Source organism: Erysipelatoclostridium sp. An15, assembly GCF_002160675.1.
GTDB classification, from domain to species: domain Bacteria; phylum Bacillota_I; class Bacilli_A; order Erysipelotrichales; family Coprobacillaceae; genus Thomasclavelia; species Thomasclavelia merdavium.
The window spans coordinates 1-57671 of record NZ_NFLA01000005.1 but is presented as its reverse complement, the minus strand read 5'-3'; the positions used below and the strand labels follow the sequence as shown (position 1 = coordinate 57671).

Below are 57671 nucleotides of genomic sequence, written 5' to 3'. Positions count from 1 at the left end.
TAAATCAGATAATATCGCAGTTGGAATTAATGCAATATTATAATCATGTTTTTCTAGACAGGTTTGTAAATCAATATTTCTGGTTCTTAAAATCTTCTGGTCACATGCCTGAATACAGATATCACAATTAATACATTTATCTTGATCGATAATTACTTGCTTATTTACAATTGAAATAGCATCTACTGGACAGGACTTAACACATTTAATGCATTTTTGACAATGGGTACCTAAATAACTAATTACTGGCTTCATTTAAAAGTCATCTTAATATGTGTACCTTCTTTTGAAGAAGTTATTTCAAAAGTAGAGGCCACACTTTGCATATTATAAAGGCCCATTCCAGCTCCAAAGCCTAATTCTCGTGCTTTAGGCGAAGCGGTCGAATAACCTGGAGTTAAAGCAAGTTCAATATCTTCAATTCCTGGGCCAATATCATCAAATGATAAATGAATGATACCCTCGTCATCGATTTCAAAGGTAACTGTGCCACCATCAGAATGAATTGCAATATTGATTTCTGCTTCGTAGCAGGCAATCGCTACTGCTTTTAAAACTTTACGATCAATTCCTAGGGCTTTTAAAGTTCTTTTGATATCGCTAGAAGCTGTTCCAGCATCCTGGTAATTATCTTTGATAACTTGATAAGTTTTTTTCATCGGCGCATTCCTGCCGTATATAGCTTCCCGCAAGCTTCAAACATTGCTTCATCAGTTTGAAAAAGATTTATATGCAATTTTTTAGCCATATCAACAATTGACATATCTAATGGCTTTCCTCTTACAAATAAAATTGTTTCTAAATCTAAAACCTCTGCGGTACGTAATGATTGAACATTGGCAAGACCAGTAATAAATAAAATGTCCTCAGTTTCATTTTTTAATAAAGCTAAAGCATCCGACATTAAATCAGTTGCAAAACCTTTATCATAATTTTTTTCATAGATTGAAGTATCATCAACATAAATTTCACGAGCATTTAATAATTTAACAATTTCTTTAACTTGCATGTGATTCTTCTTTTAAATAGTCTAAGACTAACATTTTTAAATCTTCTAATTGCTTAGAACATCCAAAAACTGTCCCATCAACGCTTACTACTGGAGCTAGTCCACAGGCTCCAACGCAGCGAGTAGCGTCAATTGAAAATAGTCCGTCTTCACTTGTTGAATTTACTTCGCATCCCGTCATTTCACAAAGCAAGTCAAGAATTGTCTGAGAACCATTGACATAACAAGCTGTTCCTAAGCAAACTGAAATAACGTGTTTCCCTTTTGGCTCAGTAGTAAATTGAGAGTAGAATGTTACAACTCCGTATACTTTTGATACTGGTACATTAATAGCCTGAGAAATTTTTTCCATTGCTTCAAAAGGAATATAGCCAAGACTTTCTTGAACTTCATGAAGCATTAGTTTCATGGGTCCTTTTTCGTCTTTGTATTTAGCAACAATTTCATCAATTTTATCTAAATACTCTTGTTTCAGCTTTTTCATTTTCACACCTCTTTCTTTTTCATCATATGATTAATTATAACATACTTTGAAAGCGCTTTAAATAGGGTGATGAAAAAGGTCCCATATATTTAAATAGATATATATTTAGATAAAAACTAATATATCAGGATATTTTTGTTACGAAAGTAACACAAAAATATTATTTTATGATAGAATTGTCTCATTAAGGGAGGCGAAATAATGAATCTTTTGCATTTGAAATATGTAATTGAGATAGCTAAAGCTGGTTCAATAAGTAAAGCTGCTAATCATCTTTACATGAATCAACCGCATTTAAGTAAGATAATTAAAGAATTTGAAGAAACTATGCATATTAAAATATTTGAACGTACTTCTAAAGGGGTTGTCCCAACCAAAAAAGGGGCTGAATTTATTGAACGAGCCAAAGATATTATCAGACAGGTTGATCAAATGGAGGCGTTATATTGCAATTATGATGAAAAATCAGTGCATTTAGATGTTAGTGTACCTCGAGCAAGCTATATTGCAAATGCATTTACTAATTATTTGTCTAAAATAAATTTTCAAGATAAGAAGATTACTGTTAATTATCGGGAAACTAACTCTTTTGATACGATCAAAGCGGTTTATGAAGGTGATGCTAATATTGGGATTATTCGCTTTTTTCAAGACGAAGAAAGTTATTTTATAAATTTATTGAAATCAAAGGAATTAGAATATAAAGAGATATATAAATTTAATTATCAGCTATTAGTATCCAAGGAAAATCCTTTGGTCTATAAAAAAGAAGTTAAATTAAAAGATTTAAAAGACCAGATTGAAATAACTCATGGTGATGTATCATTGCCAGAGCGGCCATTAGTTTCGGCTAACCGTAATAGTGAAATTCGTCAAAATAAAAAAGAAATTTCTATTTATGAACGAGGAATTCAATTTGAATTATTGAATTGTTTACCGCATTGTTATATGTGGGTTTCGCCAATGCCTAAACAAGTTTTAAACCGCTATAACTTAACAACATTAACATTAAAAGAGCATAAAGCGATAAGTTATGATTGGCTTATTTTAAGAAAAGGATATCGTTTATCAAAAGAAGATTTGAGTTTTATCGACGAAATCCATTGTATTATTCAAAATAATTATGGAGGTATATGTCAAAAGGAATAGCACTATTCCTTTTTTGTATCTACTACATTTTTTGTAAGCGCTTATAATTAGAATCATGGAGGTGCTTATGACATGCAAAGATTTACATTACCAAGAGATTTATATCATGGAAAAGGAGCTTTAGAAGCTTTAAAAACATTAGAAGGGAAAAAGGCTATCGTTTGTGTTGGTGGCGGAAGTATGAAACGTTTTGGTTTCTTAGATCGCGCTGTTGAATACTTAAAAGAAGCTGGAATGGAAGTAGAATTATTTGAAGGGATTGAACCAGATCCATCTGTAGAAACAGTTATGAAAGGTGCAGCTGCAATGGAAAAATTCCAACCAGATTGGATTATTGCTATGGGTGGAGGATCACCTATCGATGCTGCAAAAGCAATGTGGATTAAATATGAATATCCTGAAATTACTTTTGAAGAAATGTGCAAAGTGTTTGGTATTCCAAAATTACGTAAAAAAGCTCATTTCTGTGCAATTCCATCTACAAGTGGTACTGCAACAGAAGTAACTGCATTTTCAATTATTACTGATTATGAAAAAGGAATTAAATATCCAATCGCTGATTTTGAAATCACACCTGATATTGCAATCGTTGATCCTGATTTGGCAGAAACTATGCCTGTTAAATTAGTTGCTCATACAGGAATGGATGCTATGACTCATGCAATTGAAGCATATGTATCAACTGCAAATTGTAACTATACAGATCCACTTGCAATTCATGCAATTGAAATGATTCAAGCTAACTTAGTAAAATCATATAATGGAGATATGTCATGCCGTGATGATATGCATGATGCTCAATGTTTAGCTGGACAAGCATTTTCTAATGCTTTATTAGGTATTGTTCACTCAATGGCTCATAAAACTGGTGCTGCCTTTGTTGATCAAGGTGGACACATTATTCATGGTGCTGCTAATGCGATGTATTTACCAAAAGTAATTGCATTTAACGCTAAAGATGAAACAGCTAAAAAACGTTATGGTGTAATTGCTGATTACATGCATTTAGGTGGTAAAGATGATGATGAAAAAGTAGAATTATTAATTGCATACTTAAGAAAAATGAATGATGATTTAAATATTCCACATTCAATCAATCATTATGGTGCTGATGGTTTACCAGCTGAAACTGGATTTGTACCTGAAGATGTTTTCTTAGACAGAGTTGAAGAAATCGCTGCTAATGCAATTGGTGATGCTTGTACTGGATCAAATCCACGTATTCCAACTCAAGAAGAAATGGTTAAATTATTAAAAGCTTGCTACTATGATACAGAAGTAGACTTCTAATATAAAATAATCTAAACCCTGCATTTAATTTGCAGGGTTTTATTTATAGTAAAAAAGATTGGTTATTGTAGATAAATATAGTAGAATGATTTTGTTAGGTGGTGATTTAATGAGTTTATATGTTACTAGACATGGGCAGACTGATTATAATGTTGAAAATTTAGTATGCGGTATTTCACCGGCTGTTTTAACTAAACTAGGGATACAACAAGCTAAGGAATTAGGAAAAAGATTAGAAAATATTGATTATAAATATTTATATGTTTCACCATTAAAGCGAGCTTTGGATACTGCTAGCTTAGCAAATATAAAAGAAATTGAAATGGTTATCGAACCACGAATTCAAGAGATCAATTTTGGTATTTATGAAGGCTTACCTCGAGATACTCAAGGTTTTTTAACTAATAAATATGATTTGGCGTATCGTTATCCTACTGGTGAATCATTTATTGAATTATGTAACCGAGTTTATTCATTTCTTGATGAAATTAAAAGACAAGCAATAGAAAATGATGTTTTGCTTGTCTGTCATGGAGCAGTTTGTCGGGCTATTAATACATATTTTAATGATATGACTAATGATGAAATATTTGAATATACAACTGAAAATTGTCAGTTATTAAAATATGATTATTTATCTAAATAGTCTTTTAAAGCTGTCCGGTTTAAAATATTTATTTTTTTATATTTTAATTCAATCCAGCCAAATTGGCAAAAATCGTTTAATATTTTTGTAACAGTGACCCGATTTAAGCCGGTTAGAGAAGCTATTTCTTCATGAGTATAAGAGATAGTTTTTTTATTTTGTTCTAATAAAAAAGCAGCAATTTTTTCATGGCGATTATATAAGTAAGCTTTTTTTACTTGATTAACTAAATAATCATTGGTTGATGATAATAATTGTAAAATAGCGATAGTTAATTCCTGCGATTTTAAAATAGTAGGGTACATTGTTTCTAATTGACATGAAATTAATTCAACTTCATCGATAGCGCTAACACATACAGGCCGATTAGTATTTTGAAGAAATGATGATTCACCAAAGATCCGCCCTTTACCAATGATATCAAGGGTTATTTCCTGTCCATCTTTGGAAATTAAATAGACTTTGACCCGCCCTTTTAAAATTAAATATAAGTTATTAGTAGTATCTTCTTCCATGTAAATAACATCGTTTGGATGATATTTAATTAAAGTACCGGCTTCTTTAAAATATTTAAATAAATCTTCTGAAATCTTCATACTTCCTCCATTATTTTACTTTTTTTCTTTAATTGTAGCATAGAATACATTTTTTAGATAGCTAATGTGGTATCTTATCTCCTGAGGTGAGTAGGATGAAAGAAAGATTGGTAAAAATTGGATTAATTATTTTAGGAAATATTTTAGTAGCATTTGCAATTAGTACTTTAGTTTTAGAAAATGAGTTGATTTCTGGTGGGGTAACTGGTCTAGGGATTGTCGGAAATCATTATTTAGGTATTAATATTTCACTAGTAGTAGGGGTTATTAATATTGGTTTGTTTTTGCTTGGACTTTTATTTATTGGTAAAAAGTTTGCTCTTTCGACATTAATTTCGACTTTTACCTTTCCGTTATTTTTAGAATTTTTTAATACTCATAGTTTTTTCCATAATTATTGTGATGATACTTTATTAGCTGTTGTTTTAGCAGGGTGTTTACTTGGAGTTGGAACTGGATTGATGATTAGAAATGATGCATCATCTGGAGGAATGGATATCATTGCAATTATTTTAAATAAAAAATTTAAGATTCCAGTTTTTATCGTTGTTAATCTTTGTGATTTTACAATCTTATGTTTACAAGCAGCGTTTAGTGATATTAATAAAATTATTTATAGTATTGTTTTAGTTTTCATTACTTCATTTATGTTGAATAAGACTTTAACAAAAGGTTCTAAAATGGTGCAATTATTAATTATTAGTGACTATTATGAAGAAATTAAAAAACTAATTATTGGTGATCTTGATGCTGGTGTCACAGCTTTATATAGCGAAAAGGGTTATACTGGTAATGATACTAAAGTATTGATGACAATTATTCCACCTGTAAAACTAAACCGGCTTAAAGAACAAGTTAAAAAAATAGATCCACTGGCTTTTATGGTTGTTGCGACCGTTGATGAAGTCAGTGGAAGAGGATATACATTTTCAAGAAATCAGTAATCGCTTAATGCGATTACTTTTATTATGTGGTAAATATTACCATCACCAGCAAAACGACTATCATCTTTAAAATCTTCATTAATATCGATCCAGACTAATTCGTTTTCATCACCATGGATGTTTACATCTTTAAAAAGGGTAGCAACATATGTTTCTAAAAGAGTATCATCTAAATAATACGTAAAGTCCATAAAATGAGTTAAAGTAACATCTTTATTTGTAATATTGGTTTCTTCTTGTAATTCACGATAGGCTGCTTGAAGATGGTTTTCACCTAGTTTTATTTTCCCGCCAACAAAATTATATTTGCCTTGATAGGGATCTTTTTTTCGTTTACACATCAATAGTTTTGTTTTATTTTGATTAAAAATTACAATAATATTTACATTTCGTTTCATTTTTATTACCTCTAGTAAATTTTATCATAATTATTAGTATATTTATAAAAAATTAAGAATATATTTAATGTAATTTTTTTAAGATAGTGCTATAATGCAAAAGTATATTGGTGGAGGAGATTATGGACATTATAGAGTTAATTAAAGTTTTTATTTTAGGAGTTGTTGAAGGTATAACCGAATGGTTACCAATCAGCAGTACTGGACATATGATTTTAGTTGATGAGTTCATTAAGTTAGATGTTAGTGCTGAATTTTTGGAAATGTTTTTAGTAGTAATTCAGCTTGGAGCGATTTTAGCTGTTATATTCCTTTATTTTGATAAGCTGATGCCATTTGATTATCGCCATGGCTGGAAAGTAAAAAAAGATACTTTTTCAATGTGGTTTAAAATTATCTTTGCTTGTTTACCAGCGGCAGTTGTTGGTATATTGTTTGATGATCAGTTAAATGAATTATTTTATAATCCTCTTACAGTTGCCATTGCTTTAATTGTTTTTGGGATCTTGTTTATCTTTATTGAAAATTATAATAAAGGTCGTTCATCAAAAATTAATTCTATTAGCGAGATTACTTATAATACTGCTTTGATCATTGGTATTTTTCAATTAATAGCAGCTATTTTTCCAGGAACATCACGTTCTGGAGCAACAATTGTCGGGGCTTTATTGATTGGGGTTAGCCGTACTGTAGCAGCTGAATTTACTTTCTTTTTAGCAGTTCCGGTAATGTTAGGAGCTAGTTTATTAAAGATTGTAAAATTTGGTTTTGCTTTTACTTCTTATGAATTAATATTATTAATTTTTGGAATGGCGGTTGCCTTTGTTGTTAGTATGATAACAATCAAATTTTTAATGAGTTATATTAAAAAGCATGATTTTAAAGTCTTTGGCTGGTATCGAATTATTTTAGGGATAATTGTCTTAGTTTATTTTATGATTTTTTAAAAGTCCAGATTGAATCTGGGCTTTTTTATATGGTAAAATAAATATATATGATACAATTATATTAATAAAAAAGGAGGTCGTTTTATGAAAATTTTATTATGTTGTACAGCTGGTGTTACTTCTAATATGTTTGCAGCTGCTTTAAAAGATGAGGCAGATAAGCGTAACTTAGAAATTATTGTTTGGGCCGCAGCAGAAACTGCAGTTGAATATTCTATTGAACAGGCAGATTTAATTTTGGTTACTCCACAATTAGCAGGTTCAATTAAGAAATTCAAAGATTTAGCTAATCCAGGTGTACCAGTTTTATTAATTAGTGAAGATGACTTTAGGAACTTTAATGCTAAAAAAGTTTTAGATGAAGCAATTAGTGTATAATAATATTTAGGAGTTAACTTATGTTAACTCTTTTTTTATGCAAAAAAGTTAAGAATTTGTTAAGAATATTTGTGTTATCTTAATTTTATGTTAAATTATTAGGGATTGCAAAAATATAATTAGGAGATAAGAATGGAAATTACAGATATTTTTGGTTTATTAGGTGGTTTAGCATTATTTTTATATGGAATGAAAATGATGTCAGATAGTTTAGAACTAGCTGCCGGTAATAAAATGAAAACAATTTTAGAAAAATTAACTACTAATCGTTTTTTAGGAGTTATAGTTGGTGCTTTAATAACAGCAGTTATTCAATCATCATCGGCAACAACTGTTATGACGGTTGGTTTTGTTAATGCAGGATTAATGAAACTTAAAAATGCGGTTTGGATCATTATGGGTGCTAATATTGGTACAACAATAACTGGACAGTTAATTGTTATTGATATTAGTGCTTTAGCACCGTTGATTGCTTTTATTGGTGTTGCATTAATTGCTTTTTTTAAAAATAAAAAATTAGATATGATCGGTGGAATTATTGCTGGTTTAGGAATTTTATTTATGGGAATGGATATGATGTCTGGGGCAATGATGCCTTTAAGAGATTCTAAAGAATTTGTCAATATTGTATCAACATTTAAAAATCCTTTAATAGGAATATTAGTTGGAGCTATTTTTACTGCAATCATTCAAAGCTCTTCAGCTTCAGTTGGGATTTTAATTGCTTTAGCAAAAAGTGGCGTTATTACTTTATCGTCATCTATCTATGTATTATTTGGACAAAATATTGGAACTTGTATAACTGCAGTGTTAGCTAGTATTGGTACTAGCAAAAATGCTAAAAGAACAACAATTATTCATTTGTCTTTCAATATTATTGGAACAATTATCTTTGTAACGATCAGTTTATTGTTCCCGTTTGCTGATATTGTTGCTTCTTTGACACCAGGAAATGTTCCCGCACAAATAGCTAATGTTCATACGATCTTTAATATTGGAACAACAATTTTATTATTACCATTTGGTAAACAATTAGTTGATTTATCGTATAAACTTTTACCAAAGAGAGATGAAGATATTGAAATCAAGAAAGTTAAATATTTAGATAAAACGATTTTTGTTAATGATTATCATATTGGAACTAGTGCAATCGCTAATCGACAATTATTCAATGAAATTCAAAATATGTTAACGGTAGCAAAAACTAATTTAGAAATGGCTTTTTCAATCCTGGTTAATTGGGATGAAAAGAAATTTGATAAAATTATTGATACTGAAGAATATATTGATTATTTAAATAAAGAAATAATCGAATTTACAACACTAGCAATATCTTCAGAATTACCAGTTGAAAACTCTAAATCAATTGGATTGTTTTTAAAAACAGCAGGTGATTTAGAAAGAATTGGTGATCATGCTATCAATATCGCTAAACGTGCTAAAAAATTGAATGAAAATCAAAACAGTTTTTCAAGTGAAGCAATGCAGGAAATTAATGAGATGAATGATTTAACAATGAATGTTTTAAAAAGATTAAATACTGTAAACATTGATGATCCAGATACATTAATTCATAAAGTAGATTCTTTAGAAACAATCATTGATGAAAAAACAAGTAAATTTTCATATAACCAAATGTTACGCTTACGTGATAAAAAATGTACCCCAGAAAATAGTGCTTTGTTTACTGAGACATTGATTGATTTTAAACGTGTAGGTGAACATGGTGTAAATATTGCTAATGCATTTAATGAAATAAAAGATGTATTAACAACAATCTAGGCTGTAATTGGCAGCCTTTTTATTTTGTATAAAAGTTTGATAGTGCTTTTGATAAATGCTATATTGATATAAGAGGTGGGTTATGAAAAGAATTGGAACTGGAAAATTAAGAGAACAAAATGACAGACTGGTTTATAAATACTTAGCGTTAGGTAAACCGGTAACTAAAAGAGAGTTATCAAATAAAACTGGCTTAACTTTTGCAACGATTGGAAATATTTTAAATGGTTTTAAAGAACAAAATATTGTCATTGAAAAAGAAACTGTCGTCTTAAAAAAAGGTCGTCCTACAGTTACTTATATTTTAAATCCAGAATTTTTTCATACATTAAGTATTATTTTAGCTCGAAAACAAGAACAAAACTTTTTCTATTATCAAATAAATAATTCTTTATTTGAAGTAATAAAGAGTAATCAAGAGATAATCGATTTAACAAATATTGATGTTTTAATAGAAAAAATAAAACAAATTATATCATCAGATAAAAAAATTACTATTATTGCTATTGGAGTACCATCAATTGTCTTTGAAGATATAGTAATTGAATCAGATATTATTGAATTAAAAAATCTTAATTTAAAAGAAGAAGTGGAAAAAGCAACTGGAATCAAAACGGTTGTTAAAAATGAAATGAATTATTGTGCATATGGTTTTTATGATAAACTAACTGATAAAAAGGATGTTTGTTATGTTACCTTTCCTAAGCAAAGTGGACCAGGTTGTGGTAGTGTGATTAACGGCGAATTATTACAGGGACATAATAATATTGCAGGTGAAATTATTTATTTGCCAATTTTTGAGTTTTTAAAACATCATGATCAAAAGAGAATAAACTATGACGAAAATAATATTGCATTAGCATTAGCTACTTTAGCTACAATTATTAATCCGGCATATATAGTAATAACTGGTGAAGCATTAGAAAAAATAAATTTTAAATTAATGGAAGAAATCTGTTTGCAGTATATTCCTAAAAAGTTTATGGCTAAAATTATTTATTGTGAAGATTGTATTGATGATTTTTTTAATGGAATCATAAAATATACTGGACAAAGATATTTACTGGATGAGTGATTTATTAAAAATCTTTTAATAAATGTATTGACGTTTCCTTTATTGTGGTATATATTAATTAAAAGTCTTTTAATAAAGAGGTGCCAATATGAAGAAAAGAATCTTAAATGAGCGTTTAGCAGCAATTGTTGCAAGTATTCGCCATGGTGAAATGTTATTTATTGCTGATGCAGGCAGTGGTACATCAGCTAAAGCTTTATATCCATTATCACCAGATGTCGAATATTTAGATTTAGGTGTAGTAACTGGTTCGCCTTCATTTCAAGATGTTTTTACAACGTTAGTTGAATGTGGTGATTTTGAAGGGGCTATTGTTACAGAAGATATGCTTGAATTGAATCAAAAAGATTATCAGGTAGTAGAAAAATATTTAGGAAAAGAAAATATTCATGTGATGCATTATATTCCAGAATATTATCAAATGCGTGATCGTTGTAAAGCAGTAGTACAAACTGGTGACTATGGTATTCATGGACAAGCAATATTAATAGCGGGATATCCAAGTGCTGATATTCCAATGGAATGGTTGAAAAAGGGGGTAAAAGATAATGACTGAAAAAGAAAAAATGAAACTGGCAATGTGGTATGATCCTAATAATGATACCCAACTAGTCAATGAGCGTCTTGAAGCACAGGATTTATGTTTTCAATTAAATCAGATTCGTCCTAAAGAGATTGAAAAACGTCTAGAAATTATTGAAAAAATTTTAGGAGAAAAACCAGAAGGATTAGAGTTATTAAGTCCGTTTACTTGCGATTATGGCATTAATATTAAGTTAGGCAAAAATGTTTTTATTAATGTTAATTGCTACTTCATGGATGGTGCTACAATAACGGTAGGAAACAATGTTTTTATTGGACCATCATGTGGTTTTTATACAGCTAATCATGCTATGGATTATCATAGTAGAAATCAGGGATTAGAACGAGCTTTACCAATAACAATTGGTGATAATTGCTGGTTTGGGGCTAACGTTACAGTTATGCCTGGTGTAAAGATTGGTAGCGGCTGTGTAATTGGAGCTGGAAGTGTTGTTACTAAAGATATTCCTGATAATTCTTTAGCCATCGGTGTACCAGCGCGTGTTATTAAAGAAATTGATCAAAGTAAAAGAATTTAGCTAGCTGCTAAATTCTTTTTATCGTTTATTTTTTTAGTTGTAAAAATAATCAAAGCTCCAGTTATTGTAACTATGTAAATAAACATAAACATATAATCTAAACCAAAAGTATCTTGTAAAATACCACCTAATACATTCCCTAAAGTTGAACCAATTCCTGATGTCATTATGCCAATTAATGTTTGACCGGCCAATTGATCTTTAGCATCAAGATTATAAGTAACATAATAAGTAATAACACCGGTAAATAAACCATATGATAATCCTTGAAACATCATCCCAATAATTAAAATAATTAAATTAGGCGCCAAGCAAATAGTAAAGTTTCTTAAAAGATAGAAAACAGAAGCAAGAACAATTAAAGTAACACTATTAAATCTTTTCATTAAGCGAGGCGACATCGTAATAACTGGCAGTTCGCTAAAAGCCATGAAAAACATACATACTCCATATAATGAAGTGTTTCCACCAAGATTACTAACAATATTGATTAGGTAAGTACCAATTGTGGTAGCTCCTGCAAACATGAAACAAAAACCAAGTAGTAAGAAAAATAAAATTTTATAGTTTTTAATTACTTGTAAAACGGAACCTTGTTTTTCTTTAGTTGTTTTAACATTCTTTTGTTCAGGCATGGTATATAATAAAATTAGTGCTAAAGCAATAAAGAAAAAATAACCAATTGATAAAATCCAAGGATCAACAAAAGAAATAACTTGTCCAAAGACAAAAGCGCTAGCAGCCCATGAAGCTGAACCAATTCCTCTAGCTAATCCAAAATTAACATATAAACCATCATTAATGTAGTTCATGGCAATCATAGTAAGCAAAGGAACAGTTGATAGCATCAAAGCGTACATTAATATATACAAAATCATTGCCATAAAAGCAGGCATTTTTATAAAGCTTAAAATTAAATAAACGATACCAACACCAACTGTAATATAAACAGTTAATTTTTTTATAGTAAGATTTTTTATTCGATCAACTAATGATGAAATAAATGGTGAAATAAAAATAGTACTAATACAAGAAATACCGGTAACAATCCCGATTTCAGTATTAGATAAGCCTAAGTATTGTAGAAAAATAGCAATAAATCCACTGATACAACAATAAGCAAACCAATAGAATAAATGGAGTAAATTATATCTTGTTTTTAGTTGCATGATAGTGTCCTTTCTATAATAATTAATTTTCTGATATTATTAATAAATATTTTATTAAAATAGGCAAGTTTTTTTTATATTTTGAAAAATTAATTTATCATTAGATTTACTCTTTACAATAAAAAAAATCTATGCTATTATTTGTTCGCATCCGAACAATAAAGTTCGTAACCGAATTAAAGGAGGGTGAATAATGTACAGTGATCCTGTAGGCCGCAGAATAAAAATAATTAATAATTTGATGAAAAGATCAATGGATAAATTTTTTGGTCAACGTCCTGATCGAGCTACATTAATGCATACCTGGATTCTTGGTTTTTTACAAAACCGTCAAGACGCTGGAAAAGATACTTTTCAAAAGGATATTGAGGCTGAGTTTTCAATCAATCGTTCAACTACATCAGAAATGTTGAAATTGATGTGTAAAAACGGGATGATTTCCAGAGTCCCGGTTGATTATGATGCACGACTTAAAAAGATTGTTTTAACTGAAAAAAGCTTAAAATTTAATCAGGAATTAAGTCGTAAAATGAACGAACTTGATAAAATATTGATAAAGGGTTTATCTGAAAGCGAAGTAGAGACATTTTTAAAACTTTGCGACAAATTAATTGATAATTTAAATGAAAGTTTATAAGTTATCAAAAAAATTTTGTGAAAGGAGTTAGGATATGGTAAAAACACTATTTAAACAAATTAAACAATATAAAAAGGATTCACTTTTAACAATTTTCTTTGTTGTTGTTGAAGTTATCCTGGAAATTTTAATTCCATTATTTATGGCTCATATTATTGATGATGGGATTAGTAATCGCGATATCAATGCAGTATATAAATACGGTTTAATCATGTTTGTTATTGCAATTGGTACATTATCGACTGGTTTTTTAGCTGGTAAATATGCCGCTAAAGCTTCAACTGGTTTTGCTGCTAATTTGAGGGATGCAATGTATACTAATATTCAAAGCTTCTCGTTTTCAAATATTGATAAATATAGTACAGCTGGTTTAGTTACTCGTTTAACTACAGATGTTACCAATGTACAAATGGCTTATCAAATGATTATTCGTATGTGTATTCGTGCACCAATGAACTTAATCTGTGCCTTAACAATGGCATTTATGATCAATGGTGATTTAAGTTTAATTTTCGTAGGAGCAATGATCTTTTTAATTGTTGTTTTAGGTTTCATTATGGTTACAGCTACTCGTTATTTTAATCAAGTGTTCCCTAAATACGATGATTTAAACGAAAGTGTTCAAGAAAACGTTGTAGCAATTAGAGCTGTAAAATCATTTGTAAGAGAAGATTACGAAAATAACAAATTTAAAAAAGCTGCTCAAAATATTTATAAACTGTTCGTTAAAGCTGAAGCAGTATTAGCATTAAATAACCCAGCAATGATGTTATCTGTTTATGGATGTATTTTGCTTTTATCATGGTTAGGGGCTCAATCTGTTGTTGGCGGCTCTTTAACTACTGGTGAATTAACAACTTTATTTAGCTACATTATGAATATTTTAATGTCATTAATGATGTTATCTATGGCATTTGTTATGATTACAATGTCAATTGCTTCAGGTCGTCGTATTGCTGAAGTAATTAATGAAAAATCTGACTTAGTGTCACCTGAAAGTGCCTTAACTACTGTAGAAAATGGTGCTGTTGATTTTAATCACGTTACATTTTCATATAAACATGGAACTGGTGAACCAGTATTAAGAGATATTGATCTTCATATTAAATCTGGAGAAACAATTGGTATTATCGGGGGAACTGGTAGTGCTAAAAGTAGTTTAGTAAACTTGATTAGCCGTCTATACGATGTTGATCGTGGTAGTGTATTAGTTGGTGGTCAAGATGTTAGAAAATACGATTTAGAAGTATTAAGAAATGAAGTTGCTGTGGTATTACAAAATAATGTTTTATTTAGTGGTACAATCTTACAAAATCTAAGATGGGGTAATGAAAATGCAACTTTAGAAGAATGTGAAGAAGCATGTCGTTTAGCATGTGCTGATGAATTTATTCAAAAATTCCCTGATAAATATAATACTTATATTGAACAAGGGGGAACTAACGTATCTGGAGGACAAAAGCAACGTTTATGTATTGCCAGAGCATTACTTAAAAAACCAAAAATCTTGATTCTTGATGATTCAACAAGTGCTGTTGATACTGCAACTGATGCAAGTATTCAACAATCATTTGAAGAAAGAATTCCAGATACGACAAAAATTATTATTTCTCAACGTGTATCTAGTGTTCAAAGTGCTGACCGAATCATTGTTTTAAATGATGGTATTGTTGATGCCTTTGCACCACATGAAGAATTATTAGAAACTAATGAAATTTATCGAATGATTTATGAAACCCAAACTAAAGGGAAGGAGGAAGCATAATGAAAAATAAAAGTGTCATGTTTCGTCTTTTTAGTAAATTATTTAAGCAATATGGTATACATATTGTTATTGTATTGATTTGTATTATTGGACAAGCTATTTGTACTGTTCAAGGTACAATGTTTATGCAAACTTTAATTGATGGATATATCGTACCATTAATGAAACAAGCTGTTCCTGATTTTTCTGATTTAGCTAATGCTTTAACTAAATTAGCTTGTTTCTTTGTAGCAGGGGTTATCTTTTCATTTACGTTTAGTCGAATTATGGTTAATGTAACCCAAGGATTTTTAAGAAATCTTCGTGTTGAGATGTTTGAACATATGGAATCTTTACCGATTCGTTATTTTGATCAAACAACTCACGGTGATATCATGTCTGTTTATACTAATGATATCGATACATTAAGACAATTAATTAGTCAATCTATACCACAATTGACATCTAGTTTAATTACAATTATCACTGTATTTGTATCAATGTTGACATTGAATTTAACATTAACAGCAATTAGTGTTGTAATGGTTTGTGTAATTTTATTTATCTCTAGATCTGTTGGACGTTTATCTAGTCGTTATTTCGTTAAACAGCAGGAAACTTTAGGTAAGGTTAACGGATACATTGAAGAAATGATTTCTGGTCAAAAAGTTGTTAAAGTTTTTAATCATGAAGAAAAAGCAATTGAAGGATTTAGAAAAATAAATGAAGAGTTACGTGAAAGTTCATATAATGCCAATAAGTTTGCAAACGTCTTAATGCCTGTTACCATTCAAGTAGGTAATATGTCATATATCATTTGTGCAATTGTAGGGGCTATCTTAGCTTTATCTGGGTATGATAGTTCATTAACTATTGGGACATTAGTAACATTCATGACATTGAATCGAAGCTTCAATAATCCAATTGGACAAGTTTCAATGCAGATTAACTCTATTGCAATGGCTCAAGCAGGGGCAGAACGTATTTTTGAATTATTAGATCAAGAAAGTGAAATTGATCAAGGTATTGTAACACTATGTCGTGTTAAATATGTCGATGGTCAAATGGTAGAAACAAAAGAACATACTGGACATTGGGCATGGCGTCATCCTCGGCCAGATGGTCAAATTGAATTAGTAAAAATGGAAGGTGATCTTCGTTTAGAAAATGTTGATTTCGGGTATAATGATGATCACATGGTTTTACATGATGTTAATGTATTTGCTAATCCGGGTGAAAAAATTGCCTTTGTTGGGGCAACTGGAGCTGGTAAAACTACTATTACAAACTTAATCAACCGTTTTTACGAAATTCAAAAAGGTACAATCACTTATGATGGTATCGATATAAAATTAATTAAAAAAGCTGATTTAAGACGTTCTTTAGGGGTCGTATTACAAGATACTCACTTATTTACTGGAACAGTTATGGATAATATCCGTTATGGTAAATTAGATGCTACTGATGAAGAATGTATTGCAGCTGCTAAATTAACAAGCGCTGATCAGTTCATTAGACATTTACCTGATGGATATAATACAATGCTTACTGGTGATGGGGCTAACTTATCACAAGGGCAACGCCAATTAATTGCTATCGCTCGTGCAGCTGTAGCTAATCCACCAGCATTGATCTTAGATGAAGCAACATCATCTATTGATACTCGTACAGAAACGTTAGTACAAGCTGGTATGGATGGATTAATGAAAGGTAGAACTACTTTAGTAATTGCCCATCGTTTATCAACTATTAAAAATAGTGATTGTATCATGGTATTGGAAGCTGGACGTATTATTGAACGTGGTAACCATGAATCATTAATTAAAGAAAAAGGTAAATATTACCAGTTATATACTGGTGCTATTGAAATGGATTAATATAGTAAAAAGTTTATATTAGCAAAAATAGCATTAATGTATATTATAAAACTGCAACATTTTAGAGTAACTAAAATTCTCTAATTTTGTTGCAGTTTTTTATTTATTTTATTATCATAATTAAATCACAAAATATAAAATATATCAATTTATATTTTTTTATAAAAACACTTGATAATTCAAGCGTTTTTATTTTATTAAATTATAAATAAGTGTATAATTAGGGATAAGGAGGATTAGATAATGTCAAAAAAAATTATATTAATTATCACAATATTATCTTATCTTCTTGTAGGATGTTTTAGTGAAAAAAATAATTATCCTAGTGACTATCCAGCTTCTAGCAGCTATACAGTAAATGAAATTTTATATCCACAAGCATCTAACATCGCAGTTTTAGATAGTGATGTTGCTACAGTTGACTATTCTAATGTTAATGAAGGTTATATAGTTGCAACATTAAAGGCAGCTAATAGTCAAAAAATCAAAATTCAAATTAGTAAAGGAGAAATTAAATATAATTATGATTTAACGAGTTTAACAGGTACTAGTTATCCTTTGCAACTTGGTAGTGGTAAATATGTAATTAAGATTTTAGAGAATATTGAAGGTACTAAGTATGCTATTAAGCAAAGTGTAGAAATAGATGTTATTTTAAAAAACGAATTAAGTCCCTTTTTATATCCGAATATATTAATCAATTATCATCCTGGTGATACAATTACTACTCTTGCAGTTGATGTTGTTAAAGATGACGAAAATGATTTACAGAGAATTAAAACTATTTATGAATTTGTTGCTGGTTATTTAACTTATGATAAAGATAAAGCTAAATTAGCTAAGCAGCAATATTTAATTCCTGATTTGGAAGCATTAATTAAAGAAAAAAAAGGCATTTGTTTTGATTATGCATCAATGATGGTTGCAATGCTCAGAATTAATCATATTCCTGCACGATTAATTTGTGGGGGAACTGATCGTGATGAATATCATGCCTGGGTTGAGGTATATTTAGAAGGTCAAGGCTGGGTAAATCCAGATATTTTTATTGATAAAAAAACGTGGACGATCATGGATCCTACTTTTGCTAGTTCTAAATATGATTATGATGGTCAATATGTTCAAACATTATATTATTAAAGGGGAGATTAGATGAAGTTGACAGTGAATGAAAAATACTTGTTTTGTAGAGAGATGGCAATGATCTTAAAATCAGGATTTAGTCTTCATCAAGGAATTATGATGATTGGTGAAGAAATTGATAATAGTAATATTAAAAATGTTTTAGAAAATCTAGTTGCTAGTATAGATGAAGGATGTAGCTTTAGTGATGCCCTTAAAGCAAATGAAGCATTTGATGAATATATGATTAATTTAGTTAATATTGGTGAAACAAGCGGTAACATGGATACAGTAATGGCTTCATTAAGTGATTATTATTTTAGAATTGATGATATTACTGATAAATTAAAACAAGCCCTGGTTTTTCCAATTATTTTACTAATAATGATGGTAGTTGTTGTTGGTGTGATTGTATTTAAAGTTTTACCAGTTTTTAAAAGTGTTTTGCGAAGTTTAGGTAGTGATTTAACTAGTTTTGCCAATATTTTTATGGAATTTGGACAAATATTTTCATTAATATGTTTTATAATTTTGCTTATTTTAGTTTTTATTATTGTTGGAGTGTATTTTTATCAAAAAGCAAAGGGCATTAATATAGTATCTAGTTTGATGCAAAAATCATTTTTTGGTTCTAAACTATCAGATTCGTTAAATAAAGCACAAATTACTTATGCTCTATCTTTATTTGTGGGAAGTGGCTATGATCTTGAAGAGGCAATGAAATATGTTGATAAGCTGATTGATAATGTTAAATTACAGGAAAAACTAGTTAATTGTAATCAAGATTTAGCTAATGGCGAAGATTTTGTCACTGTAATCAAACGATACCAAATATATCAGGGAATGCCATTAAGTATGATTCAAATTGGTTTTAAAACTGGTCAAATTGATGAGATTATGACGATGCTCGCTAATCATTTTCAAGATGAAGTCAGTGAGGCTATTGGACGTTTTTTAAATATTATTGAACCTTCAATTGTTGCTTTTTTATCATTGATAGTTGGTGTTGTTTTAATATCAGTTATGTTGCCTTTAATTAGTATCATGGCTTCGATATAGGTAAATATGTATGCGAAATATTATTAAGTTTATCATTGTTATTGTTCTTTTAGGAGTGATAGTTACTAGTTTTAATCAGGCTTTAAATTATTCTCAAAGTGCCAATTTAAAGCGAATTGAAGATACAATTAGTCAGTTATGTTTAAATTGTTACAGTATTGAAGGGCGTTATCCTCCTGATATCGAGTATTTAAAGGAAAATTATGGTTTACTTTTAAATGATGAGCAATATCAGGTTGTTTATTATTATGAAGGAGCTAATTTAGAACCATTTATTAAAGTGTGGCAAAAGGAGCAAAATTATGAATAAGCATCAAAATGTTCATATAATTTTTTCATTATCGTTGTTTTTGTTATTTGTAATTGGTTCGTTTTTTGTTATTGCTTATGAAATACGGGGATATCAGATGATAAATCAGACTTGTCAAAATGAAGATGATTTAATCATGCCTTTAGCTTATTTAAATACAAAAATAAAAGCTGCTGATAATAGTGATGCAATTGATACAGTAATAGTTGATAACATTATTTGTTTAGAAATAAAAACGGATCAAACTAAAACATATATTTACTTTGATGATGGTTATTTAAAAGAATTATATATAACTAATGATTATTCAGTTGATTTAAAAAAAGGCGACAAGTTATTTTTATTAGATAATTTTTATATTGAAAAAAATAATCGGTTATTTAAATTTGTTGTTGAAAAAAATGATTTGCAAAAACAAATTAGTATTAATGTACATGGATAGGGGGGCAGTTATGAAAACTAAAGTTCATTCATTTGCGTTTTTAATGGAAATAATTATTGTAATTCTCTTTTTTGCTGCTTCTACAACTGTGTGTGCTTCTTTTATAGTAAAAGCTAAAAATAAACAGGTTCAAACAACACAGCTTCAAAATGATATGTTAAAAGCTCAAAGTATTGTAGAAACCTTACAAGCAGATTATCAAAGTGATATTGAAGAAATATTTGGACTAAAAAAAGTTAATGAAAACTATTACCAGGGTGGAAATGTAATTGTGGAATTTGAAGATGATTTTTTAAGCGGAAAAGTAATTATAAAAAGTGATAATCAATTAATTAGTGAATTACCATTTGTTTTAAAAGGAAAGTAGTATGAATAAAAATAAACAATCAATCCGCTTAAGTATTGGGGCAATTAGTATTTTTATGATTTTTGTTATTTTGGTAATGTGTATATTAGCGATATTGTCATATTTACGATGCAATTCTTATTATCAATCAACAATTAGACAGGCTGAGTTTATAAGTGAATATTATCAAAGCAAAAGCAGTTTGTTAAAACGCTTTTATCAACTTGACTTAAATGGTCTAAATACTAATCCTGATGTTATCTATCAAGAAGATACTAATCTTTATTTAATGGAAGAAAAAATTAATCAAAATCAGATTCTACAATTATCATTTAATATTCAAAATAGTGAATTACAGCTTATAGGTCTAAAAACGATTAATCTGGAGGAATAAGATGGATATAAAAGAATTATTAAAAGAGATTGTAACAAGAAATGCTTCAGATATTTTCATTGTTGCCGGATCACCATGTGCAATTAAAGTTGCTGGTAAAATAATTAAGTATAATGATACTCGTTTAATGCCTTTAGACACTGAAAAAATGATTAAAGATATCTATCAATTAGCTAATAATCGTGACTTTAGTAATTTTTTGGCTAGCGGTGATGATGATTTTTCATTTTCACTTCCTAATATTGGGCGATTTAGAGTAAATGCTTATCGGCAACGTAATTCTTGTGCAGCAGTTTTAAGAATCGTTCGCTTTGAATTGCCTGATCCTAAAAAAATGCACATTCCAGAAATTGTTTGTGATCTTGCCAATCAAAAGAAAGGAATGATTTTAGTTACGGGACCAGCAGGTAGTGGCAAATCAACGACACTTGCTTGTATTATTGATCAAATTAATCAAAAGCGAAATACGCATATTATTACAATTGAAGATCCGATAGAATACTTGCATTCTCATAATAAAAGTATTGTTTCACAACGTGAGGTCTTTCACGATACTAAAAATTATGTTGCAGCATTAAAAGCAGCGCTAAGAGAAGCACCAGAGGTTATACTAGTTGGTGAAATGAGAGATTTAGAGACAATCGATATTGCTATAACAGCGGCTGAAACCGGTCATTTGATTTTTTCAAGTTTACATACAGTAGGTGCTGCTAATACAATTGATCGGATGATTGACGTTTTTCCAGCATCCCAACAGCAGCAAATTAGAGTGCAGCTGGCAATGGTTTTAAATGCCGTTATTTGTCAACAATTATTACCTGGTGTTGATGGTAAAATGATACCGGCTTTTGAAATTATGATTTGTAATCAGGCAATCAGAACTTTAATTCGAGATGGTAAAACCCATCAGATTGATAGTACTATTTCTAATAGTCGCCAGCTTGGAATGATTACAATGGATGAAGCAATAATTGAATTATATAAACAAGGAAAAATTTCTAAGGAAACAGCATTGATGTATGCTACTAATCCTAAAATAGTAGAAAGACGATTATGATAATTTAGCGAACATGAACTAACTAGGTTCATGTTTTTTTTATAATTTAAAGATTTGTTATAGAAATCAAGGAAATGATTATGATTGTTTTATCACAAAATTATTAGATAACTATTGAATTATATTGTTTTGGTTATAAATCGGTTATATAATATGTTATATGATATAATTTTGTGATTGAGGCGGTAAAAATGGTAAAAAAACAAATCCTTAAAGTCAATACCTTTGGTAAGTTAAAAATTTATAATAAAACAAGTGAATTTCCTCAAGAAAAAAAGCGCAGTGCTCAAGTTGAGTTATTACTTATATATTTGATTTTAAACCGGAATTTAGCGATTAATAATCAACAATTAATAACTTTACTTTGGCCTAATGGTGATGCTGATAAACCTGAAGGAGCACTTAGAAATCTGGTTTATCGAGTTAGAAAAGAAATGAGAATGTTATTTGACTTTCCCGTTGATTGTATTAAAGCTAAAGGGCGGAGTTATTATTGGAACTTAGAAATTAAATGTCAGGTTGATTATGAGCCGATAATCAGGTTAAGCAAAAAAATAAAATTAGAAAATGACCCAATTAGAAAATATCAGTTTTGTTTAGAGATGGTTAGTCTTTATCAAGGGGAAATATTACCGGATTTTAATTATAATAGCTGGGTATTTGAACTTAATAAATCTATAAAACAAAAAGTTATTGATGCTATTGATGATACAATAACAGTTTTAAACCAATATAAAATGAATAAAGAAATATTAGATATCTGTAATAAAAATATTGATGACATGATGTTTTATGAAATTAAACTAAATGCCTATTATAACTGCGGTAATTATAATGAAGCCTTATCTTTTTATCATTGGGTTGTTGATTACTACCATAGTAAATATGGTCTAGAAGTAAGTCAAAATTTAAAAAATATTTATAATCTTGTTTTAAATAAACAATCACTTTTATCAATGAATATCGATCAATTAGATAATTATCTTAATCATGACGATAATAAAAATGCGCTGTATTTAGATTATGATCTTTTTAAAAGCGTTTATCAATACACTTGCAGAATGGTACAACAAACGATGCAGCCTCAGGTTTTAGCTTTGCTAACATTAGTAAAAGAAAAAGAAGAGGCCGATATAGAAAAAGGACATCTTCTTTTAAAGCAGGTTATTAATGAGAATTTAAAAAGTAGTGACGTTTTTTCTAAAGTGAATCAATTGCAATTTGCACTTATTTTAAATTGTTCTAATATTGAAAGCGCCAAAATACTACTACAAAATATTGATGAAGCTTTTGTAAAGGCAGGTAAAGCTATTGGTTTTAAATTAACAAGTGAATTAAAATTGATAATATAAAAAAACGCAAATAGCGTTTTTTTAAAGAATATAGCTTAATAAATAAAACTGACTAACATTTAAAATTCCTGCTAAAACCATTACATAGATTGGATTAGCTTTTTTTACTAATAGTAAATATATACAAATACCAAAAATAATAATCATTTGTATTTTAATTTGACTAAGATCATTATTATTGAAAAAAGCTGAAATTAAAATAGAAATTCCAGCAGTAGCGATCAAAGATACAACTGCAGGACGTAAATACTTTAAAATATTTTGTAATAACTGTAAATGACGATATTTTAAATAAAAATAAGCAATAACTGTAACTAAAATACATGATGGTAAAATGCAGCCAACAGTAGCTACTATAGCACCAGGAATTCCTGCAATTTTGATGCCAACAAAAGTAGCTGAATTTATTGCGATTGGTCCAGGAGTCATTTGGGAAATTGTTATTAAATCTGTAAATTCGCTAAAACTTAACCAATGATATAAATCAATTACCTGGTTTTGAATCAAAGGCATTGTAGCATAACCGCCCCCAAAGCTAAAGGCCCCGATTTGAATAAAGCTTAAAAATAATTGCCATAAAATCATTGTGGTAACCTTCTTTCTTTATAAAGAGTATAGAAAAGACCAAAAAGGATACAGCAAATAATAATAAGAATAACACTGACATTAAAAAAGTAATTTGCAATGAATGCAATAACCATTATTATTGCATATAAAGGATTTTTCTCTTTTAAAATACCTGTAGCCATTTCGATTACTACGGCACATATAACTGCACCAACCCCAGCTTGCATCCCTTCAAGCATTAATGCAACTACTTGATTTTCTTTAAAAGCATTATAAAACAAGGAAATAATTGAGATTATTAAAAATGGTGGGATGATAGTTGCAATAACGCTAATAATTACGCCAGGAATTTTAGCAATTTTATACCCAACAACAATTGCTCCATTTACAGCAATTGCTCCAGGTGCTGATTGAGCAATTGCGATTAGATCCAGCATTTCATCTTCATCAATCCAATGATATTCTTTAACAAACTTTTTTTGCATCAAAGTTACAATTACATAGCCCCCGCCAAATGTAAAAGCACTAAGATAGAGCGTTGAAAAAAATAATGTACTTAATTTTTTAGCTGTGTTATTAGACATATTATTACCTCCGAAAATATTATATAGTTAATTGATATATAAGTAAAATAATATTATTATATAATATAGATAATAAAATAATTATGTATAGAGGTGTAACTATGACGTTAAGACATTTGATGATATTCATTAAAGTATATGAACAAAAAAGTATTACTAAAGCAGCTAATCAATTACATCTAGCACAACCAGCAGTTAGTCTAGTAATTAAGGAAATTGAAAATCATTATCAAATCACTTTATTTGATCGGATGAATCGAAAAATATATCCAACTTTTCATGCTGATCGATTGTATGAATATGCCATTAGTATTGTTGATTTATTTGAACAAATGGAAAAAGAAATGGAAAATTGCAAAGAAAATGGAGTTATTAAAATTGGTAGCAGTATTACTAATAGTCACTATGTTTTACCCAATGTCATAAAATCTTTACAAGACCATTATCCAGAATTGAAAATAATAACTTATGTTAATAATACTAAAGTTTTAGAAAAACAGATTTTAGAAAATAAATTAGATATTGCAATTATCGAATCACAGCCTGAAAGTAATAATGTTATTAAAATTCCATTTATGACTGATTATCTAACAGTAATAGCTAGTAAAGACCATCAATTATTAAATAAGAATAATATTGATTTATCTACTTTGGTTAAATATCCTTTCTTTACAAGAGAAAAAGGTAGTTCTGTTAATACATTATTAAAAAGTGTTTTTCAAACTAAGCAGATTCCAATTAACTTTGCGATGGAAAGTATTAGTAGTCAAGCTATTATAAAAAATGTTGAATATGGCTTGGGAATTGCTTGTTTGCCATATATGTTAGTAAAATCAGCTTTAAAACAAGGTAGTATTAAAGAAGTTATTGTTCCAGATTTACAAATAAAACGACAGTATCATGTTATTTATCATTATCGTAAAAACGTTTCAACGATAATTAATGATTTTATAAATATTTGTATAGAATTTGGCAAGTATCATCAAGATTTAAAACAGTAGTTTTAAATCTTTTTCATTGTGGTTATAAATCGGTGATTTTTAAATAAATAATCACAAAATAATAACAAATTCAAAACATTGTGCTATTATAAAGTAGATTAATTGTTTATAATGAAAAATAATTCGTTTATTTGTGATTAATTGGTAAATAAAAATGGTTGAGGTGATTTATATGGCAAAGAAAATAACCGAAGTATTAGGAAAAACAATTAGAAAGGAAAGAAAAGAACGTAATCTAACCCAACAGGATTTAGCAGATAAAACAGGAATTTCTAGACGGCATATTGCTAATATTGAAAGTGGTAAGATCAATGCTTCTTTTGAGGTTGTACTAGCAATCGTTAAAGAGTTGAATATTTCGTTAGATAATATAATTTATGCTGATTTAAATGATAATTATAAAATCGAATTACAAAAGATGGCAGTTCAGTTATCTATGTGTCAAGATAATCAAAAACAGATTGCTTTGAAAACAATTGATTTTATGCTTAGTGAGTTTATAGCTGCTAATCATTAGTTTTTAGTAAGCTAATTGAAGAAAATTTATTTTAATGATTTATAAAAGTATTTTAGGTGATTCTAAAATACTTTTTTTTGTGAGTAAAACTTTAGTAACTAAATTATTGTTTTAAACTAAATAAAGAAGTAAAAAACAACTGATATTTTAGTAAAAACATTGACTTTTGATGAATTAAAGGTTAATGTTTTTTTAGGGCTAATATTATATGATGTAAAATTTTAAGAAAAGGAGGAAACGAATGAAGGGACGAATTAAAAAAATATCAGTTATTGTAGTTTGTCTAGCGATGATTTTATGTACATTTACTAATGCTAATGTTGTTAAAGCAACTGATGATGGTTATGAAATATATCCTAATCCGCAAAGTATAACATATGGCACTGGTGATTTTATCTTAAGAGATAATGTTAATGTTGTATATGAAGATGGTATTGATCAAGATACTAAAAATCGTTTACAAGAAGTAACTGATTTAAAAAACTTATCAATTACAACTTCTAATGAAATTAAAGCTAAGACAACTAATATCTTAGTTGGTATTCATGGTTCCAATGGTTATGTAGATAAATATGTTCAAGAAAATTGTCAATATTCTAATGGTTTATTTGATAATCTTGATGCGTATTATTTACAAGTTAATGATGGGACAATTGTTGTTTTAGGAAAAGATGGTGATGCTGCTTTTTATGGTTTGACTACATTATATATGGTAGTGGGACAACTAGATAGTCGAACTATCAAAAATTTCACTATTGAAGATTATGCCAATGTTGCTAGCCGTGGTTTTATCGAAGGATATTATGGTAATCCATGGTCAACACAAGATCGTATTAATTTAATGACTTGGGGTGGTTATTATAAATTAAATTCTTATTTCTATGCTCCAAAAGATGATCCAAAGCATAATTCAAAATGGCGCGAACTTTATAGCGATGAAGAAATTGAAAATAAAATAAAACCGTTGGCTGAAGCTGGTAATAAGTCAAAATGTCGGTTTGTTTTTGCATTACATCCATTTATGAATAGCCCAATTAGTTTTACACAAAGCCAATATAGTAATGATTTAGCAATATTACAAGCTAAATTCGAGCAAGTAATCAAAGCTGGAGTTAGACAAATAGCTATCCTAGCTGATGATGCTGCTAACTATAATAATACTGGAGATTTAGGTGGTAATAACTATAAAAGATTATTGGAAGATATGACAGCCTGGTTAAAAGAAATGCAGGTTGAATATCCAGATTTAAAATTAACATTACCATTTTGTCCAGTAGAATATGGTGGTACAGGTCAAGATTATTATCGTGATTTTCCTGATAATGTTCAAATTGTTATGACTGGTGGAAGAGTATGGGGTGAAGTTTCTAATAATTTCACATCAACATTTACTAATAATGTTGGACGTGGTCCATATATGTGGATTAACTGGCCATGTACTGATAACTCTAAAAAACATTTAATCATGGGTGGTTATGAAACATTTTTACAACCAGGTGTTGATCCCCAAAATATCCAAGGTATTGTCTTAAATCCAATGCAACAATCTGAGCCTAGTAAAGTAGCGATTTTTGGTAATGCCTGCTATTCATGGAATATTTGGGATTCAAAAGAGGAAGCTAATGCTACCTGGGAAGATTCATTTAAATATGTTGATCATAATTCCGCAATTGAAACTGATGCTTCTAATGCTTTAAAAGAGCTATCAAAACATATGATCAATCAGGCGATGGATAGTCGTGTTACAGCATTAGAGGAATCTGTAGTATTAAAGGAAAAGCTAAATAGTTTTAAAAGTAAATTAGAAAATGGTACTTTAAGTGAAGCTGATATTGATAGTATGATCGATGAATTTGAAATTCTACAATCAGCAGCTAAAACTTATCGTTTACAAGCTGGTAACAGTGATATTGCAAATCAAATTGTTTACTGGTTAGATTGCTGGGATGATACAACTGAAGCAGCTATCGCTTATTTAAATGGAGTTAAAGCTGTTTTAAATAATGATACTAATGGTATTTTACAATATGAAAGTGCTGGTAAAACGGCATTTGATCGTTCTAAAACACATGGATTTAATTATGTAGATCACATTGAATATGCAGAAGTAGGGGTTCAACATATTGTGCCATTTATCAACACATTAGCTACTTATGTATCACAATATGCTCAAACTGCAATGGATCCTGATAAAGTAGTAACTACATTTATTACTAATCGTAGTGACAGTCCAGTAGGTAGCAGCGAAAATGTATTTGACGGCGATGATGGAACAATGGTTAGCTATCGCAATCCGGTATGGATCTATAAAGGTGATTATGTAGGGGTAAAATACAATAAAAATATTAAAATTGAAAATATTAGATTTTTATTAGGAAATGGTAAAAACCATTTTGAAGCTTCAAAATTACAATACACAACTGATGGTAAACAATGGCAAGATCTTGAGCTAGTTGATATGGATAATCAGTTTACCGGTGTTAGAAATCAGTATTTAGAAGTGAATGCCAAAAAAGAAAACTTACCTGAAAATTTTGAAGCAATGGGAATTAGATTAATTGCAACTGCTGATAATGAGTTAGATGCATACTTGAATGTTCATGAAATCCAAATTAATCAAAAAAGTGATGCTGAAGAAGTAACTGGTGAATATTCTACAAATCGTGATCGAATGAATGGTACTGCTTTTGATGTTTTATCTGATGGACAAAACGGTAATAGTTCAGATAATGAGGTTTGGTTATCAGTTGCTTCTGGTAGTGATAAAGATAAATTACCAGCTGGATCATATCTAGCTTATACATTTAACTCAAAACAAAAAATTAGTTCTGTTCATTTTGCTCAAGGTGGTAGTGCTAGTGGTGATGTAATTAGTGATGGTTCATTACAATACTTAGATGATGAAGGTAACTGGATTACTATTGGTGATGTTACTAACCAGCAAGAACAAGTATTTGACTTATCAGATCAAAATATTGAAACTACTGCTTTAAGAATTCATAATGATGCGTTTGCTGGTATCTGGTGGCGTGTAGGTGAATTTAGAGTAGATGTTCAAGATGATAGTGGAACTACACCTTTAGAATACAATGTAATTAAAACACAACGCTGGAAAGTATATCAGGGACCAGAAAGTAGATTATATGATGGTAATGATAATACTTATGTCTGGTATGATCCTGATGGTGATGGAAATTCAACTGGCGATGACTTTTTAGCTGGTGATTATTTGGGATATGATTTTGGCAAGGTTGCTACATTAAAGAGTGTTCATATAGTTGTTGGTAATGACAATGGTGATAAACTTGTTAATTATGCAATTGAAACTTCATTAGATAATAATACATGGACCGCTATTGATGGCTATGATAACTATAAGGGTAATGCCAGTGGCAAAGATACTATCGATATTAAATTAGACGGTTTAAAAGCTCGTTATATTCGAATTAGAAATCTTGCTAATCAAGGTTCTTGGGGTAAATTCAGTGAATTTACAGTTGAAGAAGTTAGTCAATCAGGTAGCAAAGATTACTTATATACAAATCTTGATAATACATCAATTTTATCTAATTTAGAAGGTAATACCGCTTGGTTAACACCAGGAAATGTAACACTTGCAAAAGATCAATATATTGGAATTGATTTAAAGAATATCAAACATATTACTAGTATTGAAGCTTTAACGCTTCCAGAAAGTTGTCGTTTAGAAGTATCTAAAAATGGCATTGAATGGAGTAATTTTGATACTGCTAGTGATGGACGTTATGTTAGAATTGTTAATCCAAATGATCAAAAAGCAGTATTAGATTTAAGTAAATTCGAAGTAGTATTTGATTATATTGGTGAAAAAACTGTTACAAGTGATTTTGCTAATCAGCAAACTTCAAACGATATGCGTACTGCCGGAACTGTAAATAATGTCTTTGATGGTGATTTAAGTACAATTGGAATGATCAATGGTCCTCAAGAACAAGGAAAACATATTACTTTTGATTTAGGACAAACAATTCATTTTGAATCAATTAGATATTATATTACTGAAAGTCAATTAAATTATATTCGTGATGCTGATTTTGAAGTATCTGTTGATAATAAGACATGGACAAAAGTTTTACATGTTGGTAAACCAGTCGAAAATGTCTGGGATGATACTGTAGCTAAAGATATGCAAGATATAACATTATATCATGATAGCCAAAATCCAGGTTATATGTATGCCCAGGCAACTGATTTGAATGTTGATGGACGTTATATAAGAGTTACACCAACATCTACTTATTCACATCGTTGGGTTGGATTTAATGAAATCCAAATCAATGGTGGTGCTTATATTTCTCCTGAATCAAATAGAGATATTATTAGTGAAGCAATTGAAGAACCAGGTAAGATTCCTTCAAATATGATTGATAAAGATTATTCTACTTCATACAAATCAACTGCAGCAAATAGCTCATTTACTTATTATGTTTCTCAACCGGTTGATTTAAGAACTGTTCGTATTGTTCAAAGTGGAACAATTAGCAATGCCCAAGTTATTGTTCATGTATATAGTGAAGGAACTGTAAAAGAAATTAATTTAGGTTCTTTGAATCAGACAATTAGTGAATTTGTAATACCTGAAGGAGTAATGTTTAAAGATATCCAAGTATCATGGCAAGATTCAATACCTGAAATTTTAGAAATTGCTATGTATAAAACTGCCGAAGATGCTACTGATGCTAAAGCTGATTTAAAAGCTTTATTAGATGAAAATATTGATACATCTAATTGGACATTAGATTCATTACAAAATTATCAAAATGCATATAATGCTGCAAAAGAAATATATGAAAATGAATATGCTTCAAAATTTACAGTTGAAACAGCATTAGGGGTATTAAAAACTGCAATTAATAATGGTGAAGAAAAATATACTGATTCCAAATTAAGTGATTTAGTAAATAATGCTATTTCTAATGATAAAGGATATTATACAACGGTTTCTTATAATGCTTATAATTCAGCAATTTTATCTGCACAAGCTGCATTAGAAAATCCTGATCTTTTAAGTAAAGAAGATGGTGAACAATTAGTAGCTGCAATTGAAAAAGCTCAATCAGAATTAGTTTATAGTACAGCCTTTAGAGAACAAGCACAATTACTTGTAGAAGAAGAATTAGTACTTATTGATGATGTTTATTCACCAGAAAGTCTTGAAGCTTATAATCAAGCAAAAGCTGATTTAAAAGAAGCTATTGATAAAGATAAAGCTGCTTCAAGTCAAGAAGAAAGAGTTTCACCAGAAACTTTTGAAAGTTTAATAAATGCTTATAATGACGCTAAAGCTAAACTGCAAGCTTCAGCAAAAGCAACATTACAAGTATTGATTGATGAATTTGCAACATATGATGGTGATTTATATGAACAAGAATCATTTGCAGCTTATCAAAAAGCTGTTGAAAAAGCAAAAGAAATCATTGAAACTGCTACAACTGAAGAAATAGTAGAACAAATTCAAGCTATTCGTGAAGCAAAATCGAACTTGAAAGCTTCTAAAGCAACATTAGATGAAGTTATTAAGGATGCTGAAGCAGTTGATAAAAACAAATATACTGAAAAATCTTATAATGATTTAATGAATATTGTTAATGAAGCTAAAAACTTAACAGATGAAAGTAAGTATACAAAATATATTCAATTAATTACGGATGCTAAAACAGCATTAGTAAATGTTGAAGTATTAAAAACTAGAATTAGTGAAGTAGAAAAAATTGATGCTACATTATATACAAAAGCAAGCTATCAAAAAGTAAGTGAAACATTAGCTACTGCTAAACTTTTATTAGTTGATGGTAGTCAAGATGATGTTGAAACAATGTTAGAAACATTAATTGATGCTGTTAATGGCTTAGAGTTAAGTGGTCAAAAAGAATATGAACAATATTTAAGCAATATTGAATTAAAAGATGAAGCTTTATACACTGAAGATAGTTATAAAGTTTATAAAGATGCTTACGATAATTTAGCTAATTTAGGTGATGATGTATCATTAAAAGATTTCACAAATGCTAAAACAATATTTGAAGAAGCTCAAGAAGCTCTTAAATTTAAAGGTGCCGATTATAGTAAAGTTCAAGAAGTATTAGATAGAATACCTGCTGATCTATCTGGATTTGATCAAGCAGCAGTAAAAGAATTAAAAGACTTGATTGCTAGTATTGATTACACATTAACAATCAATGATCAAGAAAAAGTTGACAAATATGCAATTGATTTACAAGCTGCATTAGATAAAGTCTTAAAATCAATGAATCCTGATGATGGCTCACAACAGCCAGAACAACCTGGACAAGCAACTGGTGATAAAGATACAACTAATTCTTCATCATCAGCTAAAACTGGCGATACAGCGGTAATTTTACCATCTTTATTATTGATGTCATTAGCTGTTTTAATGGGTACTTTTGTAAAAAGAAGAAAAGTTATTAAATAATAACTAAATAATAAAAGGATCGAAAGGATGTTTTCGATCCTTTTTAATTGGTAAAAATATTTGACACACCTATAGGAACATCTAGTTTATTTCATTTATTTTTTCTAAAATTTAAATTAAGTACAAAGAAAGGGGAAAGTAAATGAAAAAGGGATTGATTATCGTAGGTCTGACTTTAATTTTTTCTTTGATGTTTTCTATTACACCAATAAGGGCAATTGAAAGTCAAGATGAAAATTTAAAAGTAGACTACATCGTTGAAAAAGTATCTGAACAAAAAGCACAAATAAAAATAAAAGTGACTAATGTTTCTGGTACTGTTTTATCAAACGTACAATTAAATAATGAAATTCCAGATGATTTTAATATTGATGATAGTAGTAATATAACAATTGCTACATTAGGAGTTAACGAATCAAAGGAATATGAATTAACGGTAACTTTAAAAGATGATGTTATTATTAGTGGTGATGGTGATTTAGAAAAAAATGATCCTGATAATAATAAAACAGAACAACCAAATAATAAAAATAGTCAAGTTGATACCGGAGATAATGTTAAAATTGGATTATTTGTCTTGGGTGGTCTTTTTAGTTCGTTAATCATTTTTAAAGCGATTAAAAAAAGAAGAATTAAATCATTGTTATCAATATTGCTAGTGGCAATGATGGCTTTAAGTTCAATTAATCTAGTTAAAGCAAATGAAATTGTTAGTAAAGAAATTAAATTAACAGATGGTATTGTTTTAAATAATACTGATTATGAATTTGGTCTACATATTACCTATCAATATGAAACTATTGTTGAAGATAATAATACTATTACTAGAGGTGAATGGATCAATAGTCTAGTAACAGCAATGAATTATCCTGATTTAACAGTAGAAATTGACAAACCATATTTTAATGATACAGCAGGAACAATTGTTGAAAACAGTATTAATTATGCTGTAGCTTATGGCATTGTAGAGTTAGATGATGAAAGTTTTTATCCTAATCAATTAGCAAGTAGAGAATTTGTTGCAGTTACGACTGTTAAAGCATTAGGCTTCATCCCTCAAGATGAATTAACATGTGATGATGCAAATGAAATTGAAGATAAACAGGAAGCTTATTTAGCTGTAAAATTAGGAATTATTAGTTTAATTGATAATCATTTTTATCCAAATGATAATGCTACAATGACATTAGTTAATAAGTCATTATCAGTAGTAAAAGATGTTTTAGATTCTCAAAATGTAAGCAATGAACCAGTAAGTAATATTGATTACAAAGATGGTGTAATTACGCTACAAGAAAATGAAGTTACAATTCTAGAAAATGAAATTATTATTAACAATGGAGTAGAAACTGAAGATATTCAAAAAGACAGTATTATTGTCGTTGGTGAGACTGGTTGTTATAAGGTAACAGATAAAAGTACTCGTGATAATAAAACTGTCTTGGGTGTTGAACCAGCAGATTTAAATGAAGTAATTGAAAATATGAATATTGAAGGAACTACAAAAGCTGATTTTTCTAAGTTTATTCCAGGAGAAAATGTAATTGTTGATATTCCTGAAGCTGATACAAATGCTCGTTCTGTAACAACACCGGATATTGGTAAAATGACATTTGAGATTTCTTTGGGTGATAATATAGCTGTAAAAGGATCTTTAAATGCAGATATTACAATTACAACTAAATGTGATATCGATGCAAGATTTGCCTGGCCGCCTTTAGATTTTAAAAATATAATGTTGAAATTAGATCCTAGATTGGATGTTGAAGCAGGAATTTATGTAGGCGATTCTGAAGGAGCTATTGACGAAGAAACACTTGAAAAAGTAAAAGATGCTTTTAAAAATGGTAAAAAATGCAAAGGAACTATTAATCTAGGTAAACTACCTGTAGTTGGAATTCCTGGGTGCCGTATTTATCTTGAATTTGGTATGCAATATAGTCTAGAAGGACATTTTAAGGTAGTATGCAATGTTGATGGACAATTTGGTGTACAAGTTTATAATAACAATCCACGTTTAATTTGTTCAGCAAATGGTAGTGTATCACCAGAGTTAGGTGGTAATGTTAAAATTGGACCAGAATTAGCTGGTGTTTTAAAAACTTTAGGTTATGACATTATTGATTTAAGTGCTAGTACCGGTGCTGCTGGTGAAGGAAGTTTAGCTTATCGACCTACAGGTATGCTATGTGCTGATCTTGGAGCATACGCGTATATGGATATGTCTGCTTTAAAAAACTGTGTAATTGGTGATTGGCTTGATGTAGGTTGGGAAAAATCATTTTGGGATTCTAAAAATAGTCCTTTAAAATGTAATGGACATTTTGAAAATGGAACTTTAGTAGAAAACTGTACCTATTGTGATGCGACGATAAACGGAATGGTTGTTGACGCTGAAACTAATGAACCAATTAGTGGCGCTGATGTAAAAGTATTCAGGGTATCAGATGGACAACAGATTACTAGTTCGTCAACAAATGATCTTGGAAACTTTACAATATACGTTGCCGGAAATCAACGACTTAGAGTTGAGACTTCTAAAGATGGTTATATGACTTGTAAAGAAGAAATAGATGTTGCTAGTAATGAAGTTAAACAATTACAAACAAGGTTACAAGTCCGTGGTAGTGATGGAACAAACGAAAAAGGTAAAGCCGGTGGAATAGTTAGTGACGCGCAAACAGGGAGAGGAATTAGTGATGTAAATATCAAAGTGCGTCAAGACTGGGGAAATAAAGATGGAGAAATCTTAAAGACCTTGGCAACTAATGCTTCTGGTGAATATTTAATTGATGACATGAGTTTAGGAAATTATACTTTAGAATTATCAAAAGAAAATTATGTAACAAGCTATTTGAATATTGTTATAACTAAATCTGGAAATTTACAACAACATGCTACTTTAAACCCTAAAGCAATTGCTGGTGATGAAAGTGAGTTAAGAGTTGTATTAACATGGGGACAAGTGCCTAGTGATATCGATTCACATTTAGTTGGAAATAATGATCGTTTCCATGTTTACTATAGTAACAAACAATATTCTAAAGATGGTGAATTGATTTGTGATTTGGATGTTGATGATACTTCTAGTTATGGACCAGAAACAATGACATTATATAAATCTGCGCATAATGAAGTTTATAGTTTTTATTTACATAATTATACAAATCGTAATTCTACAAATAATAGCATTCTATCTAATTCGGGTGCAACATTGACCATTTATGTAAAAGGTGAATATAAACAAACAATTTATATTCCAACGAATACCCAAGGAACATTATGGCATGCATTCAACTATCATAGTGATAGCCAGGAAATAGAATTAGTAAATAATTTTTCTTATCAATCTAGTCCAAGTGCAATTGGAAATTAAGTAGTAAATATATTTAAAATCTGTAATAAAATTAGATATAAAAAAAGAAGTAATTGCTTGTAAACAAGTTTTACTTCTTTTTTAGTATGGAAAGCATCATTTAAGATACTTATTAGATAGCTTTAATATTTTTTAAATGTTCAACATAATCATGACATTCAATTTCATCACCGATTATTGTTTTGTTAATTGGATTAGTCATATTGAAAACATAAACATAAGCCTGATCGATTTTTTCACCATCTTGATTATAAACATCAAGCAGTTCTTTATTATATTCATTATCAGGGTTATTTTTTCCAAAATAACATTCTAATTCATCTAAAGTTTTTGCTGTTGTTTCATCAACTTCATGAATTTCTCCAATAACTAAATTAGATCCTTCAGGTAAAAATGCTGGATAGATTTTTTCTTTAATTGTTTTTAAACTACCTTTAATATATCCATTATAACGATATGTATCTTTACCTTTTAAATAACGTTCATAATTATAAACACCTTTTCTAAGAGTTCCGTAAACAAATATTTTAACCATTAATGTGTTGCCCCACCTGTCACTTTTAAATCTTCATTAGTATCAACAATTGCTTCAATAGCAGCAGTTAAAGCAGCAACGATAGTATCTAAACTCATACTAGGTTGTCCTTTTTTGTCGATAACTTGTTGTGGTAAAAATGGGATATGAATAAATCCACTTCTTTTACCAGTATATTTAGTTTCTACTAAATGTCTTACTCCATAAAGTACGTGGTTACATACGAATGTACCTGCTGTATTTGAAACAGAAGCAGGGATATTTTTTGATTGAATACGTGCTACCATTGCTTTAATTGGTAAGTTGCTAAAATAGGCAGCAGGACCATCTGGATAAACTGGTTCATCAATAATTTGTTGACCAGCATTATCAGGAATACGACAGTCATCAATATTAATTCCAATTCTTTCTACAGTAATATCAGGACGACCACCAGCTTGACCAATTGATAAAATTACATCAGGGTCATATTTAGCGATTGCTTCATCAATTACTTCTAAAGATTTATGACAAACAGTAGGAATTTCTAATTTAATAACTTTGGCACCAGCAATTTCATCTGGTAATTTTTTAACTGATTCAATAGCAGGGTTAATTTTTTCCCCACCAAATGGATCAAAACCAGTAACTAATATTTTCATTTAAAATCACTCCTAAAACGCTAAAACTAACATTAAAATAATATGAATAACGATCATAAGTAAAGCTATTGGTAATTGTGATTTAATAACAGCCCATTTTTGATCCCTCGTCTCTAAAACGGCACATGGGACGATATTAAAGTTGGCGGCCATAGGTGTCATTAAAGTACCACAATAACCAGCTGTCATCCCTAATGCTGCAACTACAGAAGGGTCGCCACCTTGATTAATAACAAAAGGAATACCAATACCAATAGTAATAACTGTAAAGGCAGCAAATGCATTACCCATAATCATTGTAAAGATTACCATTCCTAAAACATAAACAACAACACCAATGAAGACATTTCCAGAAGGAACGACATTAGAAATAATTTTAGAAATGACATCTCCAACACCAGCAGCATTAAATACACTTCCTAATGCTCCTAATAATTGAGGTAATAAACATGAAGCTCCAACTTGCATTAATAATTTAGATGTATCACTACGAGTTTCTGATAATTTTGGTTTACAAATAGCAATTGCTAAAATTAATGCTACAACACAAGCAAGTCCAGTCATTACTGCACCATCTAAAGCAGTTACAGCACCACTAGAACTTCCAAAAGAGAATAATTTAATTGTAAAGAAATCACTTAATTTTAAGAAAAATGTTTCTGCTGTATCAGCGTTATATTGGATTAATGATAAGATTAATGCCATTACCCCAATAGAAACAGCAGGAATAAAGATTTTATTTCCGATTTTTTCACTTGATGCTTGACGGAATTCAGGAGTAGCTTCAACGAAAGCTCCCATACGAACTTGTTTAGTAGCTGTTAGACAACCCATAACAACTAAAATTGCACCAGTGACAACGTTTGGAATTATTTTACCAAACATGAATGTAATACCTAATAAAGCCCAAAATAAAGTTGTACCAACACGTGCTTCTTCATTTTTTGTGGCACGATATGCAGTATCAAAACTTACAAATGCACAAAGTACATAGAAAAATTCAGGAAGATATACACTTAAAAAATCTAACATTATTTTTTACCTCCTTTTTTAATTTTTCTATCAAATAAAAATACTTGAATAAATGTTAAAACAACTGAAATAATTGCAATATAGATTGATGAAGCAGCAATAGTTCCTAATGTTACTTCTGTAAATCCAGCAGTAGCCATTGTACCTTGCATTAAAACAACACCACTTGCTGCAGGGAAACAGTTTTGAGCAAAGAAGTTTCCATAGTTTTCTACAGCAGCTGATAAACCTTTAATTTTTTCTTCTTCATCATTATCAAATTTTTCACCTTTAACTTGTTCACCAGCAGCTTGAGCCATTGGTAAAACTAATGGACGTACGAATTGAACTACACCACCAATTCTGATATTTAAAGCAGATGCAATTGTACGAACAACGGAATAGATAGCAAGAACTTTTCCGGCAGATGCATTTTTAATTTTACCAATTAAATAAGCAGCTCTTTCTTTTAAACCATATCTTTCAATAATTGCGATAACAGGGAAAATAATTAAGAAAATTGACATCAATCGATTAGAAACAAAAGATGAACCTAAAATTTCCAAAATTTCAACAAAGCTCATTCCAGATATTAGGCCTGTTACAATCCCTGAAATAATTACTGTTGCAAGTACGTCTAATTTTAGAGCAAAACCGGCAACAATTATAACAATACCTATTAATGTTAAATATTCCATAATACTCTCCTTTCTAGTATTGCACACAATATTGTTATAATACATATTTTATATGAACGAAAAAATATACTTTTTCCATTCATATAAATATCATGAAAAAAATCATCTATTAGATGCATGATATGTATATTATTATGCAATAATGTATACAAATTCGATATTGTATACACAAAATTATATACTTTTTTTTAACATATTTCAATACACCTTAAAATCCTCTGATTAAATCAACGATTTTTTAAGAAAAGAAAGGAAAAAATCCTTTCTTGACAATAAATTGATATTTTAAAGATTCTTTAATTGCATTTAAAACTGCTAAAATCATTACATCAATATATATTTCAATTGATTAGATTAATAAAAAGTAATTTATGAATAATGGGTAAAATGTAAAAAAATGTTATTTAAATAATACTATTGACCGGTTGTTACAACCGGTCTTTATAATTTAATGTTAAAAAGAAGGTGTTGATAATGTAATGAAAAAATTGTTTTTATAACCTTAAATATTTGTGAGATATATTATTGTTTTTGATGTAGAGGGGGGAAAAAAGAAATGAATAGTGAGTTATCAAAACGAGAACTGTTTGAAACGGTTCCTGTAAAAAAACAAGTTGCGACATTGGCTGTACCGACAATAATTAGTCAGATCGTAACGATTATATATAATCTCGCTGATACTTTTTTTGTTGGTCAATTAAACAATCCATATATGGTTGCTGCAGTAACTGTAGTTTCACCATGGTTTAATTTATTAACAGCATTAGGAAATTTATTTGGAATTGATGGCAGCAGTCTTATTTCAAGGTTATTAGGAGAAAAACGAGACAATGAAGTAAAATACGTTTCTTCTTTAAGTATTTATGGTGGCATAATTATTACATTTATTTTTTCATTATTATCATTATTATTTCAAGGTCCATTGCTTAAAGTATTAGGAGCAAGTTCTAATAATATTCAATATGCTCAATCATATTTGTTTTGGACTGTAATTTTAGGTGGTATTCCAACAACATTGAGCATGACAATGGCTCATTTATTACGGGGTGAGGGTAAAGCTAAATTTGCTAGTATTGGGATGATGCTAGGAGGAATCTTAAACATTATTTTAGATCCATTATTTATCTTTGGCTTAGGACTAGGTTTTTCAGGTGCAGCAATAGCGACAGCAACTTCTAATTTAGTATCAACTTTATTTTTTATTTATATATTTTATCGTGTAAAAAAACAAACAACGATGTCTTTAAATATTTCTTATTTTAATACTAGTTATTTAAAACCGGTCTTATCGGTTGGAATTGCTTCAGCGTTAACTACGTTATTAGCAAATGTATCAAATATGGTAATTATTATGTATAGAAGAGTTTTAAAACAGATAAAGGTGTAAATCTATGAGGTTATTAGCTTCATGGATTTTTTTATGGTATTAGGATAGATCATTTTTATAAATTTAAGATAGCTTAATTAAAAACTTAAAAATCTTTATAAAGTATTAACATAATGCCGAAAATTTAATTTTAATTTTTACAATTTTCTTACAGAAAATCGGTATTTTTACAAAATTTCCAAATGATATACTTCTAGTGCTAGGAGGAAATATAACAAAATGAAAAACAAAATTTTAAAGGTAGGGATGTGTGCATTATTGGCTGCTAGTTTTTTAACTGGATGTGCTGAAGAAAGTACACAAACAGATGTAGATTTAAATTCAATGACAATTGAAGAAATTACTGAAAAAGCAAAAGAAGATGGAGAAATCAATTCAGTAGGTATGCCTGATACTTGGGCTAACTGGGTTGAAACTTGGACTGAAATTGAAGAACAGTATGGAATTAAACATTCAGATACTGATATGTCAAGTGCTGAAGAATTAGCTCTTTTTGCAAATGAGGCTAATGATGCAACAAAAGATATTGGTGATGTTGGCCAATCATTTGGACCAGTAGCTGAAGAACAAGGGGTAACATTACCATATAAAACATCTTATTGGGATTCTATTCCTGATTGGGCAAAAGATGATGATGGTGACTGGATTATTGGTTACTATGGAACAATTACATTTATAACTAATACTGATCTTGTAGAAAAAGCACCAACAAGCTGGCAAGATGTTTTAGAAGGGGACTATACATTAACTATCGGTGATGTTTCTGTTGCAACACAAGCACAAAGTGGATTGTTAAGTGCTGCAATCGCTTTTGGTGGTAGTGAAAGTGATATCCAGCCAGGATTAGATTTCTTTAAAACATTAGCAGAAGAGGGACGTTTAGACATGGGAGATACAAGCGTTGCTCGATTAGAAAAAGGTGAAATAGAAGTTGCTGTTCTTTGGGATTACAACTCTTTAGGATATCGTTCACAAATTATGCAAAATAATCCAAATGCTAATTTTGAAGTTTCTGTACCAACTGACGGAGCTATTCAAAGTGGATATTGTACAATTATTAATGCTTATACAAAAAGACCATATGCAGCAGCATTAGCAAGAGAATATATCTTATCAGATGAAGGACAAATCAATTTAGCTAAAGGATTTGCTCGTCCAATTCGTGATGATGTAGTATTACCAGATGATGTAAAATCTAATCTTTTACCAGATGATCAATATACAAACGCTCGTTTTATCGAAGACCAGGAAGCATGGGATCAGTCAGTTTCTGATTTAGCAACATCTTGGCAGGAAGAAGTGGTTGCTTATGCGCAATAAGACAGTATTTGTTTTATTAGATGGTTTACAAAGTGAATATGCAAAAGAACATTTAGGGTATTTAGAACATTTATGTGAAAAAAATAGGGCTGCAAAATATGAAGTACTAGGTGAATTACCTAGTTCTTCGCGCCCAATGTATGAAACTATATTTACTGGTGTACCAGTTTTTGAACATGGAATTACGAATAATGGGATATGTCGTCTTTCTAATCAAGAACATTTATTTAAACTATTAAAAAAGGCCAATAAAAAAAGCCTTGCTTTAGCATATTATTGGATCAGTGAATTATATTTATCAGCACCCTTTGATAAAGAAAAAGATGTCTATCATGAAGATGAATTATCTTGTATTGATCGAGGGTTCTTTTATTATGGTGATACTTTCCCAGATGATCACTTATATTCACTTTCTTCAAGTTTAATGGTAAAAGAAGATTATGATTTTGTCTTTGTTCATCCAATGGGGATTGATGATGCTGGACATAAATTTGGCGCTGGTTCTAAAGAATATTCAGGCGCTGTTATTCAAAACGATAAACTATTATCAACATATATTCCTATGTGGTTAGATCAAGGTTATAACGTGGTTGTTGGAGCTGATCATGGTATGAGTGAAAATGGATATCATGGTGGAAACAGTGATATGCAACGAAAAACTGCTCTTTATATTATCGCTGATGAAGTTGTTCCAGGGGTACATTCTAAAGAATTAACAACTATGGAATTTGCGCCATTATTATGTTGTTTGTTAGGAATTAAGCCAGGTGAAAAAATGAAGTCACTGGAGGTGGAATTTAAAAATGAAAAAAATCAAAAATAAAGTATATTTATTAGCATTATTACCATTTTTTATCATGGTTTTGCTATTTGAAATATTACCTTTGATTAATATTGTAATCGAAAGTTTTTCTAAAACTGGAGGTGGCGGTTTTACATTAGAGCATTTCACTAGAATTTTTTCTACTCGCTTGTATCAACAGTCTATCTATAACAGTTTGTGGATTTCAATTTTTTCAGCAGTCTGTGGAATTATAATTGCTTTTTTAGGGGCAAAAGCAGCTAATAGTGCAAGTACAAAAATTCGTAATATTTTTACAAGTATCTTAAATATTACTAGTAATTTTGCTGGGGTTCCATTGGCATTTGCGTTTATGATTTTATTAGGTAATGTGGGGATTTTAACTTTAATTGGAAAAAATTATGGTATTGATTTTTTAGCAAACTATGATTTATATACAATTAATGGTTTATTACTTACATATATTTATTTCCAGATTCCTTTAGGAACACTATTAATGCTTCCAGCTTTTAGTGGTTTGAAAAAAGAATGGAAAGAAGCAGTAGGTTTGTTAGGAGGAAATAGTTTCCATTATTGGTTTAAAGTAGCAATTCCTTCTTTATTCCCAAGTATTTTAGGAACATTTTCGGTATTATTTGCCAATTCATTGGCAGCATATGGTACAGCGTATGCCTTATTGAGTAATAATATTTCTCTTTTACCAATTCGTATATCACAACAATTTGTTGGTGAAGTTGTCCAAAACCAGGAATTTGGGTGCGCTTTATCACTTGTGATGATGGCTTTAATGGTTATTTCTGTTCTTATTACTAATAAGTTACAGAAAAGATCAGGAGGTGCAAAATGATAGTAAAAACACGTTTATGGGATGGTTTGATTTTATTAATTATTGCTTCATTTTTAATTATCCCATTAGCATTAACTTTCTTATATTCTGTTTTTACAGAATGGATGGATATTTTGCCAACCGGTTTTACACTAAGCTTTTATTCAGAGATTTTTTCAGATGGAGCATTTATTAATTCATTATTACGTTCGATCGTTATCTCTTTTGTACCAGTTTTAATTTGTACTATTGCAATACTTTTAGTTTTATATGTAATTACTTTATATATGCCTAAATTAGAAAAATATGTAGAAATTTTATGTAATATTCCTTATGCAATTCAAGGGGTTATTTTAGCTGTTGGGGTTATTTCGTTATATTCTGGTAGACCTGGATTTTTATCAAATCGTATTTTTCTATTAGTTGGAGCTTATTGTATTATTATTTTACCATATACATATAGAGGTCTAAAAAATACAATTGGTGCTTTGAATGTTAGATGTGTTATTGAAGCAGCCCAAGTATTAGGATGTTCTAAAATCCATGCCTTCTTTGCAATAGTTATTCCTCAAATGAAAAGAGGGATTATTTCTACAATGATGTTAGCTTTTACAATGTTGTTTGCTGATTTCGTTGTTGTTAATATGATTGCTGGAAGCGCATTTAGAACTGCGGGTATTTATTTGTATCAAACGATGTCTAAATCAGGACAATTATCAAGCGCAATCATTGTTATTTTATTTGTTACAACTTTGATTATTTCAACTTTAACACTGATTATTCAAAATAAAGCTGTCACAAAAAGGAGGAAAGCATAATGGCTTATATTGAATTTAAAGAAATTTGTAAAAGCTATGATGGTAAAAATCAAGTACTAAAAAGTATTAATTTAGATGTCGAAAAAGGTGAACTTGTTACTTTATTAGGTCCAAGTGGATGTGGTAAATCAACATTACTTCGTTCATTAGCTGGGTTAGAACAAATTAGTTCTGGTAGAATTATTTTAGATGGCGAAGATATTACTGATGTTCCAGTACAAAAGCGAGGAATTGGAATGGTTTTCCAACAATATTCTTTATTTCAAAATATGAATGTTGAAGATAATATTGCTTTTGGTTTAAAAATAGCAAAAATGGATAAAAAATTAATCCAGGAAAAAGTGAAAAATGCTATTGAAATGGTTGATTTAGTAGGAAAAGAAAAAAGCTATCCTAGTCAATTATCAGGGGGACAACAACAACGTGTTGCAATTGCTAGAGCTATTGTAATGGAACCAAAAGTATTATTATTAGATGAACCACTAAGTGCTATTGATGCTAAATTAAGACGTGAACTACAAGAAAAAATTAAAAGAGTTCAAAAAGAATTAAAAATTACAACAATTTTCGTTACTCATGACCAGGATGAAGCAATGATCATGTCTGATAAAATTCATTTAATGAATAATGGAGTTGTTGAACAAAGTGGTAATCCAGTACAATTATATACTCATCCAGTATCTAAATTTGCTGCTGAATTTATTGGTCATTATAATATTTTAGATAAAGATAAGCTAAAGACTCTTTTACCTTCAAAAGATTTCAATAATAATTTCTATGCTATTAGACCAGAAACAATTCATATTCAAACAGAACCAATTGAAGATAAAAACATGTATGTATTTGAAGCAATTGTCGATAATTATATTTCAAGGGGAAATGTTTTAAGATATACTTTACGCCATGAAGACGTATCATTTAAATCAGAAGTGCTTTTTAGAAGTTATACACTGTTTGATGAAGGTCAAAAAGTATATGTTGGTATTGAACCACATAATATTCTAGAAATTAGAGATTAAATGATAATATATACAGCTGTTTAATCAAAGATTAAACAGCCTTTTAATCTTTAATAGACAATAGAAAAATAATATAATTTAGTTATAATATATACAAATAAAACGATAGGAAGTGATAAGATGATAAAACAGAATTTACATACTCATTCTATTTATTGTGATGGTAAAGATACAATTGAAGCAATGGCTTTAGAAGCAATAAATAAAAGATTCAATGTATTAGGTTTTTCAGGACATGGGAATTGTCGTAATGTTGATGATTATTCTATGGATGAAAACAATACTAAAAAATATATTGAAGATGTATTAGCAGTTAAAGAAAAATATCAAGATCAGATTAATATTTTTCTAGGGGTTGAACAAGATGTATTAGGACAACGTTTTAAAAAACATGATCCTTATGATTATATAATTGGCAGTGTTCATTTTGTTAAGGCTGGGGATAAATATTTAGCGGTTGATTTTAGTAGCGATGTTACTAAGGAGATTGTTGAATATTATGGTAGTTTTTTAAACTATGCTAAAAGCTATTTTGAAGAAGTTAAAAAGATAGCTAATATGGATGAAGTTGATATTGTCGGTCATGTTGATTTATTAACTAAGTTTAATGAAAATGAAGAATTTATTAAATTTGATGACCCAGATTATTTAAAATTAGCATATAACTGTATAGATCAATTACTTGCAAAAAATAAAATATTTGAAGTTAATACAGGAGCTATTGCTCGTGGTCAAAGAAAAACACCATATCCTCATAAAACATTGCTTAAATACATTTATGATCATGGTGGAAAGATTTGTTTAAATAGTGATTGTCATAATAAAGAGATGTTAGATTGTTATTATCAAGAATCTCTTGAGTTAATACAAAGTTGTGGTTTTACTACAATGATAGAATTAACAAAAGATGGTTTTGTAGAAAGACCAGTTAGTGATTTTTTAAATATTTAAGATAATAGGGATTAAAAATAGTTGCTGTTATGAATTATTTTTAGTCCTTTTAATTTGTGAAATTTTATAAATAAAAATCTATTTTAAATAAAGTGTGATATAATAATTATAAATATTATATTTATTAATTTGAATTAATTAATACTTTTATTGTTATTAGAAGGGGATGATTTTATGGATGTATTTAGCTTTGCTAAAAAGATGTTGAAAAGGGAATTTAATAAATGTATTAGTTATTCAATTGTTTTACTGGTAGCTTTGATTATTAGTTTTATATTTACTGATTTTATTGATAATCCATTATTAATTGAAAATGATCCGGTTATTGGTGCGGGTACTTTTAGAGAAATGAGTATTCCGCTTTCTAAAGGATTACCATTTATTGTAATTGCATTATGCTGGGTTATGATTTTATATGCTAGTAATTACTATCTTAGCAGCCAAACCGATTCATTTGCATTGCTGTTAATTTCTGGTGGGAATATCATCGATGTTGCTAAATTTGTTTTGTGGCAGGTTGCAATCATGTTTATTGGTATTGTGCCTGTAGCCTTGCTTTTAGGAACCGGAATTTTAAAACTAATATATATGTTTATGTTTTCATATCTAGGAATAGATGTAGTTTATAAAATACCAATTACTACTTATATCAATGTGTTATTGTCATTAGTACCGATTTTAATGGCTATCTGTGTAGCAGTTGCGGGATTTTCACATCGTAATACTTTGCAGGTATTGTTAGGTAGAGCAGAAGCAAATAAAAAAGTGAAGATCAAGAAACATAATAAAAGTTCATTGATTTATATTGTCATCTATCTCTGGTCAATATCACTTGTTTTCTTCCAAAAACATCAGTTAACGGCATATATTTTTCCAGCAGCTGTTGGGGTAATAAGTATATATGGTTTATTTAAACGGACAATACCAAAAATTATCCAGATGTGGAAAAATAAAGGTGGATTAGAAAAAGAGCATCTATATATATCATTATCAAACTATGTTGTTTCTTTACAGGGGACAATTATATTTTTAATGTTAATGCTTGTTTTAGTATGTGGCCTGATACCAGTACTGATAAGTCAGGATAAAATTACAAATGAATATATTACAGGATTAATAAGCTATATAGTAATGGCGATATTAATTGTAGTAGGTATTGTCTATAAATTTATTGATAATATGATGATTAGAAAAAATGAGTTTGTCTGTTTAAACAGGATCGGTTATACCAAAAAAGAAATAAAAAAGATTATTCGTCAGGAAGTAATAATATATTATTGTACAATCATATTTTTACCATTGCCGTTAGTCTTATCAATTGGCACAAGGTATATAATGAATAATGATTTAACTGTTTTAAAGCTGATGATTTTAATTGCAATATATATCATACCGATCATACTATCGATATTTGTAACATATAATCTGTATTTAAAATTTATGATTAAAAAGGAGAATCAGGCAGTATGAAAAAAGTATTATTAGAAGCAAAAAATATAAGCAAGATATATGATCTTGATACTAAAAATCCTTTTACAGCAATGAAAGATATTTCATTAACAGTTTATGAGGGAGATTTTATATGTGTTATGGGACCTTCTGGTTCTGGGAAATCAACATTGATAAATAATATTTCTACAATCGATATTCCAACCAAAGGACAGGTATATATTGATGGCAATGAAATGAATAGTATGAGTGAAAAAGAGATAGGAAATTTTCGGTTTCAAAAATTAGGGTTCATTTTTCAAAATTACAGCCTGTTACAGTCTTTGACAATTTATGAAAATATTGCTGCTCCTTTATCATTACAAAAAAATAAAACACCAGATATGAAAAAGAAAGTAGAAGATATGGCCAAGCTATTAAATATCAGTAAATTACTTGATAAGTTTCCTGATGAATGTTCAGGAGGGGAAAAACAAAGAGCTGCAATCTGCAGAGCATTGGTTACTGATCCTAAGCTGATAATTGCCGATGAACCAACAGGGAATCTTGATAGCAAAAATTCTCATGAATTATTGCAGATATTAAGAAAAATGAATCAAGAGCAGTCAAAAACAATTGTAATGGTTACACATGATCCTCAAATTGCCTCATATTCATCAAAGTTAATATATATAACTGATGGAAAAATAGTTAAAGAGTTAGAAAAAAATAATATGAGTCAAAAAGAATATTTTTATGAAATAATCAATATAACTTCAAAAGATGCTCAGATGCTTTTTACTGATTAAAAAGATAAAATTTTGTATTAAAAATGTGGATTTAATTATCCACATTTTTAATAGCGGTTAAATAAAATAATTAATCTTTAAGTATTTTGTTTATTGTTATGATATGGTTTTGAGGATTGATTAAAGCATCTTCACAGTGACCTTTATTTTTTAAGAGTATTGTATTGGTATTAAGATAGTGTTTTTTTAAATATTTAGCAACTTTTTTAAATAATATTTCATTTATAGTAGAGCCATATAAATAATATATTTTAGTATTAGGAGTATCAATATCATTGCGTAATTTAAATTTTCCCACTTCTTTTATATAATTTATAATTGTTGTATTAGAAATATGATCTATTAGTTGTAAAAACAGATCAAGTTTATCGATTGTTATTATTGTATTAATAGCCTGATTTATTGTTTTTTCATCACGAATTTTAACTTTATGAGTAATTGATAAATACTGTTTTGTTAAAATATTTATTAATACTTTTCCAAAAGGAAGAAGCGGTGAACTTTCCAAAATCAGTTTTGTTATCTCAATATTCTGGTTTTGCCATATATAGCTAGCAACAATACCACCCATACTCATCCCATAAATTGCATATACTTTATTGCCATATTTAGTTATATAATAGCTTTCTAATTCTTTTACACATCTTTCAAATGAAATAAAATCTTCTTTATCATCAACATTGTGACCAGTTAATATTGGAACAATTAAACAATAATCTTTTTTATAAAAATCGATATAATCTTGCCATATCTGATACGGGCTTTCAAAACCATGAATTAGAATTATTTTGTCATTACTTGGATTACCATATTCTAAAATTTTCATTATTTTTTACCCTTGTTTAATTGAAACTATTCTAATCGCTGCTGCCATACCACCATCACCATATGAAGGACTTTCAATAAATTTTGTTGCTTCTTTGCTTAAAGATTGGTTAGTATTTATTGAATGAATTATTTCATTTTCCCAACCATTAAGTCTAGCCATCGATATTGACTCAATACCAAGTATTGCATCAGTAAGATGTTTTTGATAAGATTCAAAATGTTTTTCAATAATAAAATGCATTAATTCAAGCCTTTTTGACATACTTTTAATATTAAATGAAGCTGGAGCAGTACGATAATCAATTAATGCTTGTTCAACGATACCGATATTTGCTTCTGGTATACATTCAAGCATGCTTAAAAAGAATTCCCAGTCTTCAAATCCAGAACGCATCGATTCATCATAGCCACCACATTGTTGCCAAATATCACGGCGAAGAATATGAGTGGCAGGACAGCAATTTCGTGAAAGAAATGGGATTATATTACCGCCAGAAGGACAGACTGTTGCTTCGAGTGTACCAAATGTTTTCATCCATGATGATGCTGCGACCATTGATGGATCATTATGAAATAATTGACTAACTTGTTCAATATATGATGGTTCTAATTGATCATCGCCATCAAGCACTAAAACTAATGGTGCTTTTGTTTGGCTAATACCGGTATTTCTAGCAGCAGATACCCCTTGATTTGATTGTTTTATTATTAGTAATGGAATAGTTATATTAGGATCGGTATTTATATTATCTAAGATATTAAGTGATTGTTTATCGGTAGAACCATCATCAACAATAATAATTCTTTTAGGTGCGATAGTTTGTTTACACAATGATTGAACTGCTTCTAAAATCATTGAACCTTGATTAAAACTTGTGATAACGGCTTCGATATTTGTTTCCATGAAAATTTCCTCCTTTAATTTACCTAATTAAATTATCTTATTTTTATTGTTTCTTTACAATGTAAAAAATAATAATTTATAAAAAATGGTCGGTATAATAATAAAAAAGAGTTTTCAAAACGAAAACTCTTGTACATAGTTGTTTATAATACTAATTATTTTTCATTAAAAACTTGCATATAATTTGATTTTGTTCTTTTTCATCATCTACAACTAAAATATTAACCATACTAATCCCTCCGTTTATTTCGCTAGGATTATAACATAGGGTTGTTAAAAAAATGTTAAAGGATATTAATAAATTTAAATGATTAATATTATTTCAACACTTATTAAATACTAATTATTTATTCTATTACCAGGACATGGAGGTGATGAAGCATTGAAAGAGTAGTTGTTAAATTCACAGTAGCTAAAGGAATAGTATCGACTTTTATGTATAAGATATTAAAGCATCGCTATACTCATGTAGCTATTGGTTTAAATGAAAATGATTTTTATAGTTTTTGTTTTAAAGGTTTTTCCAAGGAAAAAAAACGATCAAAAATACCCCAAAATTGGCGTGATAATTATGCGTATTGTTATATAGATGTTGATAAACAGCAATATAACTTAATTAAACAAGAAATATATTTGATTTTAGAAAATGAAAGAGATTATAGATATTCAATTATTGAATTTATTGGGGCGTTTTTAAAAATACCGATTAGAATTAATAATCATTATTTTTGTTCTTATTTTGTTGCAGATGTTTTAAAAAATGCTGGTTATTCATTACAAAAAAATCAAATTTATATTTGCCAGATACTTTAGCTAAAGAGTTACAAGGTAATCAGTTTGTAGAATATACTGTGTAGATTTTTAATATTTTTTAAACAATTCTTTTAAAATAAACAAATATTTTATTTAAAGAGGAGGTAATTAAATGTTAATAAGAGTAGTTATTGTAGTAATTGTAACAATAGCGTTAATTGGTACTGGTTTGTTGGCTAGAAAAAAAGTTTAAAGATGGAGGAGCAAAGATGATTAAAAAAGTTGTAGCCATAGCAGCTGTAGTAGTAAGTGTTGCTGGAGCGGGTTTATTTATTAAATATAAAAATAAATATTAATGATGAATAATAAGGGATACTATGCATTAGTTTCTCTTTTATTTTATCTTTTGTAAAACTACACATTTATATAAATTCGTTGTAAAATAAGTATATATAACAAAGGAGGATGCGTTATGAATAATTTTAGTGAAGATTTAAGAAAGTTATTATTAGTAGGAATTGGTGCAGTTGCCATAACTGCTGAAAAGTCTAAAGAAGTTGTTGAAGATTTAGTTAAAAAAGGTGAATTAACGGTTGAACAAGGAAAAGTTTTAAATGAAGAACTTAAACATAATGTTGCTGAAAAACTTAGACAACCTGTAAGTGTAGAAACAGTTGAACAAGATTTACAAAAGATGGACGTAGATGACTTAGAAAAATTAAAACAAAAAATAGAAGAATTACAAAAATCAAAGAATGAATCAAAATAATAGTTTGAGTACTAAAAGGCGTCTAGCACAGATTCTGGCAATACTGAGAAAACATCATATAACAAAAGGAATTGATCCGGTAAAGTTTAGAATGATTTTAGAGGATCTGGGACCAACATTTGTTAAGATTGGTCAAATAATGGCTTCTCGACAAGATATGTTTTCTCAGCGTTATTGTCGAGAATTGGTGAAATTAAGAGATAATGTTGCTCCAATGAGTTTAGATGTAGTAAAGAGGGTCATTGAAAATGAATATCAAGAAGATCTAAAACAGGTTTTTATTGATTTTGATGTTAATCCTTTAGGAAGTGCTTCGATTGCTCAGGTTCATAAAGCAATATTAAAAGACGGACGTCAGATTGTAGTAAAAGTTCAACGTCCTGGTATTTATGAGATGATGGAAAGAGATATTTCTTTGATCCGTCGTGCAGTAAAGATTTTAAAGTTAAATGATGTTTTAGGTAGTGTTGTTGATTTAAATATCGTTTTAGATGAATTTTGGCATACTGCCAAAGAAGAAATGGATTTTTTAAATGAAGCCAGTTTTGCTAAAAGATTTGCACATTTTCATCAAGATATTAATTACATAGCAGTTCCAGAAATTATTGATGAGTATAGTACTAGTAAAGTACTTGTGATGGAATATATTGATGGTTATGAAATTGATGATCGAATCACATTAAAAGATGCAGGTTATGATTTAAAAGAAATTGCCGCAAAATTAGCAGAAAATTATATTAAACAAATTGTAGATGATGGTTTTTTTCATGCTGATCCTCATCCTGGTAATTTAAGAATCCGTGATGGAAAAATCGTTTGGATCGACTTTGGGATGATGGGTATTTTAAATCGCTGTGATAAAGATTTGTTGAAAGACGCAGTTTTAGCTATTGGGCAAAATGATACGCAAAAACTTGTTGATGTAATTTTGACATTAGGCAAGCATGATAATCGTATTGATTATGCTTTATTTTATGATAATATTGAAACATTTATGAAGCACTATGTAACAATGGACTTAACAGATATTAATCTAGGAGATGTGGTTCAGGAAATTTTTATGATTGCTCATAAACACCGCATTTCAATGCCAAAAGGTGTTAGCATGTTAGCACGAGGGTTGGTAACTATCGAAAGTACAGTAATGTTAGTAGATCCTCATATTAGCATTATTGAAATTGCTGCTAATCATGTTGCTAGTCATATGTCAAAAGAGTTTGATGCTAAAAAAGAATTAACAAACTCAGCTAAAAAGGTATATGATGCTAGTCAAAATATATTAAATCTTCCCGTTCAGCTTTCAGAAGTTATTCGAATGATAATGAAAGGAAGATTAAAGGTTAATTTAGATATTATGGAATCAAGCGTTCCTATGAAAGCGATAAATCATATGGTCAATAAATTAATTGTAGGAATTATCAGTGCTGGATTATTGATGGCAAGCAGTTTGCTTTGTACAACCCAAATGACTCCTAAAGTTTTTGGAATACCAGCTTTAGGTTTTATTGGCTTTATGACAGCGGTAGGATTAGGAATATGGCTATTATTTACTGTTTTAAAAGAAAGAAGAAAAAATAAATAATATTTGATTGCTATAAATTCTAACTAGAGTTTATAGCATTATTTATATGAATAATATGCGTGATTTTTGTATTTTATGCAGATTCTATTCAATATATATCTCTTTTCATTTATAATATAAGTAACAAAGATAATATTGATCCAATAAGATACATAATAATTTTGATTTCTATATGAGGGGAAAATCTTATAAAATCATTATCAATATGTATTAAATATTTCTAGTTAGTTTACTAAAGTATGAATAATAAATTGTGGGTGTTATTTTAAAGGTACATTAAGGGATATAATAGCTGTATCATTTATAGCATTTTAAATTAAATAAAATTAATCAAAACGTTGGACTGTAACAAAATATAATAATCAGGATATTATTAAAACATTTTATAGGTACAATAATAAAATAATTTTATAGCTAAAAGGAAATTTGTTGGATCAAACCTCAAATTTCCTTTTGCTTTTTATAGGGAGGGAGAAGAATGCGATTAGATAATATCAACAAAACATATCATAATAAATTAAATGATGTTCATGTTTTAAAAGATTTAAATTTTACTTTAAATACTGTTGGTTTGACATTTATTATCGGTAAAAGCGGCAGTGGTAAAACAACATTATTAAATATCTTAGCTGGACGTGATCATGATTATACCGGTACTATGATATTAGAGGGAAATGTTGAATATGTTGAACAGGAATATAATCTGATGGAAAGTCTAAGTGTTTTTGATAATCTGTTTATGCTGTGCAAAGATAAAGAAATGATAGACTTGAAATTAAAACAGTTTGGCTTGTTTGAACATAAGGATAAAAAAGTAAAGAAATTATCAACCGGTCAAAAGAAAAGAGTACAGGTGTTAAAGTGTCTGTTAAGTCAGCCGGATTTACTGATCTGTGATGAACCGACAGCCGCATTAGATGCAGCCAATAGTAAACTTGTCATGGAAGCATTAAAAGAAGCGGGGAAAAATATTCCAGTGTTAATAGTAAGTCATGACAAAGCTTTATGTAATCAGTATGCCAGTCGAATCTGTAAACTGGAAAACGGATATATAAGTGAAGATAAGATTATCAGTGAACAAAAAGAATATCATTTAAAACAGTCTAGAAAAATAAATCGACCAGTAAAAGAATATCTGTATCTGATTAAAAAGATGATAATCTCAAGACCGGGAGACAGTCTAATAAAAGCAGTGATAATGAGTCTATTGATATTTTCTTTATATGCCGGGATCAATTTTTTCAGTTCAGTATCAGGAAAGAGTGATGCCAAATATAAATGGACAACAGGAGAAAATCTGTTAATAACAATCGGTAATGAAGAAAATAAAAGCGATGAAAATAAAACGGCAGAATCTTATCAGGTTGTTGAACCAATATATTCCACATATGATTTTTATACCAAGCAGGATGTTCAAAATGTATTGAATGAAGTAGATGAGGTAATAGGATATCGAGCAGGATGGGATACAGGTATTTATGATTGGTCAATTTATCTACCTATGTATACATATGATGAAGCTAAGAAAGTATTAGAGACAGCAGATCCGAAACGACCAAGCACTCAAAAACTAGCAGCTAGTATAGAATTATTTGAAAGTGAAGGGGGACCTGAACATGAAATCCGTAACGAAAAAATATTTGTTTATTTTTATGGTTATAATGGTTTTAAAGATTGTGCAGGTTACTATCCGAATGATTTAATAGGTACTTCTATTTACTTTAATAATTTATTTTATCTAGATATGGTAGTTTATCAGATGAAAAATGATTATCAGTTTTCATTATTATATGGCAATCAGATGAAAAGCGATGATGAAATAATCATATCATTAACAGTAGCTGATGAGCTATTGTCAAATGAATCAGTATCCAGCTACGAAGATTTGATAGGAAAAGAATTAGACTTGGTTGATGGTTCATGGCATCCTTATGAATATTTTAAAACTCAAGACCCATTAAAAAAAGGAAATAATGAAGAAAGTTATTTTTCTTGCAAGATTGTCGGGATAACAGATTATAAAAATAATTATGAAAACCAGGTGTATCTAAGAAATGGTGTTTATGATAAATGGATCGAGGAAAATTATCAAATGAATCCGAAATATTTAGAATATCAATATGCTTATTATTTAATTGATCCAGAAAGCAATAGTGATGAAATAAGCAGTAAAATTGATGAAATATCAGCTAGTACAGACAGTCATTATGTAAGTTATGCAAGTAATGAAAAAAGCAGTCAGGAATATAATAATCCGATACTATACTGGGGAATCAGTATGATAATGATCATATTAGTAATAATGGTAATGATTGGTTATGAGATATTAAGTAATCGAAGATTGAAAAAAGAAGGACAGATAATCAAGGAAGCTGGATATAAAGCAAAGCGAATAACATTTATGATAGAAGGGATAAGTATAATAACAGGAGTAATAGTCTGGCTGATATTATTACAGCCACTGATTGAAAAGATCAATGAAATAGCATTCAGATATGAATATAGTGAAATACTGACATTTAATTTAAGTGACTTTGGAATCAGTATAATATTGGCGATTATTATAATGTTATTGATAAAGGGAATAAGCTATGAAATACGGATTAGAAGGAATTAAAAAGAGTTTTGGCAGACAAACAGTATTCGATGGACTTGATTTTGATTTTTCTAAGTGTGGATTGTATCTGATTAAAGGTGAAAGTGGTAGTGGTAAAACAACATTATTGAATATTATTGCTGGATATGAAGATTTTGATGGTGGTAAAAGAGTAATAGAGAAAGGAACTAAGATTGCTTATATTTTTCAAACTTATGAGCTGATTAATAATTTGACGGTAGCTGAAAATATTGATCTGTTTGAAAATCTTTATCATATAACTTTTGATAAAAAACAGGAGATTATCGAAATTTTAGGTTTACAAGATATTATGGATCATTATCCTGATGAATGTTCTGGTGGTCAAAAACAGCGTATTGGAATTGCTCGAGCCTTAATGATGGATCCAGAAATCATCATTTGTGATGAACCGACTGAATCTTTAGATATGGAAAATAAACAAAATGTAATGGAACTTTTAACGACGCTTGCAAAAGAAAAGATAGTTTTGTTAGCAAGTCATGAAACAGAACTGATTGAAAAATATCAACCAGCTGTTTATGAAATAATTGATAAAAAACTCCAAAGCAATGATGAAATAGACAATGAAGTAGTAGAAGCTAAAGATGTTTTGTTGCCTAAACCGGATCAAAAATATTTAAAAAAGATAATCAGAAAAATTCTGCATCACAGTTCGATAGTTCAGCTATTGATTATTCTGGTGATTGCTTTAACAGCTTTAGTTTCATTGCAAACCTATTTTACAATTTTTAAACCGATAGAATCATTAAAAATTTTAAACAGTTATGAAATATATATTGAAGTTACTAATGATGATGAAGAAAATCCGGTCAGGGTTCCTGGTGAAAGAATCGTTAAGTTTGATAATATTATTCTTGATGGACGTAAATATCGGATAAATGTAGTACCTATAGTTACCAACAATGAAGAATTAGAATTTTATGGTCAAAAGGAAATAAACGGTAATGAGATTATAATTAATCAAAATGTTGCTAAAGTCTTAATGGATAGTCAGGGCGTATCAAAAGAAAAATTGATTGGTCAGGAAATGAATTTAAGTTATAAAATTGATTTCTTTAGTAATGAAGATACTTTTGAGATTGCGGGAATTGTCTATGAAGATGATGTTCAAAATGTATTACAGGTATATTATTCAAATGATTATTTTAAACAGACTCGTAGTATTAGTGAAGATATGGATTATTATGTTTATCATAGTGATTCTAAAAACATCGAAAATGATTATTACCGGTTTTCAAAAAATACACAGTTAGAAACTACGAATTTATTTGTTGAAAATATGGAAAGAATTAATAATGAGATGGGAATTTTTGAATTAGTATTTAAAGCTGTAGTAATTGTAATTTTTACAACCTTGCTTATTTATACGATTTATTCTTTGAAAAAACAATGGCGACAAGTATCAGGGAATTTAGCGATTATAGCTAGTTGTTTAGTATTACTGTCAAAGATTAAAAGCAGTTATATAAAAGAAAAGTTCAAAGAGTTAATTATTATTGATATTGTTTTAATGGGTGAAAGTTTACTTTATTTATTGTTGATAGGAAATCGAGGAATTGAAATTAATGCTGGTGTTATTATAGTATTGAATATTATTTATCTGGTAATGCTTTTAATAAATATAAGAAGTATTAAAGATTATGAAATTGCTACGATCTTAAAAGATGATAAAGATAATTAAAAAAGAAATATAGTTTTTGATAAAGGGGATTTTTAGAAACATAGGTATCAACTTGAAATACCTATGTTTTTATTTTAAATAATAATTTATATTACTAAACATGTGATAAACTATAAGTTGAGTAAACTCAACTATCAGTCGGTGGAGTATAGAAAAGAGATTATGCTATCATAAAAGTTGTCAAAGGAGTGAATAGATAATGAAAAAACAAACTTTTGGAAATATAATTGTTTCATTACGTAAAGAAAAGGGAATGACACAGCTTGAGTTAGCTGAAAAAATGGGGGTTACTGATAAAGCGGTATCAAAATGGGAGCGGGATATCCCGACTTTCTAAAGATTCCGATAAATAAAAACATAAGACCAACTATCTTTGATGATAATTGGTCTTTTTTGATGTGAACTGATTAAAATGTCGGAATCTTT

At 29.3% G+C, this 57671-nt stretch carries 55 protein-coding genes (1 of these 55 running past the window's edge); 40 read left to right on the top strand and 15 right to left on the bottom strand.

All coding sequences use genetic code 11. From position 1 onward, the window contains the following. The 4 genes in view from B5E92_RS03255 to B5E92_RS03240 are tightly spaced (each overlapping or abutting the next) and all read right to left on the bottom strand, a layout consistent with a single transcriptional unit that may run on beyond the window. Nucleotides 1-255, bottom strand: the beginning of a protein-coding gene (locus B5E92_RS03255; RefSeq protein WP_087299187.1) for a [Fe-Fe] hydrogenase large subunit C-terminal domain-containing protein. 909 nt of this gene lie to the left of the window's left edge; 255 of the gene's 1164 nt are visible here — the first part of the coding sequence; its start codon is at nt 253-255; its stop codon lies off the left edge, out of view. After that, nucleotides 252-659: an ATP-binding protein gene (locus tag B5E92_RS03250; protein WP_087299185.1), complete on the bottom strand. Its 408-nt coding sequence runs from the start codon at nt 657-659 to the stop codon at nt 252-254. Before B5E92_RS03250 ends, B5E92_RS03255 begins: the two co-directional genes overlap by 4 nt. Continuing rightward, nucleotides 656-1009 (bottom strand): hypothetical protein, encoded by a 354-nt coding sequence (locus B5E92_RS03245; RefSeq protein WP_087299183.1) that lies wholly within the window; start codon nt 1007-1009, stop codon nt 656-658. Before B5E92_RS03245 ends, B5E92_RS03250 begins: the two co-directional genes overlap by 4 nt. Then, nucleotides 999-1493, bottom strand: coding sequence for an NAD(P)H-dependent oxidoreductase subunit E (locus B5E92_RS03240; protein ID WP_087299181.1), 495 nt, complete (start codon nt 1491-1493; stop codon nt 999-1001). The genes B5E92_RS03245 and B5E92_RS03240 overlap by 11 nt, the downstream gene beginning before the upstream one ends. 201 nt (nt 1494-1694) lie before the next feature. On the opposite strand from B5E92_RS03240, the gene B5E92_RS03235 reads away from it, so the two are divergent. The 3 genes from B5E92_RS03235 to B5E92_RS03225 all read left to right on the top strand — a co-directional run bounded on the left by B5E92_RS03235 (nt 1695) and on the right by B5E92_RS03225 (nt 4578). After that, entirely contained in the window at nt 1695-2642 is a 948-nt protein-coding gene (locus B5E92_RS03235; RefSeq protein ID WP_087299178.1) for a LysR family transcriptional regulator, read from the top strand. A 72-nt stretch (nt 2643-2714) separates the two neighbouring features. Continuing rightward, complete coding sequence (locus B5E92_RS03230; RefSeq protein ID WP_087299176.1) at nt 2715-3932, top strand: iron-containing alcohol dehydrogenase; 1218 nt, start codon at nt 2715-2717, stop codon at nt 3930-3932. Nucleotides 3933-4041: 109 nt separating this feature from the next. After that, nucleotides 4042-4578: a histidine phosphatase family protein gene (locus tag B5E92_RS03225; protein WP_087299174.1), complete on the top strand. Its 537-nt coding sequence runs from the start codon at nt 4042-4044 to the stop codon at nt 4576-4578. Here B5E92_RS03225 and B5E92_RS03220 read toward each other — a convergent pair. Further along, nucleotides 4563-5174, bottom strand: a complete 612-nt coding sequence (locus tag B5E92_RS03220; RefSeq protein ID WP_087299172.1) for a Crp/Fnr family transcriptional regulator — start codon at nt 5172-5174, stop codon at nt 4563-4565. The genes B5E92_RS03225 and B5E92_RS03220 overlap by 16 nt on opposite strands. Before the next feature lie 95 nt (nt 5175-5269). Between B5E92_RS03220 and B5E92_RS03215 the strand changes: the two genes are divergently transcribed. Next, a complete protein-coding gene (locus B5E92_RS03215) occupies nt 5270-6118 on the top strand; it encodes a YitT family protein (protein ID WP_087299170.1) in 849 nt (282 codons plus the stop codon). Here B5E92_RS03215 and B5E92_RS03210 read toward each other — a convergent pair. Further along, nucleotides 6112-6516, bottom strand: coding sequence for an NUDIX hydrolase (locus tag B5E92_RS03210; RefSeq protein ID WP_087299168.1), 405 nt, complete (start codon nt 6514-6516; stop codon nt 6112-6114). The two genes, B5E92_RS03215 and B5E92_RS03210, sit on opposite strands and share 7 nt — an antisense overlap. Before the next feature lie 122 nt (nt 6517-6638). Here B5E92_RS03210 and B5E92_RS03205 point away from each other — a divergent pair, with 122 nt between their 5' ends. The 6 genes from B5E92_RS03205 (at nt 6639) to B5E92_RS03180 (ending at nt 11819) form a co-directional block, all read left to right on the top strand. After that, nucleotides 6639-7463, top strand: coding sequence for an undecaprenyl-diphosphate phosphatase (locus B5E92_RS03205; protein ID WP_087299166.1), 825 nt, complete (start codon nt 6639-6641; stop codon nt 7461-7463). 84 nt (nt 7464-7547) lie between these two features. Continuing rightward, on the top strand, nt 7548-7841 hold the full coding sequence (locus tag B5E92_RS03200) for a PTS sugar transporter subunit IIB (protein WP_087299164.1): 294 nt from the start codon (nt 7548-7550) through the stop codon (nt 7839-7841). 132 nt (nt 7842-7973) lie between these two features. Further along, nucleotides 7974-9623, top strand: a complete 1650-nt coding sequence (locus B5E92_RS03195; RefSeq protein ID WP_087299162.1) for a Na/Pi cotransporter family protein — start codon at nt 7974-7976, stop codon at nt 9621-9623. An 82-nt stretch (nt 9624-9705) separates the two neighbouring features. Then, a complete protein-coding gene (locus tag B5E92_RS03190) occupies nt 9706-10698 on the top strand; it encodes an ROK family protein (protein WP_087299160.1) in 993 nt (330 codons plus the stop codon). Between the two features lie 88 nt (nt 10699-10786). Beyond that, nucleotides 10787-11254, top strand: coding sequence for an RbsD/FucU domain-containing protein (locus tag B5E92_RS03185; RefSeq protein WP_087299158.1), 468 nt, complete (start codon nt 10787-10789; stop codon nt 11252-11254). After that, the gene (locus B5E92_RS03180) at nt 11247-11819 is read left to right on the top strand and encodes a sugar O-acetyltransferase (RefSeq protein ID WP_087299156.1); all 573 of its coding nucleotides are present in this window, start codon (nt 11247-11249) and stop codon (nt 11817-11819) included. Before B5E92_RS03185 ends, B5E92_RS03180 begins: the two co-directional genes overlap by 8 nt. On the opposite strand, the gene B5E92_RS03175 is transcribed toward B5E92_RS03180, so the two are convergent. Beyond that, nucleotides 11816-12988: an MFS transporter gene (locus B5E92_RS03175; RefSeq protein ID WP_239406380.1), complete on the bottom strand. Its 1173-nt coding sequence runs from the start codon at nt 12986-12988 to the stop codon at nt 11816-11818. The genes B5E92_RS03180 and B5E92_RS03175 overlap by 4 nt on opposite strands. Nucleotides 12989-13181: 193 nt before the next feature. On the opposite strand from B5E92_RS03175, the gene B5E92_RS03170 reads away from it, so the two are divergent. The 11 genes from B5E92_RS03170 to B5E92_RS03120 all read left to right on the top strand — a co-directional run bounded on the left by B5E92_RS03170 (nt 13182) and on the right by B5E92_RS03120 (nt 23328). Next, nucleotides 13182-13625: a MarR family winged helix-turn-helix transcriptional regulator gene (locus B5E92_RS03170; protein ID WP_087299152.1), complete on the top strand. Its 444-nt coding sequence runs from the start codon at nt 13182-13184 to the stop codon at nt 13623-13625. 34 nt (nt 13626-13659) lie between these two features. Then, complete coding sequence (locus B5E92_RS03165; RefSeq protein WP_087299150.1) at nt 13660-15390, top strand: ABC transporter ATP-binding protein; 1731 nt, start codon at nt 13660-13662, stop codon at nt 15388-15390. Then, nucleotides 15390-17246, top strand: a complete 1857-nt coding sequence (locus tag B5E92_RS03160; protein WP_087299148.1) for an ABC transporter ATP-binding protein — start codon at nt 15390-15392, stop codon at nt 17244-17246. The genes B5E92_RS03165 and B5E92_RS03160 overlap by 1 nt, the downstream gene beginning before the upstream one ends. A 243-nt stretch (nt 17247-17489) precedes the next feature. Next, nucleotides 17490-18386, top strand: a complete 897-nt coding sequence (locus B5E92_RS03155) for a transglutaminase family protein (RefSeq protein WP_087299146.1) — start codon at nt 17490-17492, stop codon at nt 18384-18386. Between the two features lie 12 nt (nt 18387-18398). Then, nucleotides 18399-19427, top strand: coding sequence for a type II secretion system F family protein (locus B5E92_RS03150; RefSeq protein WP_087299144.1), 1029 nt, complete (start codon nt 18399-18401; stop codon nt 19425-19427). 10 nt (nt 19428-19437) lie between these two features. Further along, entirely contained in the window at nt 19438-19737 is a 300-nt protein-coding gene (locus tag B5E92_RS03145; protein WP_087299142.1) for a hypothetical protein, read from the top strand. Continuing rightward, nucleotides 19730-20179 carry a DUF4860 domain-containing protein gene (locus B5E92_RS03140; RefSeq protein WP_087299140.1) on the top strand — a complete coding sequence of 150 codons (450 nt, stop codon included), beginning with the start codon at nt 19730-19732 and terminating at the stop codon, nt 20177-20179. The genes B5E92_RS03145 and B5E92_RS03140 overlap by 8 nt, the downstream gene beginning before the upstream one ends. Nucleotides 20180-20189: 10 nt before the next feature. After that, nucleotides 20190-20546, top strand: coding sequence for a hypothetical protein (locus B5E92_RS03135; RefSeq protein WP_087299138.1), 357 nt, complete (start codon nt 20190-20192; stop codon nt 20544-20546). A 1-nt stretch (nt 20547) separates the two neighbouring features. Then, nucleotides 20548-20919 (top strand): hypothetical protein, encoded by a 372-nt coding sequence (locus B5E92_RS03130; protein WP_087299136.1) that lies wholly within the window; start codon nt 20548-20550, stop codon nt 20917-20919. A 1-nt stretch (nt 20920) separates the two neighbouring features. Next, nucleotides 20921-21976: a type IV pilus twitching motility protein PilT gene (locus tag B5E92_RS03125; protein ID WP_087299134.1), complete on the top strand. Its 1056-nt coding sequence runs from the start codon at nt 20921-20923 to the stop codon at nt 21974-21976. 191 nt (nt 21977-22167) lie between these two features. Further along, a complete protein-coding gene (locus B5E92_RS03120; protein ID WP_087299132.1) occupies nt 22168-23328 on the top strand; it encodes a hypothetical protein in 1161 nt (386 codons plus the stop codon). 21 nt (nt 23329-23349) lie between these two features. Here the strand turns inward: B5E92_RS03120 and B5E92_RS03115 are convergent, their stop codons facing one another. Continuing rightward, nucleotides 23350-23913 carry a chromate transporter gene (locus B5E92_RS03115; RefSeq protein ID WP_087299130.1) on the bottom strand — a complete coding sequence of 188 codons (564 nt, stop codon included), beginning with the start codon at nt 23911-23913 and terminating at the stop codon, nt 23350-23352. Beyond that, entirely contained in the window at nt 23910-24479 is a 570-nt protein-coding gene (locus tag B5E92_RS03110) for a chromate transporter (RefSeq protein ID WP_087299128.1), read from the bottom strand. The genes B5E92_RS03115 and B5E92_RS03110 overlap by 4 nt, the downstream gene beginning before the upstream one ends. Before the next feature lie 101 nt (nt 24480-24580). Between B5E92_RS03110 and B5E92_RS03105 the strand changes: the two genes are divergently transcribed. The 4 genes from B5E92_RS03105 to B5E92_RS03090 all read left to right on the top strand — a co-directional run bounded on the left by B5E92_RS03105 (nt 24581) and on the right by B5E92_RS03090 (nt 35845). After that, nucleotides 24581-25480, top strand: coding sequence for a LysR family transcriptional regulator (locus B5E92_RS03105; RefSeq protein ID WP_087299126.1), 900 nt, complete (start codon nt 24581-24583; stop codon nt 25478-25480). Between the two features lie 172 nt (nt 25481-25652). Beyond that, nucleotides 25653-25997, top strand: coding sequence for a helix-turn-helix domain-containing protein (locus B5E92_RS03100; protein ID WP_158095182.1), 345 nt, complete (start codon nt 25653-25655; stop codon nt 25995-25997). Nucleotides 25998-26238: 241 nt separating this feature from the next. After that, entirely contained in the window at nt 26239-32469 is a 6231-nt protein-coding gene (locus tag B5E92_RS03095) for a beta-N-acetylglucosaminidase domain-containing protein (protein WP_087299122.1), read from the top strand. Nucleotides 32470-32611: 142 nt separating this feature from the next. Next, the gene (locus B5E92_RS03090; RefSeq protein WP_087299120.1) at nt 32612-35845 is read left to right on the top strand and encodes a carboxypeptidase regulatory-like domain-containing protein; all 3234 of its coding nucleotides are present in this window, start codon (nt 32612-32614) and stop codon (nt 35843-35845) included. Between the two features lie 112 nt (nt 35846-35957). On the opposite strand, the gene B5E92_RS03085 is transcribed toward B5E92_RS03090, so the two are convergent. The 4 genes from B5E92_RS03085 to B5E92_RS03070 are packed head-to-tail and all read right to left on the bottom strand — an operon-like array spanning nt 35958 to nt 38730. Then, nucleotides 35958-36380 (bottom strand): gamma-glutamylcyclotransferase, encoded by a 423-nt coding sequence (locus B5E92_RS03085; RefSeq protein WP_087299118.1) that lies wholly within the window; start codon nt 36378-36380, stop codon nt 35958-35960. Then, nucleotides 36380-37021 (bottom strand): pyroglutamyl-peptidase I, encoded by a 642-nt coding sequence (pcp, locus tag B5E92_RS03080; RefSeq protein WP_087299116.1) that lies wholly within the window; start codon nt 37019-37021, stop codon nt 36380-36382. Before pcp ends, B5E92_RS03085 begins: the two co-directional genes overlap by 1 nt. A 12-nt stretch (nt 37022-37033) precedes the next feature. After that, nucleotides 37034-38053 carry a DUF979 domain-containing protein gene (locus B5E92_RS03075; protein ID WP_087299114.1) on the bottom strand — a complete coding sequence of 340 codons (1020 nt, stop codon included), beginning with the start codon at nt 38051-38053 and terminating at the stop codon, nt 37034-37036. After that, complete coding sequence (locus B5E92_RS03070; protein ID WP_087299112.1) at nt 38053-38730, bottom strand: DUF969 domain-containing protein; 678 nt, start codon at nt 38728-38730, stop codon at nt 38053-38055. The genes B5E92_RS03075 and B5E92_RS03070 overlap by 1 nt, the downstream gene beginning before the upstream one ends. Nucleotides 38731-39286: 556 nt before the next feature. Between B5E92_RS03070 and B5E92_RS03065 the strand changes: the two genes are divergently transcribed. The 9 genes from B5E92_RS03065 to B5E92_RS03025 all read left to right on the top strand — a co-directional run bounded on the left by B5E92_RS03065 (nt 39287) and on the right by B5E92_RS03025 (nt 48090). Beyond that, nucleotides 39287-40117, top strand: a complete 831-nt coding sequence (locus B5E92_RS03065) for an MATE family efflux transporter (RefSeq protein ID WP_087299110.1) — start codon at nt 39287-39289, stop codon at nt 40115-40117. 219 nt (nt 40118-40336) lie between these two features. Continuing rightward, nucleotides 40337-41437, top strand: coding sequence for an ABC transporter substrate-binding protein (locus tag B5E92_RS03060; RefSeq protein ID WP_087299108.1), 1101 nt, complete (start codon nt 40337-40339; stop codon nt 41435-41437). After that, nucleotides 41427-42260: an alkaline phosphatase family protein gene (locus B5E92_RS03055; RefSeq protein WP_087299106.1), complete on the top strand. Its 834-nt coding sequence runs from the start codon at nt 41427-41429 to the stop codon at nt 42258-42260. The genes B5E92_RS03060 and B5E92_RS03055 overlap by 11 nt, the downstream gene beginning before the upstream one ends. Further along, entirely contained in the window at nt 42241-43086 is an 846-nt protein-coding gene (locus B5E92_RS03050) for an ABC transporter permease subunit (RefSeq protein WP_087299104.1), read from the top strand. Before B5E92_RS03055 ends, B5E92_RS03050 begins: the two co-directional genes overlap by 20 nt. Further along, nucleotides 43083-43883 carry an ABC transporter permease gene (locus B5E92_RS03045; RefSeq protein WP_087299102.1) on the top strand — a complete coding sequence of 267 codons (801 nt, stop codon included), beginning with the start codon at nt 43083-43085 and terminating at the stop codon, nt 43881-43883. The genes B5E92_RS03050 and B5E92_RS03045 overlap by 4 nt, the downstream gene beginning before the upstream one ends. Further along, complete coding sequence (locus B5E92_RS03040; protein ID WP_087299100.1) at nt 43883-44902, top strand: ABC transporter ATP-binding protein; 1020 nt, start codon at nt 43883-43885, stop codon at nt 44900-44902. The genes B5E92_RS03045 and B5E92_RS03040 overlap by 1 nt, the downstream gene beginning before the upstream one ends. Nucleotides 44903-45022: 120 nt before the next feature. After that, entirely contained in the window at nt 45023-45853 is an 831-nt protein-coding gene (locus B5E92_RS03035; protein WP_087299098.1) for a histidinol-phosphatase HisJ family protein, read from the top strand. Nucleotides 45854-46027: 174 nt separating this feature from the next. Continuing rightward, nucleotides 46028-47323 (top strand): hypothetical protein, encoded by a 1296-nt coding sequence (locus tag B5E92_RS03030; RefSeq protein WP_087299096.1) that lies wholly within the window; start codon nt 46028-46030, stop codon nt 47321-47323. Then, nucleotides 47320-48090 carry an ABC transporter ATP-binding protein gene (locus B5E92_RS03025; RefSeq protein WP_087299094.1) on the top strand — a complete coding sequence of 257 codons (771 nt, stop codon included), beginning with the start codon at nt 47320-47322 and terminating at the stop codon, nt 48088-48090. The genes B5E92_RS03030 and B5E92_RS03025 overlap by 4 nt, the downstream gene beginning before the upstream one ends. A 70-nt stretch (nt 48091-48160) precedes the next feature. Here B5E92_RS03025 and B5E92_RS03020 read toward each other — a convergent pair whose 3' ends face one another. Both B5E92_RS03020 and B5E92_RS03015 read right to left on the bottom strand, forming a co-directional pair. Next, nucleotides 48161-48916 carry an alpha/beta fold hydrolase gene (locus tag B5E92_RS03020; RefSeq protein WP_087299092.1) on the bottom strand — a complete coding sequence of 252 codons (756 nt, stop codon included), beginning with the start codon at nt 48914-48916 and terminating at the stop codon, nt 48161-48163. 6 nt (nt 48917-48922) lie between these two features. Beyond that, nucleotides 48923-49822 (bottom strand): glycosyltransferase family A protein, encoded by a 900-nt coding sequence (locus tag B5E92_RS03015; protein WP_087299090.1) that lies wholly within the window; start codon nt 49820-49822, stop codon nt 48923-48925. A 435-nt stretch (nt 49823-50257) separates the two neighbouring features. Here B5E92_RS03015 and B5E92_RS03010 point away from each other — a divergent pair, with 435 nt between their 5' ends. The 6 genes from B5E92_RS03010 (at nt 50258) to B5E92_RS02985 (ending at nt 57582) form a co-directional block, all read left to right on the top strand. Continuing rightward, nucleotides 50258-50635: a hypothetical protein gene (locus tag B5E92_RS03010; protein ID WP_087299088.1), complete on the top strand. Its 378-nt coding sequence runs from the start codon at nt 50258-50260 to the stop codon at nt 50633-50635. A gap of 412 nt (nt 50636-51047) precedes the next feature. Continuing rightward, nucleotides 51048-51344, top strand: a complete 297-nt coding sequence (locus tag B5E92_RS03005) for a phasin family protein (protein ID WP_087299086.1) — start codon at nt 51048-51050, stop codon at nt 51342-51344. After that, nucleotides 51331-52926, top strand: coding sequence for an AarF/ABC1/UbiB kinase family protein (locus B5E92_RS03000; protein ID WP_087299084.1), 1596 nt, complete (start codon nt 51331-51333; stop codon nt 52924-52926). Before B5E92_RS03005 ends, B5E92_RS03000 begins: the two co-directional genes overlap by 14 nt. 478 nt (nt 52927-53404) lie before the next feature. After that, nucleotides 53405-55543, top strand: coding sequence for an ABC transporter ATP-binding protein (locus tag B5E92_RS02995; RefSeq protein WP_087299082.1), 2139 nt, complete (start codon nt 53405-53407; stop codon nt 55541-55543). After that, a complete protein-coding gene (locus tag B5E92_RS02990) occupies nt 55518-57245 on the top strand; it encodes an ABC transporter ATP-binding protein (RefSeq protein WP_087299080.1) in 1728 nt (575 codons plus the stop codon). Before B5E92_RS02995 ends, B5E92_RS02990 begins: the two co-directional genes overlap by 26 nt. 199 nt (nt 57246-57444) lie before the next feature. Beyond that, complete coding sequence (locus B5E92_RS02985) at nt 57445-57582, top strand: helix-turn-helix domain-containing protein (protein ID WP_087299078.1); 138 nt, start codon at nt 57445-57447, stop codon at nt 57580-57582. The last annotated feature ends 89 nt before the right edge of the window (nt 57583-57671 follow it).

What these genes read in the sequence shown, in the direction of transcription:
- B5E92_RS03025 (WP_087299094.1), top strand. Translation starts at nt 47,320, where the DNA reads ATGAAAAAAGTATTATTAGAAGCAAAAAATATAAGCAAGATATATGAT.
- B5E92_RS03155 (WP_087299146.1), top strand. Translation starts at nt 17,490, where the DNA reads ATGTCAAAAAAAATTATATTAATTATCACAATATTATCTTATCTTCTT.
- B5E92_RS03230 (WP_087299176.1), top strand. Translation starts at nt 2,715, where the DNA reads ATGCAAAGATTTACATTACCAAGAGATTTATATCATGGAAAAGGAGCT.
- B5E92_RS03135 (WP_087299138.1), top strand. Translation starts at nt 20,190, where the DNA reads ATGAAAACTAAAGTTCATTCATTTGCGTTTTTAATGGAAATAATTATT.
- B5E92_RS03225 (WP_087299174.1), top strand. Translation starts at nt 4,042, where the DNA reads ATGAGTTTATATGTTACTAGACATGGGCAGACTGATTATAATGTTGAA.
- B5E92_RS03220 (WP_087299172.1), bottom strand. Translation starts at nt 5,174, where the DNA reads ATGAAGATTTCAGAAGATTTATTTAAATATTTTAAAGAAGCCGGTACT.
- B5E92_RS03160 (WP_087299148.1), top strand. Translation starts at nt 15,390, where the DNA reads ATGAAAAATAAAAGTGTCATGTTTCGTCTTTTTAGTAAATTATTTAAG.
- B5E92_RS03070 (WP_087299112.1), bottom strand. Translation starts at nt 38,730, where the DNA reads ATGGAATATTTAACATTAATAGGTATTGTTATAATTGTTGCCGGTTTT.
- B5E92_RS03165 (WP_087299150.1), top strand. Translation starts at nt 13,660, where the DNA reads ATGGTAAAAACACTATTTAAACAAATTAAACAATATAAAAAGGATTCA.
- B5E92_RS03200 (WP_087299164.1), top strand. Translation starts at nt 7,548, where the DNA reads ATGAAAATTTTATTATGTTGTACAGCTGGTGTTACTTCTAATATGTTT.
- B5E92_RS03240 (WP_087299181.1), bottom strand. Translation starts at nt 1,493, where the DNA reads ATGAAAAAGCTGAAACAAGAGTATTTAGATAAAATTGATGAAATTGTT.
- B5E92_RS03050 (WP_087299104.1), top strand. Translation starts at nt 42,241, where the DNA reads ATGAAAAAAATCAAAAATAAAGTATATTTATTAGCATTATTACCATTT.
- B5E92_RS03035 (WP_087299098.1), top strand. Translation starts at nt 45,023, where the DNA reads ATGATAAAACAGAATTTACATACTCATTCTATTTATTGTGATGGTAAA.
- B5E92_RS03100 (WP_158095182.1), top strand. Translation starts at nt 25,653, where the DNA reads ATGGCAAAGAAAATAACCGAAGTATTAGGAAAAACAATTAGAAAGGAA.
- B5E92_RS03000 (WP_087299084.1), top strand. Translation starts at nt 51,331, where the DNA reads ATGAATCAAAATAATAGTTTGAGTACTAAAAGGCGTCTAGCACAGATT.
- B5E92_RS03150 (WP_087299144.1), top strand. Translation starts at nt 18,399, where the DNA reads ATGAAGTTGACAGTGAATGAAAAATACTTGTTTTGTAGAGAGATGGCA.
- B5E92_RS03235 (WP_087299178.1), top strand. Translation starts at nt 1,695, where the DNA reads ATGAATCTTTTGCATTTGAAATATGTAATTGAGATAGCTAAAGCTGGT.
- pcp (WP_087299116.1), bottom strand. Translation starts at nt 37,021, where the DNA reads ATGAAAATATTAGTTACTGGTTTTGATCCATTTGGTGGGGAAAAAATT.
- B5E92_RS03065 (WP_087299110.1), top strand. Translation starts at nt 39,287, where the DNA reads ATGAATAGTGAGTTATCAAAACGAGAACTGTTTGAAACGGTTCCTGTA.
- B5E92_RS03140 (WP_087299140.1), top strand. Translation starts at nt 19,730, where the DNA reads ATGAATAAGCATCAAAATGTTCATATAATTTTTTCATTATCGTTGTTT.
- B5E92_RS02995 (WP_087299082.1), top strand. Translation starts at nt 53,405, where the DNA reads ATGCGATTAGATAATATCAACAAAACATATCATAATAAATTAAATGAT.
- B5E92_RS03105 (WP_087299126.1), top strand. Translation starts at nt 24,581, where the DNA reads ATGACGTTAAGACATTTGATGATATTCATTAAAGTATATGAACAAAAA.
- B5E92_RS03145 (WP_087299142.1), top strand. Translation starts at nt 19,438, where the DNA reads ATGCGAAATATTATTAAGTTTATCATTGTTATTGTTCTTTTAGGAGTG.
- B5E92_RS03005 (WP_087299086.1), top strand. Translation starts at nt 51,048, where the DNA reads ATGAATAATTTTAGTGAAGATTTAAGAAAGTTATTATTAGTAGGAATT.
- B5E92_RS03075 (WP_087299114.1), bottom strand. Translation starts at nt 38,053, where the DNA reads ATGTTAGATTTTTTAAGTGTATATCTTCCTGAATTTTTCTATGTACTT.
- B5E92_RS03205 (WP_087299166.1), top strand. Translation starts at nt 6,639, where the DNA reads ATGGACATTATAGAGTTAATTAAAGTTTTTATTTTAGGAGTTGTTGAA.
- B5E92_RS03010 (WP_087299088.1), top strand. Translation starts at nt 50,258, where the DNA reads ATGTATAAGATATTAAAGCATCGCTATACTCATGTAGCTATTGGTTTA.
- B5E92_RS03210 (WP_087299168.1), bottom strand. Translation starts at nt 6,516, where the DNA reads ATGAAACGAAATGTAAATATTATTGTAATTTTTAATCAAAATAAAACA.
- B5E92_RS03130 (WP_087299136.1), top strand. Translation starts at nt 20,548, where the DNA reads ATGAATAAAAATAAACAATCAATCCGCTTAAGTATTGGGGCAATTAGT.
- B5E92_RS03030 (WP_087299096.1), top strand. Translation starts at nt 46,028, where the DNA reads ATGGATGTATTTAGCTTTGCTAAAAAGATGTTGAAAAGGGAATTTAAT.
- B5E92_RS03185 (WP_087299158.1), top strand. Translation starts at nt 10,787, where the DNA reads ATGAAGAAAAGAATCTTAAATGAGCGTTTAGCAGCAATTGTTGCAAGT.
- B5E92_RS03095 (WP_087299122.1), top strand. Translation starts at nt 26,239, where the DNA reads ATGAAGGGACGAATTAAAAAAATATCAGTTATTGTAGTTTGTCTAGCG.
- B5E92_RS03175 (WP_239406380.1), bottom strand. Translation starts at nt 12,988, where the DNA reads ATGCAACTAAAAACAAGATATAATTTACTCCATTTATTCTATTGGTTT.
- B5E92_RS03190 (WP_087299160.1), top strand. Translation starts at nt 9,706, where the DNA reads ATGAAAAGAATTGGAACTGGAAAATTAAGAGAACAAAATGACAGACTG.
- B5E92_RS03250 (WP_087299185.1), bottom strand. Translation starts at nt 659, where the DNA reads ATGAAAAAAACTTATCAAGTTATCAAAGATAATTACCAGGATGCTGGA.
- B5E92_RS02990 (WP_087299080.1), top strand. Translation starts at nt 55,518, where the DNA reads ATGAAATACGGATTAGAAGGAATTAAAAAGAGTTTTGGCAGACAAACA.
- B5E92_RS03180 (WP_087299156.1), top strand. Translation starts at nt 11,247, where the DNA reads ATGACTGAAAAAGAAAAAATGAAACTGGCAATGTGGTATGATCCTAAT.
- B5E92_RS03015 (WP_087299090.1), bottom strand. Translation starts at nt 49,822, where the DNA reads ATGGAAACAAATATCGAAGCCGTTATCACAAGTTTTAATCAAGGTTCA.
- B5E92_RS03090 (WP_087299120.1), top strand. Translation starts at nt 32,612, where the DNA reads ATGAAAAAGGGATTGATTATCGTAGGTCTGACTTTAATTTTTTCTTTG.
- B5E92_RS03055 (WP_087299106.1), top strand. Translation starts at nt 41,427, where the DNA reads ATGCGCAATAAGACAGTATTTGTTTTATTAGATGGTTTACAAAGTGAA.
- B5E92_RS03115 (WP_087299130.1), bottom strand. Translation starts at nt 23,913, where the DNA reads ATGATTTTATGGCAATTATTTTTAAGCTTTATTCAAATCGGGGCCTTT.
- B5E92_RS02985 (WP_087299078.1), top strand. Translation starts at nt 57,445, where the DNA reads ATGAAAAAACAAACTTTTGGAAATATAATTGTTTCATTACGTAAAGAA.
- B5E92_RS03245 (WP_087299183.1), bottom strand. Translation starts at nt 1,009, where the DNA reads ATGCAAGTTAAAGAAATTGTTAAATTATTAAATGCTCGTGAAATTTAT.
- B5E92_RS03215 (WP_087299170.1), top strand. Translation starts at nt 5,270, where the DNA reads ATGAAAGAAAGATTGGTAAAAATTGGATTAATTATTTTAGGAAATATT.
- B5E92_RS03120 (WP_087299132.1), top strand. Translation starts at nt 22,168, where the DNA reads ATGGTAAAAAAACAAATCCTTAAAGTCAATACCTTTGGTAAGTTAAAA.
- B5E92_RS03040 (WP_087299100.1), top strand. Translation starts at nt 43,883, where the DNA reads ATGGCTTATATTGAATTTAAAGAAATTTGTAAAAGCTATGATGGTAAA.
- B5E92_RS03195 (WP_087299162.1), top strand. Translation starts at nt 7,974, where the DNA reads ATGGAAATTACAGATATTTTTGGTTTATTAGGTGGTTTAGCATTATTT.
- B5E92_RS03125 (WP_087299134.1), top strand. Translation starts at nt 20,921, where the DNA reads ATGGATATAAAAGAATTATTAAAAGAGATTGTAACAAGAAATGCTTCA.
- B5E92_RS03085 (WP_087299118.1), bottom strand. Translation starts at nt 36,380, where the DNA reads ATGGTTAAAATATTTGTTTACGGAACTCTTAGAAAAGGTGTTTATAAT.
- B5E92_RS03060 (WP_087299108.1), top strand. Translation starts at nt 40,337, where the DNA reads ATGAAAAACAAAATTTTAAAGGTAGGGATGTGTGCATTATTGGCTGCT.
- B5E92_RS03170 (WP_087299152.1), top strand. Translation starts at nt 13,182, where the DNA reads ATGTACAGTGATCCTGTAGGCCGCAGAATAAAAATAATTAATAATTTG.
- B5E92_RS03110 (WP_087299128.1), bottom strand. Translation starts at nt 24,479, where the DNA reads ATGTCTAATAACACAGCTAAAAAATTAAGTACATTATTTTTTTCAACG.
- B5E92_RS03045 (WP_087299102.1), top strand. Translation starts at nt 43,083, where the DNA reads ATGATAGTAAAAACACGTTTATGGGATGGTTTGATTTTATTAATTATT.
- B5E92_RS03020 (WP_087299092.1), bottom strand. Translation starts at nt 48,916, where the DNA reads ATGAAAATTTTAGAATATGGTAATCCAAGTAATGACAAAATAATTCTA.